This window comes from Collinsella aerofaciens (genome assembly GCF_018785265.1).
GTDB classification, from domain to species: Bacteria; Actinomycetota; Coriobacteriia; order Coriobacteriales; family Coriobacteriaceae; genus Collinsella; species Collinsella aerofaciens_AI.
This window is the reverse complement of sequence record NZ_WQPK01000045.1, coordinates 230,686-288,356: the sequence shown is the minus strand read 5'-3', so window position 1 is coordinate 288,356 and position 57,671 is coordinate 230,686. Positions and strand designations below refer to the sequence as shown.

40 protein-coding genes (2 of these 40 only partly in view) are annotated in these 57,671 nt (G+C 60.9%); 12 read left to right on the top strand and 28 right to left on the bottom strand.

The window, feature by feature from the left end:
* Window positions 1-912: the 3' portion of a coiled-coil domain-containing protein gene (locus GPK42_RS08650; RefSeq protein WP_215694798.1), read on the top strand. It extends 852 nt beyond the left edge of the window; the window shows 912 of its 1,764 coding nt (coding positions 853-1,764); its start codon lies off the left edge, out of view; it ends in the stop codon at window positions 910-912.
* Between the two features lie 349 nt (window positions 913-1,261).
* On the opposite strand, the gene queA is transcribed toward GPK42_RS08650, so the two are convergent.
* The 3 genes from queA to GPK42_RS08635 form a co-directional block, all read right to left on the bottom strand.
* On the bottom strand, window positions 1,262-2,473 hold the full coding sequence (gene queA / locus GPK42_RS08645) for a tRNA preQ1(34) S-adenosylmethionine ribosyltransferase-isomerase QueA (protein WP_215694831.1): 1,212 nt from the start codon (window positions 2,471-2,473) through the stop codon (window positions 1,262-1,264).
* Between the two features lie 70 nt (window positions 2,474-2,543).
* Window positions 2,544-3,119 (bottom strand): epoxyqueuosine reductase QueH, encoded by a 576-nt coding sequence (locus GPK42_RS08640; RefSeq protein WP_195544304.1) that lies wholly within the window; start codon window positions 3,117-3,119, stop codon window positions 2,544-2,546.
* Window positions 3,120-3,129: 10 nt separating this feature from the next.
* Entirely contained in the window at window positions 3,130-3,696 is a 567-nt protein-coding gene (locus tag GPK42_RS08635) for a DUF3267 domain-containing protein (RefSeq protein ID WP_055310232.1), read from the bottom strand.
* A gap of 132 nt (window positions 3,697-3,828) precedes the next feature.
* Between GPK42_RS08635 and GPK42_RS08630 the strand changes: the two genes are divergently transcribed.
* Window positions 3,829-5,979 carry a class I tRNA ligase family protein gene (locus GPK42_RS08630; protein ID WP_215694797.1) on the top strand — a complete coding sequence of 717 codons (2,151 nt, stop codon included), beginning with the start codon at window positions 3,829-3,831 and terminating at the stop codon, window positions 5,977-5,979.
* Window positions 5,980-6,136: 157 nt separating this feature from the next.
* Window positions 6,137-7,240 (top strand): RsmB/NOP family class I SAM-dependent RNA methyltransferase, encoded by a 1,104-nt coding sequence (locus GPK42_RS08625; protein ID WP_215694796.1) that lies wholly within the window; start codon window positions 6,137-6,139, stop codon window positions 7,238-7,240.
* A 24-nt stretch (window positions 7,241-7,264) separates the two neighbouring features.
* On the opposite strand, the gene GPK42_RS08620 is transcribed toward GPK42_RS08625, so the two are convergent.
* The gene (locus GPK42_RS08620) at window positions 7,265-7,435 is read right to left on the bottom strand and encodes a hypothetical protein (RefSeq protein WP_215694795.1); all 171 of its coding nucleotides are present in this window, start codon (window positions 7,433-7,435) and stop codon (window positions 7,265-7,267) included.
* A gap of 191 nt (window positions 7,436-7,626) precedes the next feature.
* On the opposite strand from GPK42_RS08620, the gene GPK42_RS08615 reads away from it, so the two are divergent.
* On the top strand, window positions 7,627-8,718 hold the full coding sequence (locus GPK42_RS08615) for a beta/alpha barrel domain-containing protein (protein ID WP_215694794.1): 1,092 nt from the start codon (window positions 7,627-7,629) through the stop codon (window positions 8,716-8,718).
* Between the two features lie 81 nt (window positions 8,719-8,799).
* Here GPK42_RS08615 and GPK42_RS08610 read toward each other — a convergent pair whose 3' ends face one another.
* Window positions 8,800-9,690 (bottom strand): DegV family protein, encoded by an 891-nt coding sequence (locus GPK42_RS08610; RefSeq protein ID WP_215694793.1) that lies wholly within the window; start codon window positions 9,688-9,690, stop codon window positions 8,800-8,802.
* A 321-nt stretch (window positions 9,691-10,011) separates the two neighbouring features.
* On the opposite strand from GPK42_RS08610, the gene GPK42_RS08605 reads away from it, so the two are divergent.
* From GPK42_RS08605 to GPK42_RS08595, 3 genes are all read left to right on the top strand, one after another.
* Complete coding sequence (locus tag GPK42_RS08605; protein ID WP_215694792.1) at window positions 10,012-11,928, top strand: fructose-1,6-bisphosphatase; 1,917 nt, start codon at window positions 10,012-10,014, stop codon at window positions 11,926-11,928.
* Between the two features lie 78 nt (window positions 11,929-12,006).
* Entirely contained in the window at window positions 12,007-12,402 is a 396-nt protein-coding gene (locus GPK42_RS08600) for a GtrA family protein (RefSeq protein WP_022095122.1), read from the top strand.
* Between the two features lie 219 nt (window positions 12,403-12,621).
* The gene (locus tag GPK42_RS08595; RefSeq protein WP_022095123.1) at window positions 12,622-13,029 is read left to right on the top strand and encodes a GtrA family protein; all 408 of its coding nucleotides are present in this window, start codon (window positions 12,622-12,624) and stop codon (window positions 13,027-13,029) included.
* Between the two features lie 471 nt (window positions 13,030-13,500).
* Here the strand turns inward: GPK42_RS08595 and GPK42_RS08590 are convergent, their stop codons facing one another.
* The 7 genes from GPK42_RS08590 to GPK42_RS08560 form a co-directional block, all read right to left on the bottom strand.
* Window positions 13,501-14,376: a DUF4430 domain-containing protein gene (locus tag GPK42_RS08590; protein ID WP_148332084.1), complete on the bottom strand. Its 876-nt coding sequence runs from the start codon at window positions 14,374-14,376 to the stop codon at window positions 13,501-13,503.
* Window positions 14,366-17,857, bottom strand: a complete 3,492-nt coding sequence (locus tag GPK42_RS08585) for a DUF4430 domain-containing protein (RefSeq protein ID WP_215694791.1) — start codon at window positions 17,855-17,857, stop codon at window positions 14,366-14,368. Before GPK42_RS08585 ends, GPK42_RS08590 begins: the two co-directional genes overlap by 11 nt.
* 431 nt (window positions 17,858-18,288) lie before the next feature.
* The gene (locus GPK42_RS08580; RefSeq protein ID WP_215694790.1) at window positions 18,289-20,052 is read right to left on the bottom strand and encodes an ABC1 kinase family protein; all 1,764 of its coding nucleotides are present in this window, start codon (window positions 20,050-20,052) and stop codon (window positions 18,289-18,291) included.
* Window positions 20,053-20,060: 8 nt separating this feature from the next.
* Window positions 20,061-20,477, bottom strand: coding sequence for a hypothetical protein (locus GPK42_RS08575; protein WP_117583986.1), 417 nt, complete (start codon window positions 20,475-20,477; stop codon window positions 20,061-20,063).
* Between the two features lie 99 nt (window positions 20,478-20,576).
* Window positions 20,577-22,100, bottom strand: coding sequence for a C69 family dipeptidase (locus GPK42_RS08570; RefSeq protein WP_215694789.1), 1,524 nt, complete (start codon window positions 22,098-22,100; stop codon window positions 20,577-20,579).
* A gap of 364 nt (window positions 22,101-22,464) precedes the next feature.
* A complete protein-coding gene (locus GPK42_RS08565; protein WP_215694788.1) occupies window positions 22,465-23,319 on the bottom strand; it encodes a bifunctional 5,10-methylenetetrahydrofolate dehydrogenase/5,10-methenyltetrahydrofolate cyclohydrolase in 855 nt (284 codons plus the stop codon).
* Between the two features lie 2 nt (window positions 23,320-23,321).
* Window positions 23,322-23,954 (bottom strand): cyclodeaminase/cyclohydrolase family protein, encoded by a 633-nt coding sequence (locus GPK42_RS08560; RefSeq protein ID WP_215694787.1) that lies wholly within the window; start codon window positions 23,952-23,954, stop codon window positions 23,322-23,324.
* A gap of 462 nt (window positions 23,955-24,416) precedes the next feature.
* Here GPK42_RS08560 and GPK42_RS08555 point away from each other — a divergent pair, with 462 nt between their 5' ends.
* Window positions 24,417-25,010 (top strand): hypothetical protein, encoded by a 594-nt coding sequence (locus tag GPK42_RS08555; RefSeq protein ID WP_055310220.1) that lies wholly within the window; start codon window positions 24,417-24,419, stop codon window positions 25,008-25,010.
* A 305-nt stretch (window positions 25,011-25,315) separates the two neighbouring features.
* The gene (locus tag GPK42_RS08550; RefSeq protein ID WP_215694786.1) at window positions 25,316-27,811 is read left to right on the top strand and encodes a phosphatidylinositol-specific phospholipase C; all 2,496 of its coding nucleotides are present in this window, start codon (window positions 25,316-25,318) and stop codon (window positions 27,809-27,811) included.
* A gap of 95 nt (window positions 27,812-27,906) precedes the next feature.
* Here GPK42_RS08550 and GPK42_RS08545 read toward each other — a convergent pair whose 3' ends face one another.
* On the bottom strand, window positions 27,907-28,176 hold the full coding sequence (locus tag GPK42_RS08545; protein ID WP_006235382.1) for a hypothetical protein: 270 nt from the start codon (window positions 28,174-28,176) through the stop codon (window positions 27,907-27,909).
* 168 nt (window positions 28,177-28,344) lie between these two features.
* Between GPK42_RS08545 and GPK42_RS08540 the strand changes: the two genes are divergently transcribed.
* Window positions 28,345-29,394 (top strand): PDDEXK nuclease domain-containing protein, encoded by a 1,050-nt coding sequence (locus tag GPK42_RS08540; RefSeq protein ID WP_215694830.1) that lies wholly within the window; start codon window positions 28,345-28,347, stop codon window positions 29,392-29,394.
* A gap of 425 nt (window positions 29,395-29,819) precedes the next feature.
* Here the strand turns inward: GPK42_RS08540 and GPK42_RS08535 are convergent, their stop codons facing one another.
* Window positions 29,820-31,157 (bottom strand): TFIIB-type zinc ribbon-containing protein, encoded by a 1,338-nt coding sequence (locus tag GPK42_RS08535; RefSeq protein ID WP_195444847.1) that lies wholly within the window; start codon window positions 31,155-31,157, stop codon window positions 29,820-29,822.
* Window positions 31,158-31,375: 218 nt separating this feature from the next.
* Between GPK42_RS08535 and GPK42_RS08530 the strand changes: the two genes are divergently transcribed.
* Window positions 31,376-32,557, top strand: a complete 1,182-nt coding sequence (locus GPK42_RS08530) for a cation diffusion facilitator family transporter (RefSeq protein WP_215694785.1) — start codon at window positions 31,376-31,378, stop codon at window positions 32,555-32,557.
* 18 nt (window positions 32,558-32,575) lie between these two features.
* Here GPK42_RS08530 and GPK42_RS08525 read toward each other — a convergent pair whose 3' ends face one another.
* The 14 genes from GPK42_RS08525 to GPK42_RS08460 all read right to left on the bottom strand — a co-directional run bounded on the left by GPK42_RS08525 (window position 32,576) and on the right by GPK42_RS08460 (window position 57,276).
* The gene (locus GPK42_RS08525; protein ID WP_215694784.1) at window positions 32,576-33,565 is read right to left on the bottom strand and encodes a hypothetical protein; all 990 of its coding nucleotides are present in this window, start codon (window positions 33,563-33,565) and stop codon (window positions 32,576-32,578) included.
* 178 nt (window positions 33,566-33,743) lie between these two features.
* On the bottom strand, window positions 33,744-35,411 hold the full coding sequence (locus GPK42_RS08520; RefSeq protein WP_215694783.1) for a formate--tetrahydrofolate ligase: 1,668 nt from the start codon (window positions 35,409-35,411) through the stop codon (window positions 33,744-33,746).
* Window positions 35,412-35,557: 146 nt separating this feature from the next.
* The gene (gene ruvB / locus GPK42_RS08515) at window positions 35,558-36,625 is read right to left on the bottom strand and encodes a Holliday junction branch migration DNA helicase RuvB (RefSeq protein ID WP_117769533.1); all 1,068 of its coding nucleotides are present in this window, start codon (window positions 36,623-36,625) and stop codon (window positions 35,558-35,560) included.
* Window positions 36,625-37,245 carry a Holliday junction branch migration protein RuvA gene (gene ruvA / locus GPK42_RS08510; RefSeq protein WP_215694782.1) on the bottom strand — a complete coding sequence of 207 codons (621 nt, stop codon included), beginning with the start codon at window positions 37,243-37,245 and terminating at the stop codon, window positions 36,625-36,627. Before ruvA ends, ruvB begins: the two co-directional genes overlap by 1 nt.
* A complete protein-coding gene (gene ruvC / locus GPK42_RS08505; RefSeq protein WP_118405685.1) occupies window positions 37,245-37,766 on the bottom strand; it encodes a crossover junction endodeoxyribonuclease RuvC in 522 nt (173 codons plus the stop codon). Before ruvC ends, ruvA begins: the two co-directional genes overlap by 1 nt.
* Before the next feature lie 137 nt (window positions 37,767-37,903).
* Window positions 37,904-39,889, bottom strand: a complete 1,986-nt coding sequence (locus tag GPK42_RS08500; protein ID WP_215694781.1) for an NAD(+) synthetase — start codon at window positions 39,887-39,889, stop codon at window positions 37,904-37,906.
* 117 nt (window positions 39,890-40,006) lie between these two features.
* Window positions 40,007-40,369, bottom strand: a complete 363-nt coding sequence (locus tag GPK42_RS08495) for a desulfoferrodoxin family protein (protein ID WP_035137352.1) — start codon at window positions 40,367-40,369, stop codon at window positions 40,007-40,009.
* Between the two features lie 165 nt (window positions 40,370-40,534).
* A complete protein-coding gene (locus GPK42_RS08490; protein ID WP_215694780.1) occupies window positions 40,535-43,999 on the bottom strand; it encodes a DEAD/DEAH box helicase in 3,465 nt (1,154 codons plus the stop codon).
* A 38-nt stretch (window positions 44,000-44,037) separates the two neighbouring features.
* Window positions 44,038-47,841 (bottom strand): DNA polymerase III subunit alpha, encoded by a 3,804-nt coding sequence (dnaE, locus tag GPK42_RS08485; RefSeq protein ID WP_215694779.1) that lies wholly within the window; start codon window positions 47,839-47,841, stop codon window positions 44,038-44,040.
* Window positions 47,842-48,081: 240 nt separating this feature from the next.
* Window positions 48,082-49,281 carry an MFS transporter gene (locus GPK42_RS08480; RefSeq protein WP_215694778.1) on the bottom strand — a complete coding sequence of 400 codons (1,200 nt, stop codon included), beginning with the start codon at window positions 49,279-49,281 and terminating at the stop codon, window positions 48,082-48,084.
* Window positions 49,282-49,384: 103 nt separating this feature from the next.
* Window positions 49,385-49,894, bottom strand: a complete 510-nt coding sequence (locus GPK42_RS08475; protein WP_215694777.1) for a DUF3284 domain-containing protein — start codon at window positions 49,892-49,894, stop codon at window positions 49,385-49,387.
* Window positions 49,895-50,030: 136 nt separating this feature from the next.
* On the bottom strand, window positions 50,031-53,657 hold the full coding sequence (locus tag GPK42_RS08470; protein ID WP_215694776.1) for a UvrD-helicase domain-containing protein: 3,627 nt from the start codon (window positions 53,655-53,657) through the stop codon (window positions 50,031-50,033).
* A 3-nt stretch (window positions 53,658-53,660) separates the two neighbouring features.
* Window positions 53,661-56,756 (bottom strand): PD-(D/E)XK nuclease family protein, encoded by a 3,096-nt coding sequence (locus GPK42_RS08465; protein WP_215694775.1) that lies wholly within the window; start codon window positions 56,754-56,756, stop codon window positions 53,661-53,663.
* 220 nt (window positions 56,757-56,976) lie between these two features.
* Window positions 56,977-57,276 carry a YerC/YecD family TrpR-related protein gene (locus tag GPK42_RS08460; RefSeq protein WP_022094855.1) on the bottom strand — a complete coding sequence of 100 codons (300 nt, stop codon included), beginning with the start codon at window positions 57,274-57,276 and terminating at the stop codon, window positions 56,977-56,979.
* A gap of 324 nt (window positions 57,277-57,600) precedes the next feature.
* Here GPK42_RS08460 and GPK42_RS08455 point away from each other — a divergent pair, with 324 nt between their 5' ends.
* Window positions 57,601-57,671, top strand: the start of a protein-coding gene (locus GPK42_RS08455; RefSeq protein WP_035137358.1) for a phage holin family protein. Its footprint extends 295 nt past the window's final position; only the first 71 of its 366 coding nucleotides appear in the window; its start codon is at window positions 57,601-57,603; its stop codon lies beyond the right edge, outside the window.

The following is a 57,671-nucleotide window of genomic DNA, read 5'->3' as shown; positions in this document are numbered from 1 at the left end:
GACCGTGATGCCCACGGCGCCAAAGCGACAGAGCTCAATGGTCAGCTCGAACAAATGAAGACAGAGGATGACGCGACTGAGCTCCGCCTGAAGGCCGCGCTCGACGCCGTGGAGGCCCGCGAGGCGAGCTCTCGCGAGACCGGCAACCGCCTCGTTCGACGCCTTGAGGATTCCAAGCGCATCCGCGACAAGGTGAAGGCCGAGCGAGACGCCGGCATTGCGGCTGCACAACAAACCGTCGACGCCACGCGCGCCCAGCTCGAGACGCTGCGTCATGAGTATGCCGAGCTGCAACGCAATCCCTCAGCAAATCCCGCCAACTATACGGTGCGCACCAGCGAGCTCTCGATGCAGATCTCCGACACGGCGGATGCCCTGCGTAAAGCCGAAGAAGATGTCCCGCGCATCACCGCCGACCTTGAGCACTCGCTTGCCGCAGCCGAGCAGGCCGTCGAGCAGGCACAAGCCCCCATCACCGACGCCAAGCGAGCCCATCAGGCCGTGACGGCAGAGGCCGATGCCGCGCGCGACGAGCTGCAGACCGCAAAAACCGTCGCCGCGACGCGCCAGCGCGAACTGCGCGAGAAGATCGCCGCCGAGGACAAGGCACGCCGCGACCAAGAGCAGAGCATAGCCAACGCCCAAGCAGATGCCGCGCATGCGCAGTCGATTATCGAACAGGCGACCGAGGTGCACGACCACCCAGAGATCACTGAGTCGCTTGCAGGATCCTTGGCCCGAGACAAAGCCGAACACGCCGAGACCGAGCGAGAAGTCGCCCAGCTCGAGGCCACCGAGGACGCGGTGCGCGAGCGTACCCGCGACTCACGCATCAAATTCACCGGCGCCATCGTCTGCATCGTCGCCGCAATCCTGGTGATCATCCTAGTCTGGCTGTTCGCGAGCAAGTAAACCAGCTGCCAAAAAACGCTCAACGCAGTTGCGGTGAGATAGTTCCTGTTTAGCCTCAAAAAAGGCCAATTCAAGAACTATCTCACCGCAACTTATTAGATTGATGCAAGGTAGTCATTGAGGACGTTCTTAAACGACCAGTCGAACAAGAACGTCCCCAACGACCACATCGACAACCAAAGAAATGCCGATGTTATGGCAGAGTCAGCGAGCGGGTCGCATTTGAGACAAGGTGACGTGAAACGAAAGGGCGCTGACCTTCTGGTCGCGCCCTTGAAGTTGAACGTCAGGTTGTCCAAATGCGGCCCGCGCAGCGTCGAGCAGTTACGCGGTTCGTAGAACCGCGTAACTAACAAATGAGCATCGCGTCGCCGAAGCTGAAGAAGCGGTAACGTTCTTCGATAGCAGCAGCGTAGGCATCCATGATCTGGTCGCGGGTGGCAAGTGCGCTCACGAGCATCATGAGCGTGGAGCGCGGCACGTGGAAGTTCGTGATCAGCGCGTCGACCACGTGATAGGTCGAGCCGGGCATGAGGTAGAGCTGCGTTGTCGCGTTCTCGCGCACCACGATGTCGCCGCGGCCGAGCGTGTCGGCCCCGTCCTCGCGGCCCTCAAAATAGCGCGCCGTCACAGCCGGATCGGACACCGGCGCGTCCGCGTCAAACGCGCTCTCGAGCGAGCGCACCGCGGTGGTGCCGACGGCGATCACACGATGACCCTCGGCCTTGGCCTTGTGCACGGCATCGACAACCTCCTGCGACACGTGGTAGCGCTCGGTGTGCATCACGTGCTGCGTGGGGTCGTCCTCCTCCACCAGACGGAAGGTATCGATACCCACCTCGAGCTCGACGGCGGCAAACTTGGCACCCTTGGCCTCGATAGCGGCCATGAGCTCGGGCGTAAAGTGCAGACCCGCCGTGGGAGCGGCAGCCGAGTGCTCCTCCTTCATGGCGTAGACGGTCTGGTACTTCTCGGGATCGCCCTCGTAATCGGTAATGTAGGGCGGCAGCGGCACGTGACCGGCGGCGTGAATGGCCTCGTCGAGCGTGCGCGGCTCGCCGGCGGCATTGCAGCCGGCCGGCTCAAAACGCACCAGGCGGCCGCCGCGGCTATCGGTGACAAAGTCGACAACCTCGGCCGTCAGCACCACGGGAGCCCCCTCGGGCGCATGGGCGCCACCGGCGCGATACTCAATATGAGCACCGGGCTTCAGGCGCTTGCCCGGCTTGACCAGACACTCCCAAACGTGACCCAGCGGGTCAACATCCTCGCGGCGCTTGAGCAGCAGTGTCTCGACCACGCCACCCGAGCCCGCCTTGCGACCGATAAGACGGGCCGGCATCACGCGCGTCTTGTTGATGACGAGCACGTCGCCCGGCTCGATATAGTCGATGATGTCGCGGAAGATGCGGTGCTCAACGGTACCGCCATGCTTTAGCGGCGTTCCCGCCTGAGAGCCCTTGCGATCCACCACCAGCAATCGGCAGGAATCGCGCGGCTCGGCAGGAGCCTGGGCAATCAGTTCCTCGGGAAGGTTGTAGTCAAAATCATCGGTACGCATAGACACGTCGGATACTCCTTATATAGCTAAAGTCCGCTCTACATCCTAGCAGGCTGACGTCCCAAATGAACTACTTTTTGGCGGCTTTGCGCTCGTCGCGGATGCGGGCGCGGTCCATGGCCGCCTCGACAGCCGAGAAGCGGCAACCACAGTAGTTCTGCCGATACATGCCAAGCTCGCGCGAACGGCGTGTCGCCTCGGGGTAATACGGGCGAAAATCGCGAATCACCGGGGTGAGACCGCGGGCGGCAGCCAGACGCTCCAACACATCATTGCAGGTTTCGAACAACTGGTACGGCGAGACGGCGAGCGTCGTGCCCACAAACTCAAACCCGCGCTCCTGGGCCACGCGGCACGCCTCGGCCAGACGCAGGGCATAGCACGCGCGACAGCGACGGGCTCGGTCGGCACCCAGCGGCGCCACGCCGGTCTCCCAGCGATCGCGGTCCTCCCCTGCCTCGATGAGCTCGATGTCGCCATCGGCACACCACCGGCGCAGCTCGTCCAAGCGGCGCTGCCATTCATCGCGCGGTTGAATATTGGGGTTGGTCCAGCAAATCGTGGGCTCAAACCCCTCCTCGCGCAGCAGGCGAACCGGCTCAAGCGAGCATGGTGCACAGCACGCATGCAGCAACAACGACTTCATCGACATCTCCTCACCCAAAAAAGCGCACGCCAAAGGACGTATCCTCGCAGGCGACAATGCGGCGGTCGCGCAAAATGGTCCGCACGTAATACCAGTCGCCCACACAGCCTGACAAATGCAAGCCGGCCGCCAGATAGCACAGCAGCGGATAGCCCGAAAACGCAAACCCCAGGGCAAACGCTGTCGTCACAACAACCGTCGGCGCCAGGCAAATCGCCATATACCGCCGGCGCGAATACACAATCCCCTCGGCGCAGGCATAAATCATGCACGTCTCACGGTTCGCTCCAAAAGTCACGTGCGCACCCGCAGGCGCAAACAACTTAAAGAACGCTGCATGCACCAGCTCGTGCACGGCAAATGACGCCGCAGAAACCGCAGCCAAGCCGACTATCCAGCCCACGACAGCCATCCAGCCGCCCGCGTCAGCCGCATCCAAGTCTGCAGGCCCGCCCAGCAGCATAAACACCGGCACCAGGCACACGGCAAACACGCCGACTACGACCATCCCCCACACGAAGCAAGCGTGCAGAAAATCCTCGTCTTCAAACGCATGTATGTTGGAAATCTCATTCATAGCATCTTAGGATAGCGCCCCTGCCACGCACCCGCCCGCATGTGCGATAATGTCGAACGATATGCACGAATTGACCACCGCGCCGCCGAGCCCCGCGCCCGGCCGCGCCCTCACCATATGCGAAGGAGTCCCATGGCATCCAAATACTCCATGAACGACCGTCCCAGCTGGCCTCGCCGCGCCATCGTTACCGCCGGCGAGCCCTACGGCAACAAGGGCCTTCACTTTGGCCACGTTGGCGGCGTCTTTGTCCCTGCCGACTTCTTCGCCCGCTTCCTGCGCGACCGCCTGGGCCGTGAGAACGTCATCTTCACCTCGGGCACCGACTGCTATGGCTCGCCCATCATGGAGAGCTACCGCAAGCTCAAGGAGAACGAGGGCTACGACAAGTCCATTAGCGAGTATGTCGAGTCCAATCACTCCCGCCAGGCCGCGACCCTCAACAACTACAACATCAGCTGTGACATCTACGGCGGCTCGGGCCTTGAGCCGGCGGCCCAGATCCACAACGAGGTGACCGCCGAGATTATCGAGCGCCTGCACGAGCAGGGCACCATCTCCAAGCGCTCCACGCTGCAGTTCTACGATGCCAAGGCCGGCACGTTCCTCAACGGCCGTCAGGTGATCGGCCGCTGCCCCATCCAGGGCTGCAAGTCCGAGAAGGCCTATGCCGACGAGTGCGACCTGGGTCACCAGTTTGAGCCCGAGGAGCTCATCGCGCCTAAGAGCCAGCTCACCGGCGAGGTGCCCGAGCTGCGCCCGGTCGACAACCTCTACTTCGACCTGCCGGCCTACCTCGACTTTATGAAGACCTATACCGCCAAGCTCGCCCAGAACCCGCAGGTTCGTTCCGTGGTCTCCAAGACCATGGAGGAGTGGCTGCTGCCGGCTCAGCTCTATATTCAGAACAAGTTCCGCGAGGCCTTCGATGCCGTCGAAGATCAGCTTCCCGAGCACACCGTCCTGGAGCCCGAGGGCAACAAGAGCAGCTTTACCGTCACCTTCCCCAGCTGGAAGGAGCGCGACGATGCCCACGCGGTGCTCGCCAACGGCGGCGTGCGTTTCCGCAGCGGCAAGGCGCTCGTGCCCTTCCGCATCACCGGCAACATCGACTGGGGCGTTCCGGTGCCCGAGGTCGATGGCGTCTCCGACGTCACCTGCTGGTGCTGGCCCGAGAGCCTGTGGGCGCCCATCAGCTATACGCGTACCGTGCTCGCACGCGATGCCAAGGCCGCCGGCGTGACCGAGGGCGTCGCCGCCCAGGATGCCGCCCTCATGGGCGAGCCCGCCGCCGATTCCACGCAGGTACCCGCTCCCACCTACCAGCACAGCTCGCTCGACTGGCGCGACTGGTGGTGCTCTGACGACGCTCAGATCTACCAGTTCATCGGTCAGGACAACATCTATTTCTACTGCATCGCTCAGACCGCCATGTGGGAGGCCCTGGGTTGGGACCTTACGCAGAGCACCGTCAGCGCCTGCTATCACCTGCTCTACATGGGCAAAAAAGCCAGCTCGTCCTCGCAGACGCCTCCCCCGCCGGCAGACGACCTGCTCAACCACTACACCTGCGAGCAGATGCGCGCGCACTGGCTGTCGCTCGGCCTGTCCGAAAAGCCGGTGAGCTTTAGCCCCAAGGCATACGACACGCGCGTGACCGGCAAGGACAAGGACGGCAACGAGGTACGCGCCTGCGACGACAAGCGCGTCATCGATCCGGCCCTTAAGGAGAGCGCGCTGCTGACCGGCGTGTTCAACCGCCTGGCCCGCAGCTGCTTCTACGGCGTTGCCATCAAGGAAGGCGACGAGAGCCCCTGCCGCAACGGCTGCATCCCCGCCGGTGCCGCTTCTGACACCGTGGTCGAAGCCGCCCAGCAGGCAGCCCTCGCCTTTGAGCAGGCCATGTACAAGTTCGAGACGCACCGAGCGCTCGCCGTGTGCGACGACTACCTGCGCGCCGCCAACAAGCGCTGGAGCGACGCCTCCAAGGCCGCCAACAAGCTCGAGGGTAATGAGGCAAACGCCGCGATGACGCAGGCCCTCGTCGACGCCTTTACCGAGCTGCGCGTGGCGACCGTCCTGATGCACGGTATTGTGCCGGCCGGCTGCGAGCTCATCTGCGAGTACTTCGACGTCGACCCCGTCGCCTTCTTTAGCTGGGACAACATCTTTGCCTCCACGGACGAGTTCGTGGAGAGCCTGGGCGAGAAGCCCGGCGAGCACCGCGTGAAGCCGCTGCCCCCGCGCTTCGACTTCTTCAGCAAGCACGAGAGCCAGTACTAAAGCACGCTAGTAGCAACGCGCCCGGGAATGATTATTCTGGGACGGGGATTAAAAAATCATTCCCGGGCGCCACAGTACAGTCTTTTTGTGACGGGAGTCATGGAATGATTATTTAATCCCCGTCCCAGAATAATCATTTAGGTGGAAGGAAAGACGGATGTCCAAGCCGCGTCGTCGTAAGCAAAAAAAGCAGGTCAAGCCCGAGCTCAAGCTTAGGCAGTTTGCCGCCACCGAGCTTTCCGACCAGCTTGCCGCCCAACACTCCGCCGCCGACCTGCCGCGCTTTATGGTCGACACGGTCGCCGGCGCCTATGCGCCCGCCGATGCCGAGCTCATGATCGAGGGCTTTGGCGCCGCAGCCACACGCCCGGTCACGCTGCGCGCCAACACGCTCAAGGCGACCGCCGAGGACATCGCTGCGGCGCTCGGTGCCGCCGGCATCGCCCACAACCCCGTCGCTTGGTACCCAGACGCCTTTATCCTGCCCGAGGCCCAGGTTTCCGATCTGTGGGATCTCGACATCTACCGCGACGGCAAGATCTATCTGCAGAGCCTGTCGTCCATGATGCCGCCGTTGGTCCTGGGCGCTCAGGCCGGCGAGGACATCCTGGACATGTGCGCAGCCCCTGGCGGCAAGACGACGCAGATCGCCGCCCTCACCCAGGGCCAGGCACACCTCACGGCCTGCGAGATGAGCATTCCCCGCGCCGAAAAGCTTGAGGCCAACTTGGGCCGCCAGGGCGCCAAAAACGTGCCCGTTATGCGCATTGACGCACGCGAGCTTGACGAGTTCTTCCGCTTTGACCGTATTCTGCTCGACGCCCCCTGCACCGGCACGGGCACCGTCATCAGCGGCAACGAGAAAAGCCTGCGCGGCCTCACCGAGCAGTTGCTGAGCAAGTGCGCCCGCTCGCAGCGCGCGCTTCTGGACCGCGCCATGGGAGCCCTCAAGCCGGGCGGCACGCTCGTCTATTCCACTTGTTCGATCATGCCGCAGGAAAACGAGGACGCCCTGCAAGAGGCCCTCGACAAGCATATGGACTGCGAGCTCATCCCCCTTGACGGCACGCCGAGCGAAAGCGAAGCACGCCGCGCCCAGGAAGCCGGCGAGGAGCCGCGTATCGAGTGCAACGCTCTCACCGAGGCCATTGCCGCGGGTCAGGTATCGGCCATCGCCAACGGCCTGCCCGGCACGCTCACCATTCCGCCTAGCCGCGACTTTGAGGGCTTCTACATTGCCCTGATCCGAAAACGCAGCTAGCGCACGGATCCAAAACTCAACAAGCTATTTCTGTGCGCGTTTGCCCTGCTGGTCGCGATGCTGTTTAAGCATCGCACGCTCCTTGCGCTCGGCCCTTTTGCCCTTAATGGCCGTGACCACAAAGTAGATGACCGCGGCGGCAACGATTGCGCCCACACACAGGCCAATCGAGCCAAACATTGCTGTCAATTCCATACCGCGTCACCTCTCTTTTAAACGGGGCTTTCAAGATAGCACCTCGATCCCCGCCACCACAGCTCCTTCACGTTCGTCAGCCCTTCGGTCTAACGGATGGCGCAGCGGGGAAAAATCAACTCGTCAAACGATTTAGCATTCGCAATTTCGGCTGCATCGCGCCGGCCGTCATCACACAGAATCGAGTCTCCATGGATACCCTCAATGATCTAAATGAGCGCGTCGACGCCTTCGTCGGCACCAGCTCCTTCGACACGCCTGCCGCGGCAAACGACCAAGCTCCCATCGATGTACCCGCCGAGGTTCACGAGGACATCGTCGCCTCGGTCGATTTCTCCGAGGTCGAGCTCGCAGACGAGTTCACCGAGCCCCAAGTAGCCGTCACGCCCAACGGCCTACTCCCTATGGAGCCCCTGCCCATCGACGGGCGCATGCGCAAGGCGGCCCTTCGCATGCCCGACGAGATCGAGGAGGCCAGCGGCTTTACGCTTTTCGGCCGTCGCATCAAATCGCTCATCTACACCACCGACGTGGCCGTCATCCGCAACTCCAATGCCGATGCTGTCTTTGCCGTTTACCCCTTCACGCCGCAGCCGGCCATTACGCAAGCGCTGCTGACCGTCGCCGAGTGCCCGGTCTTTGTAGGCGTGGGTGGCGGAACTACGACCGGTAAGCGCTCCGTGCAGATGGCAGCCGTCTCCGAGATGCAGGGCGCGGCGGGCTGCGTGGTCAACTCCCCCGCTACTGCCGAGATGGTCGAGCACATCACCAACATCGCCGACATCCCCGTCATCGCCACGGTCGTTCGCTGCGACGACGATGCCCACGCCAAGGTGCGCGCTGGAGCCAAGATTCTCAACATCGCCGCCGGCAAGAACACGCCCCAGGTCCTACGCGAGCTGCGCGAGCACTATCCCAACCTGCCGCTTATCGCGCCGGGCGGTAAGACGCCCGAGAGCATTCGCGAGACCATCGCCGCCGGCGCCAACGCCATCATCTGGACGCCGCCTTCGGCCCAGCAGCTACAGACCGACATGATGCAGCGTTATCGCAAGATGAAGGAAGACGCCACACCTGTCATCTCGCGCGACGACGTGCCCATTATCGACCAGGTCGCCGCCGCCGAGGTCAGCCAAGTCGAGAACATGAATCCCGATGTGCCGATTCCCGACGAAGTCATCGAGCGCGTCGCTTCGATCCACGAGCGCGTCGAGGAGCATCGCGCCAACCGCGGCCTCAAGCCGTCGCTGCACGGCTTTTTCTTCCGCGGAAAGAAACGCTAGCCGCAACAGCAAGGCCCGCTCCACAAACGTGAGACGGGCCGTTTTCGTTTGAGCAATCATGCAGCGACGTGATGGGGCAAATTAATCCACGCGCTTGTCGCCCATAAAGAAGAGCGCCACCGTACCGGGTCCGGTATGCGAGCCAATCAGAGTACCGATGTCATTGATCTCAATCTTGCCTTTAAGCTGCGGAACCTGTTCCTCAATCAGCGCCGTAACTGCCTCGGCATCCTCGCGGCACGCCGAGTGCGACATGATGCACTTACCCGAATAATCCGTACCGCCCTGCACGTGTGCCATCATGGTCTTAGCCATCTCGGAAATCGCGCGCTTCTTGGTGCGAATCTTCTCACGCGGCGACAGCTTACCTTCGCAATCGACCGTCATAAGCGGGCAAATCTTAAGCGCCGTGCCAATGATCGCGCTCGCAGCCGAAATGCGACCGCCTCGTAGGTAGCTCGACAGATCGGTCGAGAAGAACCAGTGGTGCAGGTTGAGTTTGTGCTCCTCAATCCAAGCGGCCGTCTCGTCGAGTGAAGCCCCGCTATCGCGCACATCGGCGGCATATTCCAGCAACAGACCAAAGCCCGAAGACGCCCCCAGCGAATCGATGACGCGCACCTTGCCGCCCTCGGGATAGCGATCCGCAAGCATCTGCGCCGCAACGCAGGCCGATCCATACGTGCCCGAAATACCCGACGACAACGTCAGGTGCAGCACGTCTTTACCCTCGGCAACAAACGGCTCCCAAAACTCCTCGTACTCACCCACGCTCACCTGAGACGTCTTGGGCATGGCGCCCGCGGCAATCTGGGCAAAAAACTTGTCCGGCGTAATCGACTGATACAGATCGTCCGTATAGACAACATCGTCGATCCCGTAATGAAAACACACGACAGGAATATTGCGCGACGCAAAGAACTCACGGGTTCGGTCGGCGGCGGATTCACAGGTCAGGACAAAATCACTCATATGAGGCTCCTTACTCATTGCTGCGCAAATTATCGCACAGTGAGCCTACATACGGTACATATGTCCACTATTTACCAAATCGAACCAAAAATAGCGAACATCTTTACCACCATCGTCTCCACCGGCTCCACGCATAAATATCTGAGAAAACACCTTCTGTCGTCTCCACCCGACCAACACATCTACCTCAACTAAATCGATTTACCAAACCGTTCGGCCAACAATTCGACCTCCCACCCCCAATCGAAACAAAAGCGGCGCATACTGATAAACGTTTGACGCTGTTTCATCAGTTTTACCAGCCCCATCGGAAGGTGTTTCATGGTCGCATTCGATCGCAACCCGCAAGACTTCAAGTATCTGCGCCTGCTGTCGAGACAGTTCCCCACCGAACAATCCGCGTTTACCGAAATTATCAACCTCTCGGCCATCCTCAACCTACCCAAGGGCACCGAGCATTTTATGAGCGACGTGCACGGCGAGTACGAAGCCTTTATGCACATCCTCAATAACTGCTCGGGCGTCGTGCGCGAACATGTCGACGAGATCTTTGGCGACACGCTCTCCTTTGACGAAAAGGGCGAGCTGTGCACGCTCATCTACTACCCGCGCGAGAAAATCGAGCTGGTCCGCAGCCAGCGCGAGGACTCGCCAACCTGGTACAAGACGATGCTTGACCAGCTCATCATGGTCGCTCGCTCGCTTTCAAGCCGCTACACGCGCTCCAAGGTGCGCAAGGCCATCCCGCGCGACTACGCCTATATCATCGACGAGTTGTTGCACACGCACCCGGACGAGAACAACTATCGCGTGCGCTATCACGAGCGCATCGTGGAGTCCATCCTGGAGACCGCAAGCGCCGACGACTTTATCGAGTCGCTCGCTTCGCTCATCAAGCGCCTGGCCGTCGACCACCTGCACCTGGTGGGCGATATCTTCGACCGCGGCGGCGGCGCGGCCAAGATTATGGACCGCCTGCTCACCTACCATTCACTCGACATCCAGTGGGGCAACCACGACCTGCTGTGGATGGGCGCTGTGGCCGGTGAGCCTGCCTGCATCGCCACGGTATTGCGCAACAACCTACGCTACGACAGCTACGAGATCCTGGAGAACGACTACGGCATCTCGCTGCGTGAGCTTGTCGCCTTTGCCGATGCCACCTACACCGCCGGTGAGTCCATCACCCCGCTGATCAAGGCCATCAACGTGCTGCTCTTTAAGCTCGAGGGCCAGATTATCCAGCGCCACCCCGAGTTCGATATGACCGACCGCCTGTTACTCGACAAGATCGACCACGACACCGGCACGGTCACGCTCGCCGACGGCAGCGTGTGGCCGCTCACGACCAACGACTTCCCCACCGTCGACCCGGCGGACCCCTACACGCTCACGTCTCAGGAGCAGCACATCATCGACAAGCTCGTGTCCGAGTTTGTAACCGCCGATCACCTGCATCGCCATATCGATTTCCTCTACACCCACGGCTCGATGTACAAGGTCGCCAACGGCAACCTGCTCTTCCACGGCTGCGTTCCGCTCAACGAAGACGGCACCTTTAGCAGCATGAACTGCCTGGGCACCTGGCACGCTGGCCGCGATTATCTCGATTTTTGCGACCACATCGCCCGCCGCGCGTGGCGCGTGGGCGACCGCGATGCCCTCGACTGGATGTGGTACCTGTGGATTGGCTTCAATTCACCCGCCAGCGGACGCCTGGTGCGTACCTTTGAGCGCGCCTATATCGCCGATAAGAGCACCTGGGTCGAGCCGATGGACCCGTACTTTACGCTTACCAAGTCGCCCTCGGTCTGCGATGATATCATGCGCGAGTTTGGCGTCGCGCCCATGGCATGCTCGCCGACCGGCCACATCATCAACGGCCACACGCCCGTTAAAACCACCAAGGGCGAGCAGCCCATCCGCGCCGAGGGCAAGCTGCTGGTCATCGATGGCGGCTTCTGCCGCGCTTACCATCCCAAGACGGGCATCGCCGGCTATACGCTCATCTCGAGCTCGCGCGGCTGCCGCCTCAAGTCGCACCGGGCCTTTACGACGGTTGCCGAGGCACTCACGCGCAACGTGGACATCGAAAGCGAGACCAACCGTTTTGACCAAGCAGACCGTCGCCGCATGGTAAGCGACACCGATACTGGCGCCAAGATCCGCAGCCAAATCCAGGACCTGCGTCAGCTGCTCGATGCATATAGAAACGGTGCTATCGAGGAGCGCGCCTAGCACCACCCGCGGGGATTGGCTAAACTTGCTAAGTTTGTCATCCCCACGGCGCCCCGGCGCCGGCTTAAGGCAGGTACCATGCAAAAGCTCCTTGCGCAGATCATGAAATTTGGCGTCGTCGGTGTCATTGCCACGGTTATCGACTTTGGCATTATGAATCTGCTCCACTACGGTCTGGGCCTCAACATCCTAATCGCCAACACCAGCGGCTTTATCATCTCACTCATCTTTAACTACCTCGCAAGCATGAAATACGTGTTTGCGCACAAGGAAGGCATGAGCCGCCGCCGCGAGTTCATCATCTTTGTCGTGCTGTCCGTGATCGGTTTGGTGCTCAACGATGGCATCGTGCTGGCGCTCAACGCCGGCCTGGGACTCGAGGCCAATATCGCCAAGATCTGTGCCACCGCGCTTGTCATGGTCTACAACTTTGTGACCCGAAAAATCTTCCTGGAGGGCGACGAGACAAAATAGCTCGAAACCCCTGCAGCATTACGGCGCCCACGGACGACGCGCACTCAGCGCAGTATCGTCCGTGGGTGTCGCTCGTTTACGGGCAAATTTTCAACGTTTGCGGATTAGCTCTTGAAAATTTGGCGAGTTCATATAGTTCTTGGCAAAGACCTTACGTTTCCCTTGTAAAAGCTCTAAAGTATCCTCTGCTCGATTCATCAACGCATTGGATGTGATTACGTGCGCAAGGCGCTGGCACAACCTCATACCAAGCAGTTCCTCAAGTTTGCTGTCGTGGGTCTTATCTCCTTTGGCATCGACTGGGGCATGCTCATTGCGCTCGTCGAGCTGTTCCACCTTGACTTTTTGATGAGCACCACGGTTTCGTTTATCACGTCCGTCGTGGTCAACTACTGGCTCAGCATGAAGTACGTGTTCGACCACCGCGAAGGCATGAGCCGCAAGCGCGAGTTCACGATCTTCACCATCCTGTCGGTGATCGGCCTGGGCCTCAACGACCTGTACATGTTTGTGGGCGTCACGTTTTTGAGCATCGGCTACCAGGCCATGAAGGCCATCGCCACGTTCCTCGTCACCTGGTACAACTACTTCAGCCGCCGCTTCTTCCTCGAGGGCGCACGGTCATAGTCGATTCACTATTTGCTTGAATGTATAACCGGTTGGAATTCCCATTCCAACCGGTTTTTTGTTTGCAGAGCCTGCCGAGGAAAGCGCACAAGGCGGGCCGCAGCGTCGGAATGGGTAGTAGTTTCCCCATGGTCGCCCCGCGGAAAGCGCGTCCCAGATTGCAGCCTCAGAACGGGACACAGCTTCCGCAACGTGGCTCTAGCGGAAAGCGCATCCCAAAATCGATGCCCAATACGGTCCGCAGCTTCCCAATGGGCGCTGCTTCGGAAAGTCTATCCCGGAATGAGCCCTCAGAGCGGAACACGCTTTCCGAAACCCGCCCCAACGGGAAGCTGCGTCCCGGAATTCGCCTACAGGGCGGGATGCAATTTCCGGTTGAGCCTCGATTGGGAAATGACGTCCCATTCGTATAAAAACGGGCGTCTCGGATGTTTGTCCGAACCGCCCGTTTGATGCGATATGTCGAGGCCCCTAGCCTGTCACGTAATACCAGACCACGTTGTCGCCGTTTGAGAGAACGTAGTTGCTGCAGGCTGTCATGGGCGTTGTGCCGTTGACGGAATAACACCAGCCGCTACCGCTTCCATAGTTTTCATCCTTCTCGGCCAGGCCACCGATGGCGGCAACATAAGTGCCAAACGACGAGCCACGCGCATTTATAGAAATACCCAGCGCGCAGAGAGCGTCGTAGGCAGTTGCTCCCTCATTAAAGGTGTAGGTACCACCAGCGGACACAGGATTGCCCACAGCGCTCGAAGTAACCGAGACAGTCACGGTAACGTAGCTAGACTCCTGAGAGACGCTCTGGTTGCCCGAGGGGGCATTACTGTTATCAGGAACGGCAGAAGGCCCACCGGACGTTGCCGAATTCTGAGAAGCCGACTGACTGTTGTCAGTCTTTTTATTTCCTGCTCCTTTTTCGCCGGACTTCTTGCTATCCGAGTTCTTGTCCGATTCCTTGTCCGAAGACTCGGAATCTTTCTTGGAGTCAGATTTGTCAGAACCCCTAGACCCGTCATTCGTATCATCAGAAGATTTGGAATCCTTGGACCCGGCCTTGCCCGAAGCGACAGTCGAGCCGGACCCATTGCCATCCTTGGCGACGATGCTCTCCCCCGCCACGGTCTGGACGATCCAATCAATGGACCAAGCACCGCTCTCGGAGGGATGAACAAAGCCCAGAGAGACCACGATCAGAACGACGCATGCGGCAGTCAGAACGCCAAGGAGCGCCTTCCGTCGAGGAGCGGACGCCGCCGAAGCGGCGCCCTTTTGCTTTGGATCATCGAGCTGGATAAACGAGGAGTCGGGCTGTTGCCCGTTGGTCTCCTTGGGCTTATCGGGCATTACCGTCACCCTTGCCGCGCTTGGTCAGCACGAAGACGGCGATGAGCGCAAGGCCAATCACGCCGGCGGCGATGCCAACGATGGCGAGCGGGTTGGTGCCCGTCTCCTGCTCGGAAGCACCAGAGGACTTCTTAGCAGTGGTCGTGGAAGCAGCGCCCGTATCGGACTTGGAATCGGACTTCTTGTCGGACTTGCTGTCCTTCTTCTCAGACTTCTTCTCATCCTTCTTGTCGGACTTATCGGAGCCCTTCTTGTCGGACTTGTTTTCCTTGGTCTCGGTCTTGGTCGACACCGTCGTCTTGGTCACCGGCTTCTGACCCGGGGCGATAGCGCCGCCGGCCTGCGGGCCCTTAGAGCCGGAACCAGCGCCGGAACCCGTACCAGTGCCCGTGCCGGTACCAGTACCAGAACCGCTGCCGCCGCTGGAGCCAGAACCGCCATTGTCACCAGAATTGGTGGCATTCTTGGTCCACTTGGCATACAGCGTCAGATCGGCCGTCACCGGCGTACTGAAGTCATACGCTTGCGTGCACGCCTCATCGGTATACCAACCGCCGAAGGTATAGCCCTTGCGACGCGGTTTTACAGCAGGCTCCGTAGCAGTTTTACCAGCCTTAATACGTTGGGAATCGAGCACAATAGAATCTGCACCATTTGCGTCAAACGAGACAGTATAGCGATTGACCTTCTGGCCATTTCCCTTAATCGCGAACAACTTGCCCGAATCGTTAGCGTAGTAGAGTGAACCATCAGAACCGACCGAAATCGACGACATGCAGTACTGCTGGTTCTCGGCCGACGGTCTATAGAGCAGCTCAGCCTCTTCGTCACCTATGCGATAGCGATAAATGCCGCCAGGATTATTGTTGGACGTAAAGTATACATAGGTATGACCATCTTGAATGGAAACCACAGGCTGTGACTTAACATCGCCGCTGCCCGTAAAACCACTTGCAGAAGAATCCTCGCGGATGAAGTTACCGTCTGCCTTATAAATTGAATAATCGACCGTAAGCGTATCGGCGTCGATAATTGCAAGCTGACCATAGTGGCTCGTAAGACTGTTTTGGGGACCGCCCATAAAGGACTCAATCGACGTGCCGCCAACTACAATCTTACCGTTGACAAACACGGGTGTAGAGGTCGAGCTGCTGCCAAACGTAACTTTACCCAGTTCTGAAAGGGCCCCATCATTAGCGATAGCAATTTTATGGAGCGTGCCATCGGCACTCACAACGTAAGCAGTAGCCCCATCAACAAGCACGTTCGCGCGAACGCGATCGGCGATCTTAAGCTTTGCTACGGTCTTTCCAGTCGAAGGATCAACCGTGCTGACAGTGCCTGAATCATCCGCGATAACGCCATAGTCGCCCGAGAACGCCATGCCAGCCCAGTAATAGCCCGTGCTGTTTTCATTCTTGTGCTGCCACATGACTTTACCGTCAGAAATACGAACACAAAGCAGGTAGCCGTCACTCGAGTCAATCCAATCGGCCGAAGCGGTACCAAAATAGGCATAGCCATCGCGAACCGAAACAGAAGCAAGCGACTGCTGCGCGCCATCGGGACCGGCCGGCAACCCATCGGTAACCCAAACCGTCGCAAGCACATCAACCGTTAAGGCCTGAAGACGACCGCCTGAAAGCGGAACAAGCACAACACCATTGGTATATACCATGCGTGAGGTGGAATCAATTGCAGCAGCCAAAGGTGACTCTAGAACGGTCTTGCCCGTCTCGACATCCTTTTTGAGCAATTTAGAACCAACTGCCACATAGAGATAGTCACCGATCAGCAACGCATCGGAAACACCCTTATTGCCGTCCGCACGCGTCTTAAGCTCGCTTACCCATTTCTCATCTGCATCCTTAGTGGGCACAGGTGCGTCGGTAACCTTGTCGGCACTTGTAAAGCCCGACCAGTCGCTATCCCAGTTAGGGCGTGCAGCGCTCGGATTAAGAACAACGTTGTCGACACCGGGCAAAGTATCCCCAGGGGCGTAAGCCCAAACGACCTTATCGCCCGACTTAAGCACGTAGTCGTTATCGAGTTGAGTTCCAGGAACGCCGTTGACAAAGAACGACCAAGCGCCGGACAGCTCGGTACCATCAAGCGGAGAAACGAGGCTATGGACACCCCAATAGCCGAATTGGTCGTACATCTTGGACTCGATGCCAAGGGCGTCGAAATAGGTAGCGGAGGCATCCTTGATCGACGTGCCCTTAACAAACACCTGGGTCGACGGGCTCGTCCAACGCTGAGCCATCCCGGCCTTTTTGCCAATAATCTCCATCGTGACGGAAACCTGCTCGGGCGCGGGGTCGCCGTACTTCGAGTAGCACCAGACGACGGAGTCGCCGTCCTTGAGCGTGTAGCCGCCCGCGCCGACCTCGGAGGCGCTGCCGTTGACGAACAGCTGCCAGTACGCGCCGGTCGCCGAGTCGTAGCCGAGCTTGCGGTCCTTATCGAAGGGCGACGTGATCGTGTTGAGCGCCCAGCCCCAGGTGCCGTTGGGATCGTAGTCGGTGGTCAGGCCGGCCTGCTTGAAGAGCTGCTCGGAGAGGTCGGCCGCGGTCGAGCCCTCCTCCAGCGTGATCCGCTGCGCGGCGGCCCAGGTCTGCTGGGCGCCCTTGGCGTCGGTGCCGACGACGGAGCACGTGGCAGAGACCTGAGCGACAGGCGCGGGGTCGCCGTACTTCGAGTAGCACCAGACGACGGAGTCGCCGTCCTTGAGCGTGTAGCCGCCCGCGCCGGCGTCGGAGGCGCTGCCGTTGACGAACAGCTGCCAGTAAGCGCCGGTCGCCGAGTCGTAGGCGAGCGTGCGGCCGGAGTCGAAGGGCGACGTGATCGAGTTGAGTGCCCAGCCCCAGCTGCCGTTGGGGTTGTAATCGGCCTTGAGGCCGGCACGCTTGAACAGCTGCTCGGAGAGGTCGGCCGCGGTCGAGCCCTCCTCCAGCGTGATCCGCTGCGCGGCGGCCCAAGTCCGCTGGGCGCCCTTGGCGTCGGTGCCGACGACGGAGCACGTGGCAGAGACCTCCTGGCTCTCTGCCTTGGCAGGCTGAGCCTTGGCCTCTCCAGCGGCAGAGACAACGGCGGTGTCCTGCTTCGAGGCATCGGACGTCGATGCAGCCGGTGCCTCATTGCCGGCAGCGCTATCGTCCTCAGTCTTGTCGGTAGGGCCCGAAGCTGTCGCAGTGGCATCTTGCTCGGCAGTGCCCCCATTCGCCACCATGCCGCTCGCATTGAGGTCGGCAGCAGGGCTTGTCGCGGACTCACCAGAGCCGTTCTCGGCAAGCGGTGCCGCCTGAGCCACAGCCTCGGCAATGCCCTCGGCGCCCTCGGCCCACAGCTGAGCCGGCGTGGTGCCAAAGGCCATCGCGAAGGCCAGGAATGCCACCAGGTAGCGCTTTGCCACGCCGCGCGCGATTACGCCACGGCGACGAAGCGAGGCACGCTGGCACTCGTCCTCAAACATATCCATTTGTCTCCTACTGTCTGTACTTGGAGCGTTGCCTTGAGACTGCCCCACGTCATCGCGCATGTTGCGCTCGAGTTCCCCCATCGGGGTCCCCCTTCCCTCCAGAGCCCTATGCACACCGGCGGCATACGCCGCAGCCGCATGCAAGATGGGAGGCGATCCGACTTAACCTTAACGGCTCAGGCGCGCCGTCCGATCTGCGACGCGAACATCCCGAGCCAAGAGGAATTACGGTTACTGGTACAGCCGGGGACTTGCACCCCGATTCTCCCAAACGCGCAGGAAAACCGCGCATTCGTGCGTCTCCGCACCACCATCTAGGCCATCGATTATTACCGTCAAAATGGTATCACGCAAAAGGGCCTCGCACGCAGGCGAAGCCCATGGTAAAAGCTATTGTTTGCGATAGGAAAATGCGGTGACGGTCGCAGACTCTAGTGCTTGCCGCCGTGGCTGTTGAGCCAGATATTGCGGCCCAGCATAAGTGCCAGCACCAGCGCGCTCACGTAGCCCATAAAGCCAATGACTGGGATACCAAACACAACCGGCTCGATGCGCGCGTAGTACACCACCGACGAACCGATAAACAGGCCGGCAATCACAATTGCCATCGACATGCGGTCGATAATTCCGCCCAGCTGTCGCAGCGCCTTATCGCTGCTCATGATCTGCGTGTTTACCTTAAGCTGTCCGCGCGTGAGCATGCGCGATGCCAAGCCCAGATACTCGGCCGCCTCGAGCGAGCCTTTTGCCGCGCGATAGCTGCTCGCGGCAAGATCGCGCCCCATTTCGCGGACGCGTGCATAGGTGCTCTTCTCGTTTTTGATGTGCGTCTGGATGATCTGGATCATGTTGACGTTGGGCATGTACTCGGTCAGCAGGCCCTCAAGCGTCACCATGCCGCGCGCGAACATCGTCACCACGCTCGGCAGCTCAACGTCGTTTTTGCGCGCCAGGTTTAGCAGCGAGGTCAAAAACTCGCCGATATCAAGATCTTTAAGGTCAAGACCCGCAAAGTCGGCGACGATAAAGTCCAAGTCGGACAAAAAGGCCGAATGGTCGAGCTCGGCCGAGTCGCCGCGCGTCACGGCAAAGCGCATGAGCGAATCCTTGAGCTTGGGCACGTCACCCTCGGCCACGGCGAAAATCATGTCCTTGACGATGCCACGGTCGTGGCTCGACATACGCCCGACCATGCCCAAGTCGATAAAGTAAACGATGCCGTCCTTGAGAATGATGTTTCCCGCATGCGGGTCGGCATGGAAAAAGCCGTCATCAAGCACCTGCGACGAGTAGTCCTCGACAATCGCGGCACCGATCTTTTCCAAGTCATAGCCCTCGGCCACCAAGCGTTCAGGATCGGCGATCGAAATGCCGTCGACGTAGTCCATAACCACCACGTGTTCGGTGCACAGGTCCAGATAGGATTTAGGGCACGTCACGCCATGAACGCTCTTATGGAACTCGTAGAAGTCGTTGAGGTTTTTGGCCTCGGCCAAAAAGTTGGTCTCCTCGCGAAACGAGGTCCACAGCTCCTCGACCACGCCGTGCAGGTCAACGAATTGATCGGTGTTGACGAACTTGGAAACGATACGCACCACCGAGCGGATGATATCGATGTCCTGCGCCATAACCTGCTGCGCACCGGGGCGCTGCACCTTGACGGCCACATCCTCGCCCGTCACCAGACGAGCGCGGTGCACCTGCGCGAGCGATGCGCTACCAAGCGGATTGGGATCGATCGCATCGAACATCTCCCCCAGGCGCAGGCCGTATTCTTCCTCCAGACAGCGAAGCACTACCTCGTACGGCACCGGCTCCACGTCGGAGCGCAGACGACGCAGCTCGTCGCAAAAGCGTTGCGGCAGAATCTCGGACCGGTTGGCCAGAATCTGCCCCATCTTGACGAACATAGGGCCGAGTTCCTCGAGCAGGCGGCGCAAACGAACCGGCGTGAGGTTATCCCACACGCGGTACTTTTTGACCAGGCGAACAATCTGCCCAATGCGTTCGCGACGACCCGCCGGCGTGAGCTGGTATTCCTCGTCCGGTGCCATCGCGTCGGGCTCCTCGGGCACCATATCGACAGCGCGTGGCTTCTTGCGAGCGCCCGAGACGGCAGCGTCGACCTCATCGACAACCGCCGCCTCGTCACCCAGAGGATCTAGATTGTTGTAATCGGTGGTGGAATCTGCCATCTGCGCTGCTACTCGGCCTCTTCGGTATCCTTCGCATCGTCGGGCTCAACGGACTCGACGGGCACCGAGGTCACGTTGTCCTCGACCGAATCGACGATGTCGCGCACATGGGCCAGGAAGGCCGTACGCTCGGGCGCAGTCATAACGCGGACGCGAGCCAGAATGAGCTCGTCGAGCACGCGTTGGGCCGCGGTCTCGCCCTGCATGCCCAGACGCTCGGTCAGGTCGGAGATGGTACCGCCGGCCTGCTCGAACATGTCGGACACACTGCGGGCGATATCGGGGGTGGCGGTGTCCTTGCGGACCTGCTCGCCTTTGGTATTAAGGTCGTCGAGGACCTTCTTGCCGCCTTCAACAGCAACGGCGGCAGCGCCAAAGCCCACGTTAATGGCGCCGTTAACAAGCTGATCGAGTTTCATAACCATGGTTGTCTCCAATCACAAACAACTGCATTGGCGTTCTTGTACCCAAGATTGAGTGAAAGCGACAAAGCGTTTTAGCACTATTCGATCGACGGGAAATCCCTACCTCACGTTGTCGTTCATCGCGAAAGAGTTCTTCATGGCGCAGCTCGTGGTGTAGAGCACCTTGCCCAGCAGGGCATCGGTCTCCACGCGCACAAGCTCGGCAAAGGCCTCGTTGGCGCGTGCAAGCTCGGCAGGCACCTCGGCCTCGGGTAGCGCGGCTACGGCAGCATCGACGTCATGGATCTGCTTGTGGCCCATGCCACCGACCTTCTCCTGATAATCCTCGACCGCGCGACCGCACTCATGGAAGCGGACGTCGGCCAGGGCGCCGATCAGGCGGTTGGCCCAGTAGAAGTTTTCGGACGTCACGCGAGCCTGCGTGTCGGCATAGTACTCGGGCATGGTCTCGACGTTGGCGTACAGCGGGACCAGCGCGTTAAACGAGTTGGAGCCAAAGGCCATCCACTGCACGGCGCGATACGCCGGCTGCGCATAGGGGCGCAGCTGCAACACGGCGAGCTGGCTGTTGCGGTTGATGCCGATGGGGCGATAGGCGCCGCGCGTGGCGGGCGTGCCCTTACTGCCGTAGCAGTCGTACTCCGTGCCCTGGTAGTGGCTCGAGAGTACGTACTTAATGTCCTCGATGGTCACCTTGCGCTCGGGCACACGGCTCCAGGGGATGTCGTCGCTCTCGGGCGTGTAGTCGGCGTCGGGGCCGTCCCACACATCGCTGGGGTTGAGGCAGCGCTGCATGTACCAGGCGCGCGGCGTGTTGTAGACGTGGTCGCTGTCGCTGTGCGAGCCAAAGGCCTCGCGCGGGTTAAAGACCGTCGCCGGGCCGTCGCCCTCGACGCCCAGCGTCAAGTCCAGATGCCACTCGGCCATCCAGGCGCGCAGGTCGGCGGAGCACATGTGGTCGGCCTGGTCGCCCTCGGCGTCGTCCAGGTCAAAGCTGTCGATACCCAGCTGGTTAGGCATGGTCACATAGGCGTCGTCGGGCACGCGCTTGGCGATCCAGTGATGGCCGCCGATGGTCTCGAGCCACCAGATCTCGTCCACGTCGCTAAAGGCGATGCCGTTGTTCTCGTAGGTGCCGTAGCGCTCGAGCAGGTCGCCCAGGATACGGACGCCGTCGCGGGCGGACTTGGCATACGGCAGGACCAGGGTCACCATGTCCTCCTCGCCCAGGCCACCAGGCTGCGCCGGCACATAGCCGTCCTCACCCTCGTTGCCCTTGGCGGGCACGTAGTCCACGAGCGGATCGGCGCCGCGAACGCGCTCGTTGGTGGTGAGCGTCTCGGTTGCGGACATGCCAACATTGAGCTCGTTGAAGCCCGCCTCGGCCCAGATGCCGTGACCGGGAATAACATCGGGGACGCTCGTGTAGCGCATGGGGTTGTCGGGCAGCTCAACGGTCAGGTGGCTCAGGACGCTCGTATAGACGCGCGGCTGCTCGTCGGGATGCACCACGCGCATGCGCTTGGGCTCAAATACCCCGTTGGACGAGTCCTCATTGCGGGCGACAAGCGTCGACCCGTCGTAGCTCGCATTCTTACCAACCAAAATCGTTGTGCACGGCATGCGCATCCTCCTTGAGCGAAGAAATCAAACGGCAACAGTGTATCGCTTCGGCACAAAAGGGCGAAACCACGACCCCTCGAGACCCCTCAGGACCCCTGTGTGCAAAAAATGCCAAATATGAGTACTGTCACCAATTTAGTAGTAGCAAATTTCCTTATAACGAGTGCCAGAAATCCCCATTTGTCCAAAAGCAAGACAACGTTATTCCCCATAGGTTCAATAAAATGGGCTCCCTAGCGATAATGAATATCGCTAGGGAGCCCAAATCTCATAAAATATATGTGACTATCTTGGCAACAGTACTCATATTTGACGTTTTTTGCACAGCGGGTATATAGCTGACCCTCTATACAGCCCAAAACGCCTATTTCGATGCACGCTCCGCTGCCTCGATCACGTGTTTGGCGAGAATCGCCGTCGTTACAGCCCCCACGCCGCCCGGCACGGGAGTAATTGCGCCAACAACCGGCTCCGCAGCATCAAAATCAACGTCGCCGACCAGTTTTCCAGCGGCCTCATCCCAATTAATGCCAACATCGATGACTGTCTGGCCCCCACGAACCGCATCCGCGCCAATCGTGCGCGCGCGTCCAACGGCCGCAACCACAATATCAGCCGCACGGCACTCGGCAGCCAAGTCGCGCGTATGCGTGTGGCACGTCGTCACCGTGGCATTGCGAGCCGTAAGCATGGCGGCAACGGGACGACCGATCACCAGCGACCGACCGACGACCGCGACCTTTGCCCCATCCAGCTCAACGTCGTAATGGTCCAGCAACGCCAACACGGCCTCGGCCGTGCAGGGAGCAAAGCCCTCGCCTCGCCCCGAAAGCGTGGTAAGCAGCGAGGCCGGTGTCATGGAGTCAACGTCCTTGGCGGGATCGAGCGCTGCGGCGACGGCGTTCTCGTCAAGGCCGGCGGGCAGCGGGCGGAACATCAGACAGCCATGAACAGCCGAATCGGTATTGATGTCCTCGACGGCCATCAACAGCTCGTCCTGCGAAACATCGGCAGGAAGCAAAACGCGGCGAGCCTCAATGCCAACCTTCTCGCAGCGCTTGAGGGCACCGCGCTCGTAGGACAGGTCGTCCTCGCGCTCGCCCACACGAACGATGGCCAGCGTCGGTACAACACCGCGCTCGCGCAGGGCTGCACAGCGAGCAGCAAGTTCCTCGGTCAAAGCGCGAGCAACGGGAGCACCCTTCAGCAGTTCAGCCATGGCTATCCTCTCTTCCTTGCAGCGTCGGAGGCGCGGCGCGCCAGCGCATCGGCGCGCGGCAACCATGTGTCGAGCAACTCATCACACGCCGTCTCGAGCTCCTCAGCACGAACGCGATCTTTCATAGACGTGGTGTTCGCAAAGAGCGTCAAGCTCGCGCCCTGCATAGCGGCACGGCAGAACACGGCGCCGCACGCCACATCGGACAGCAGCTGACGTGAACCCTTGTCGGCCATGTCCTCGAGCAGCGCCAGCGCACGCCCGCAGGCATCCATAATGCGATACGGCGGCATAGCGGCCACATGCAGCGCATCCTGAATCGCGGTCGCTCGAGCCGGATCGTCACGCGGAATACCGTACGCCGTGGACACCTGCCCGTAGGCACGAACGTCCTCGGCGACCAGACCCACAAGTTCCTGCGCCAACTCATCCGCCTGGGCAAACGAACGCGTCAGATCGTCTGCGCGATCGGCAAGCGCAGGGTTTGTCGCCCCATAGCGAGCAACCATCCCGCAAAGCGAGGCGCCCAGTGCACCTACAAAGGCGCTCGCGCTACCGCCGCCGGGAACCGGCTCGCGTGCGGCAAGCGCCTCGGCAAAACCGCGACAGGTTTTATCCATCATCTCTTGGCTCATACGCACACGCACCTTCAAGTCATATATATCGGTCGGGCGGCCGACGTCGGCCGACCGCATCGATCACGTAATGGTGCTAAGTCTAGCCCATAAGTACGCGAGCGTCAGCGCACCTGGCCATCGCGGATTTCTATGGCACGCGATAGGCGGCGGCAACGCAAGCATGGGACACATGGCCCACCTTTCGGGACTTCCGGACGTCACAAACTGGGGCATATCTATAAACAAGGAACCTGTTGGGGCAACGCCCGCGTACACGCGTCCCTTTAAAACAACGGACACCTCACCCCGGGGAGAGCCGACAGCACCGGCCCTCCCCTCTTTTGGACCCGTGCATATTGCCACTTAACGGCGCAAATCCGGCCCTCAGAATGGGACACATGGCTCACCCGAAGGAGCCGTCCACGCGTACAGTAAAGGCAGGTAATCCATGGACGATTACAGATCGAGGAGGACACGACCATGAAAAAGAAGGCCTTTGCGATTCTCACCCTCTGCATCAGTCTCTTTGCCGCAGTTGCCCTGGTGGGCTGCGGTGGCAGCGGCGACGCTACCGGAAGTGGCGGTGGCGGCGGGGCAGAAAAGCCAGCCGTGGATATGAGGACCGACTTCATTTGGTTTAAGGTCGAGGTTCCCGAGGGCGTCGAGATTACCGACGTTGCCGGCGACACCGCCGACAGGGCCCAGTTTAAGTTCACCGAGAGCGAGCACGCCAGTGATCGCTTCATCCCCGTCTTCGACTCTGACAAGAACGCCGACGAGCTGTTCGACTACGAGGCAAAGTGGAACGCCAGCTTTGAGTGGACCGAGAATGACCCCGTCAAGTACAACGGCAAGACCTGGCGCAACGCTTCCTACACACACTCGGGCGGCGTGACGACCGAGTACTTCACCGACGTTGACGGTGGCAGCGTGTATGTGCGCATCGACAACGTCGAGGAGCACAAGGACGCCGTCGAGACCATGATGAAGTCTCTGGAATTTGCCGACGACATCGCCGAGGCCAAGACCGAGGCCATGGACGTCAAGCTCGACGATATCGAGATCAAGCGCTAAGTAACTGGCGAGCGCAGCGGGAAACACGGGCGCAGTGCTAACAAGCGGCGGTACCCCAGCGCTTCGTACCCAGGGAGGGCCGGTAAACCGACCCTCCCTTTCTTATGCCGGTAGCCAACGAACGCGAGGATGCCGGACGCCGGAACCGCTCCAAATGTAGCAACAGTACGAAAACGACAAACACCCCAACACGTCCGCCCGCCGATTTATTGCGCCGCGCAGACAATTAAACCAGCATCTTTAAACATCTGAGCAGTATAGTGACCAAAACTATCGCATAACCGCACTCTACGAATGGAGAAGTTATGACCGAACACCACGCCATCAGCCGCCGAGCATTTACGTTGGGCCTTGGACTCGCGGCGTTGTCGCCACTTGCAAGCCTGCCCGAAACCGCGGCATTGGGCATCGGCCCACGAGCGGCATTTGCAGACGACGCTGCCACAGCGTCGGTCAGCCTCGACAATTTCGTCATTCGCCTTCGCCCCGCGGGCTATTTTCGTACCGCAAGCGTTAACGAAGACGGCAACGTCATCGGCAACGTCTGCCATCTGTTTAATGACGGCACGTCCAGCAAGCTCATCCTTGAGAACGTAACGACCAAGAATGACGATACAAACTGGTATGCTATCCGCACCTTGCTCAATTTCGAAGAGCATAAAAAGACGGGCTACAGCATTTGGTCGGTCGATGGCGACTCGGACAAAGACGGAAAGGTCATCCACGTATGGAGTGGCGAGCATGGCGGCAAGCCCAGTCGCTCTTTTGCGTTCGAGCGTCAATCAAACGGAACCTATATCATCCGAGACCGCACGGTCGAGAAAGAAACCGAGAAAAAAGACATTAAGTACCTGGCAATAGAATCGAACGGCGAAGACCAGGACAACAATAAGATCTGCCATAAGAGTAAGAGTAAGAGCATTCCGTGGGAGCTCGAACTTATCGGTTACGACATGAAAAAGAACGATGCCACGGTTAGCAGCCTCGACTGGATTACGTACAGCAGCTACGTCGACGGACCATGTTGGATGAAATACGTCGACGACAACAAGTTCCTCGACGAGCTGAGCATCCCGGGCACGCACGATTCGGGCACCTGCAGCGTGGACAACGACACTGAGCCCCAATCCTCGCAAGTAAAATGCCAGCAGGATTACATTCCCACGCAGCTGCTCGAAGGCATTCGCTATTTTGATATCCGTCTCGGAAAGGGCGACAACCCTGGCATCGACCATGGGATGTACTACCTGCTCAAAAAAGACGCGTACTTTTTGCATCTTTCCGATGTCATAGGCTACTTCAAAACGTTTTTGAACGAAAACCCGACAGAAGCGCTCATCATGCTTGTATCACGAGGCAACGACGAGGCTACCGACGAAAGTGTTACGACGGCTTTCGCCAAGGTTTTGGACGACAACCCCAAACTGTTCTATACGTCGAGCCGCGTTCCCACACTGGGCGAGGTGCGCGGAAAGATCGTCCTGCTACGTCGATTTGGACTCGACGGCGACAGCGTAAGCGGCCACACGTGGGGACTCGACCTCACCGAATGGGATAACAAAATCGCAGCGCACACCGACAGCAGTTCCATGTGCCTCGTCCAAGACGCGCGGGGCTTTGAAGCCGCGGGGGAAACAGGCGACAAAGAGCCCTATTGCACCAAGGTATACGCCCAGGACAAGTACAAACTCACGGGAACCGACAAGCTCAGCTGGGTCGATAATGCGCTGAAGGAAACGACCGGGCGCACGCGCAACGAGGTAGATGTCGAGGACGATAACGGGGCCAAGGAGAAAGTCCTGGAGCGTTGCTGGTCTATCAACTACACCAGCTGCACGGGCTTGTCGCACGGAGGCAATCCTTTTACCTCGGCACGAGTAGTCAACGAGCATCTGTATAAGAGCCCGTACATCAATCCCAGCGGCATCGAGGATACAAAGTCAGATTACCTCAAGCACATTGGCATCATCGCATCCGACTTTGTTGATGCGGCGCTGGCCCGGAGCATCTACCAGCGCAATTACGATACGGAGCACAAGCAGACGGCTTCGTACTATCTCCCGTACTATCTCCCGACCCGCATGCGCATGACGTACGGCGACTCGCTGAGCGATGCCTCATTCCAGAACGGCAAGACCGTTGGCGAGGGTCATTTCCGCCTCGTCGACAGCAGCAACGTACTCAACGTGGCAGCTTCGGGCCATGCGTTTGCCATCGAATATGTGGATGTCGACGCCTTAGGCAACGAGACCGTTACGGAGCTGCGGGGCTCCGTGCCCATCGATATCGATCCACGCGCGCTGACGCCCCATTTTGAGGGACTCGAAGGCCTTAAGGCCGGCGAAGACGTGCGCGCCAAGATTGCGGCATCACTCGAGGGCAAGCTCGAAACCGATGCCTGCACGGCCCAGCTCGAGTTTGTGCACGACGCGAACGGCGCTCCGGGAACGGCGATGGCCGAGGGCGAGGCATTTACCGCGGGAACGTACTGGGTGCGCGTGAACGGTCTCTTGGGCGACGCGGCGCAGAGCTACACGCTCGCCAGCGATGGAGCCGCAAGCTTTACCGTAGCGGCCTCGGGCAGTGCAGGCGGCACCGGTAGCGGCACGGGTTCCAACGCAGACGGCGCCGACAAGAACGGCGGCGGCAACAAGAGCAAGGGCTCGACCGGAAAACTCGCCGACACGGGCGACGGCTCTGGCGTTGCCGCCGGGCTCGCTGCCGCCGCCGTGGCGACAACGGTCGCCGGCGCGGCGATGCTTGCCAATGACCGCGAAAACGTTGGGGACGACAGCGAATAGGCAAGCCCGCCTTTTAGACACATCGACTCAATTGGGGGGGCGCAGAATACCGTTCTGCGCCCCGATTTTTACCTTAGCCCGAACACCGTTATCGGCTACATCACCATGTTCAGCGCATTCACGAACTCCTGAGCTTGGGAGCGGCTGCTCAGACTAAAGACACAGGCAGTCAACAGCCTGTTACGTAGAAAAACACTGCGGCCCTTGATCCTGTTGACCCCCGTGATGTCCTTAAGGTAGACAATCTCGGTGTGCTTGCCGCCGAAAGTGCCCTTCTTGAGCACCTCGATGCGGTTAGGGTAGATCTTGACGTCTTTAAACCCGCCCGAACCCTTGTCCTGAAACAGCAAGGTGTTGTTGTCCATGCGTGTCACTCCCATGGGGTTCGCTAAAACTGCCTCTATTGCCACATTTTAGTCACTTCGGGAATCCTGCACGAAGGCGCTAGGCGACATTGAAATTCGAGTCCGCGCGAGGCTTTAAACTAAATGCAATAAAGATGCATTCCACAAGAGGAAAGTGGGGCGACAGTGATGGGCGAACTGGTAAACCGTGGAGAATCGGCAATCGTGCCAGAAGTTTTTTACAAGCAGGTTTCCTCGATTCTCAACGCCGCTCGCGACAAGGCCTATAACGCCGTTAACTTTGCGATGGTTGAGGCGTATTGGGAGATCGGCAAGAGCATTGTTGATGAGCAGGGCGGAGAGGAGCGCGCCAAGTATGGAGAGGCGCTGCTCAAGGCCCTCGCAATCAGACTTACCAAGGATTTTGGTAAAGGTTTTGAAGCAAGAGAGCTGCGTAAAATGCGTCAGTTCTATCTTGCATTTCCAATTCGGGACTCACTGCGTCCCGAATTGAGTTGGACACATTATCGCAGGTTAATACGCATTCCTGACCCCGAAGCTCGCACCTGGTACATGAACGAATGCGCCGATTCTCGCTGGAGCACGCGTCAGCTCGAGCGCCAGATCAACACCATGTTCCGCGAGCGCCTGCTTGCCAGCAAGGACAAGGAGGCCGTCACCCAGGAAATCCAAAAGAGCGCCCCGGCTCGTCGCCCCGAGGATATCATCCGCGATCCATATGTACTGGAGTTTTTAGGTTTCTCGGACGATACTGCGTTTCGCGAGAGCGATCTAGAGCAGGCGCTCATCACACATCTTCAGAAGTTCCTGCTGGAGCTTGGCCGTGGCTTCGCTTTCGAGGCGCGCCAAAAGCGTATCACCTTTGATGGGCGCCATTTCTATATTGACCTTGTGTTTTACAACTATCTGATGCGCTGCTTCGTGCTTATCGACCTTAAGACGGACGATCTTACGCACCAGGACTTGGGCCAGATGCAAATGTATGTGAACTACTACATGCGCGAGCTCATGAACGAAGGCGACAATCCGCCCATAGGCATCGTGCTCCGCGCGGACAAAAGCGATTCGATTGTCGAGTACACGCTGCCCGAAGACAACGACCAAGTGTTTGCCGCCAAATACCTGCCGTATCTTCCAAGTAAGGAAGAGCTGGCGCGCGAGCTGAGTGCCGAGTACCGCGCCATCAACGAAGCGACCAATGGCGAAACGCAAGGGTAGCAGCACGTTGCGACCGAAGCCACCGCAGCCGTCGCAGGCGCACTCGCGGTTGCGACGCACGCTACGAAACAATACCGGTCATGGACGCCGGCAACGACATTCTAGCCGTGGCTGGCGAGCGTGACCTGACAGGCAAAGACGCGGCCTTCGTCTGATGTGGGTCCATTGGCTGCCACAGAAAAGGGCCGGTTGCAGCCGGCCCTTTAGACGATAATACCTGCGTTGCCCGCGCTTCCGAAGTGTGACTAGCTGAGGAGCGGGTTCCGCGGCACAACCTGATTTTACCCAGTGAGGAGGCTCTTTTGCAGCCGCTCCACTGTTTATTTACATCTGGCACCCTCAAACAATCAGACGGCAGCCCGCACTCCTGAGAGCTGCCCCGCACCCCCGGCCATCACCTTACGGCAACAACCGGTGCTACTCCCCTACTTCCCAAATAGCGCACCCAGCAGACCGCGGCGTTTGGGCTTCTCCTCTCGGTAGGAACCCTCGACGGCGGCTGCAACCTGGCGCGGTTGCTCGCCGCCTCCACGGCGCACGATCTGGTACAGGAAGGGCGATTTAACGTATTTGACCTCGACGGGCGTGGCGTGCACGGTGCTCTCACCGGACAGATGCAGGCTCGGGCTGAGCGGCGCCACGATATGCGTTTCGCGCTTGTCGCTAAACACCACCGCGGCCGCGCGGCCCGTCTGGCCGTTTACGGCAATGCGCACCTGCTCGCCATCGCGGCCGTCTGTCGCCGGACGATCGACAAAGTAGACCGGCACCATCACCAGGCCGTCCTTATGTTTGCGGGCCTTGCGCGCCCACATGCGAATGCTCTTTTTATTGAGCCCCAGTACAGCCTCGGCATCGTTGCCCGCAACGTCGAGCGCCAACTTATCAATGACCACCTGGTCCTTGGTAGACGCATCGACTGAGACAACGCGAAAGTCACCTTCCTGCATGGCGGGATCGAACGGACCGACCTTGGCAAAGTCCCACGGCTCCAAAATGCCCATGAGGCGAACGTCCAGGTAGTTTGCCCTGGGGTATGCCCAGTCGAGCACCTCGTAGTACACCAAGGCCTCCTTGCTCAGGCCCTTGCCCGGGAAGCTCGCCATCATGCGCAAGTCCGCCAGCGCCATGGGGAAATAGAAGAGCATCATGTCGTTTTGGATCGCGTCTTCCACGTCGTGCCCGGCAAAGGCATCCGGATACTGGCGCACCAGCTGCAGCGCGTTGGCACGTGCCTGCTGCGGCGAGATTTCGCAGGGAATACCCTGCTCCGGCACATACTCTGCACCCACGCCCATGGTCAGACGCTTGCTGAAGGTACCGGGCTTGAGCAGGTCGGCAATGCCGATCTTGTTGCCGCAGGACGGGCACTCAAACACACGCTGCGTTGACTCGCCCTCAAAGGACGCTCCGCAGAAGGGACAAGGAATGCTCACGTGCGTCGCTTCTTGGAACTCCTGCGCCGTGCCGCGGTCCTCCCACAGCAGATGTTCCAGGACCGACTGATTGCGCCAGTGCGAATTGAAGAAATACCAGTCCGGGTCCTCCGGGCGCTCGAGTTGCGACACATGCGTGAGCTTGAGCAGTCCATCCACTACCGTCAACGGCGTATGGCGAATGCCCAAAGCGCTCTTGGGCTCTCCGGCGTCCGCCTGCCACGGAATGACCGCACCGCAATAAGCGCACTCAAAGCTGCGCTTAGCTTGGTGCGAGTACATAGGGCCGCCGCAGTTTTGACATTTAATGGCAAACATCTCGTCCATGGAAACGTCCTCCTTTGCACAGGGGCTGTCGACATTAAGTATGTCGAGCAAACAGGCACATGCCCATACCCATGTGGCCCAAAATGGACCACCCAGGCAGACGAGAAGGCTCGCTCGTTAGCACCGGCAGACTATTGCTGCATTTTCTGAGCATCGGTGCACGGCGCCCCCGCGCGAGCTACACTATCCCCTTAAACATGATTGTGAGGACGACCGCTATGCTATTTGTAAATCGGCTGGTACATACGCTTGTTCCCGGCAGCGAGAGCGAGCCGGTCGATGCATCTTGCCGCACCAACGCGGGCTTTTCCGCAAGCCTCGTCTGCATTGGCCTCAACATCACCCTGTGCTTGGCCAAGGGCATCGCGGGCCTGCTCGCCGGCTCCGTCTCCCTCATCGCCGACGCTTTCAACAACCTCTCCGATGCCTCGAGCAACATCGTGAGTCTGCTCGGGTTCCGCCTTGCCAGCCGCCCGGCAGACGAAGGCCACCCCTATGGCCACGGTCGCTATGAGTACCTAGCCGGCCTGTTCGTCGCCGTCCTGGTTTGCGCCGTCGGCATCAATCTGATCCTCGAGTCGGTCACCAAGATCATCAAGCCCTCGCCCACCGCTTACACGTTTATTTCCCTTGCGGCACTGGCTACGTCCATGCTCGTTAAGCTCTGGATGGCAGCGTTCAACCGCACGCTGGGCGATCGCATCGACTCGGAGACGCTCATCGCCACGGCACAGGACTCCAAAAACGACGTCATCACCTCGGGCTCGGTCTTGGTGGCGGCGCTTATTTCGCAGACGACAGGCTTTGACCTCGATGGCTGGGCAGGCCTGGGTGTGGGCATCTTCATCTGCATCAGCGGCATGGGCCTAGTGCGCGACGCCATCAGCCCGTTGCTGGGGCAAGCGCCCGACCCCAAGCTCGTCCAGGCAATCCGCGACAAGATCATGTCCTATCCGCAGGTCTTGGGTACGCACGACCTCATGGTGCACGACTACGGCCCCGGCCGTCAGTTTGCCAGCGCCCACGTAGAGATGCCCGGCGAGGGCGACGCGTTTGAACACCACGAGATCCTGGACACCATCGAGCACGACATCAAGCGCCAGATGGGCATCGGCATCACGCTGCACTGCGACCCCATCGCCACCACCGGCGACGACCTGCGCGGCTGGGTCAAGCGCGGCGTCATTCAGATCGATCCCGCGCTCTCCATCCACGACCTGCACGAGCACGACGGGTTCGTTTCGTTTGACCTGGTGCGTCCCGACGGCTTTGACATATCCGACGAGGAACTGCTGGAGCTCGTCACGCGCATCGTGCACGAGCGCCGGCCCGACGTCTCGTGCGTCGTCACGTTTGATTCGGGCTTTAGTTCGCCCGAGCGTCCGGCCGAACAGCTTTAGCCCCGCTCCGCTCGTCCGCTAGTTTCCCTGCGCGCCCGAGATGCCGTTTTGCAGGGCGTTCCAGGCATCCGTCGCCATGCCGCCCAAGTTCTGCGCGGTATCGCCCAGGTTTTGTGCCGTGTCGCCCAGCTCTTGCGCCTTGTCTCCCAACTCCTGTGCCTTGTTGCTCAAGTCTTCCAGCGTATTGGAGCTCGAGCTATCGGTACCGCTTTGGCCGCCGGACGAGTTGCCCGAGCTGTTCTTGTGCGTGAGTTGAATTTCGAGGTTGCCGCTGTCGTTATAGTAGGCAGAAGTAACGACCCAGTTGGCATCGACGACGGGCGTTGAGCCATCATCAGTCAGGACCACGGCATTCGAAAGATCGGCGCCGCGCGACTTGAGGATCTTCTTGGCGTTGGACCAGTACTGCCCCGGGATATCGCTCAAATCAACGGTGCTAGACGAGGCGGGCTCGGTTTGCTCGGCAGTGGCATCGGCCGTTGAACTCCCTCGCTTGTTGAGCATGCCCGACACGATGGCAAACACAACCGACAGCGCAAAGAAGATCGCCAGTACGATGAGGATCTTCTTGATCGCGCTCGACGAACGCGACGGCCTCTTCTCCTCGTCCTCGCCATATTGCGGAATCGACTTGGGGTACTCGCGATACGGCTCGCGCGACTCGTAGCGAGGCTGCGCCGTGCGAGGCATATACGTCGTCTGCTGAGGCTGCGGAATGGGATTCTGCGGCAGGTTGTCATAGGGATTCGGCGTCGAGGCAGCATAAGAATCCTGCGGCGCGCAATCAAACGGATCCGGAGCTGCGTTGCCATAGGGGCCTTGCGAAGATGCAGCGTAAGAATCCTGCGCCGTGTCGCCATAGCCCATAACCCGGGTGGGCTCGGCAGAAGGCTGCGTCGCGGCGGGGTCGGTATAACCGGGGTTGGAAACAACGCGGGTCGCATCGGCGCTATCGCCAGCCTGCGCGGAACCGTAGCCGCCCATCACGGTTGTCTTGTCCTGATCCATGCAACGATTCCTTTCCGTCGCGCGTGAGCCTCAAGTTATCCATGCATTCTACCCGCGCAAAAGCCTATGATGGGCAGAGCCCGTCGGTATCTACAAGACATGCGCGAGCCTAAGGATAAAAAACCCCGCCGGGCCTTGTGGGCACGGCGGGGCGGGCTAGCAGCTATGAGCAGCGAGCTTAGAACAGGCCGGTGATGTTGCCGTCGTTGTCGACGTCGATGTTCTCGGCCGCGGGAACCTTGGGCAGGCCCGGCATGGTCAGGACGCTGCCGGTCAGCGCGACCACGAAGTGGGCACCGGCGGAAACCTTGAGCTCGCGCACGGTGATGCGGAAATTCTCGGGAGCGCCCAGGGCCTTGGCGTTGTCGCTAAAGCTGTACTGCGTCTTGGCCACGCATACCGGCAGGTTGCCAAAGCCGTTCTCGCGCAACTCGGCGAGCTGACGCTTGGCAGCCGGCGTAAAGTCGACGCCGTCGGCGCGGTAGACCTTGGTGGCAACAGCCTCCAGGGCGTCGGCCACATCGGCACCGTCCTCGTAGGCAAACTTGAGCTCGCTCGGCTGCTCAATCAGACGCATGACCTCATCGGCCAGATCGAGCGCGCCCTCGCCGCCCTTGGCCCAGACCTCGGACAGCTTCACATTGACGCCCAGCTTCTGGCACTCGGACTCGATGAGCTCGAGTTCGGCCTCGGTGTCCGTCGGGAAGCGGTTAATGGCGACCACGCAGGGCAGACCGTAGACGTTTTGGATGTTGTCGACGTGACGCAGCAGGTTGGGCATACCAGCCTTAAGGGCCTCGAGGTTCTCCTCGTTAAGATCGGCCTTGGCAACACCGCCGTTGTACTTAAGGGCGCGAGCGGTCGCGACGACCACGACGGCGTTGGGACGAACGCCCGTCATGCGGCACTTGATGTCCAGGAATTTCTCGGCACCCAGGTCGGCACCAAAGCCTGCCTCGGTAATGGCGACATCGCCAAAACGCATAGCCATACGCGTGGCCATGATGGAGTTGCAGCCGTGGGCAATGTTGGCGAAGGGACCGCCGTGGACAAACGCGGGTGTACCCTCGAGCGTCTGCACCAGATTGGGCTTGAGCGCATCCTTGAGCAGGGCCGCCATGGCACCCTGAGCCTTAAGGTCGCGGGCGCGGACAGGCTCGCCGGCATAGCTATAGCCGACAACGATCTCGCCCAAGCGCTCCTTAAGATCGTTAATGCTCGTGGACAGGCACAGGATCGCCATGACCTCGGAGGCAACGGTGATATCGAAGCCGTCCTCGCGCGGCACGCCCTGGGCCTTGCCGCCAATACCGTCGATGACATGGCGCAGCTGACGGTCGTTCATATCGACAACGCGCTTCCAGGTGATGCGCTTAACATCGATACCGAGCTGGTTGCCCTGCTGAATATGGTTGTCGAGCATGGCGGCCAGCAGGTTGTTGGCGGCACCGATAGCATGGAAGTCGCCGGTAAAGTGCAGGTTGATGTCCTCCATGGGGATGACCTGGGCCCAACCGCCACCGGCGGCACCGCCCTTCACGCCAAACACGGGACCGAGCGAAGGCTCGCGCAGGGCCACGGCGCTCTTGACGCCGCGACGGCGCAGGCCGTCGGCCAGGCCAATGGTCGTGGTGGTCTTGCCCTCGCCTGCGGGCGTGGGATTGATAGCGGTCACGAGGACAAGCTTGGCCTGGTGATCAGTTGGCTCGTTGAGCAGAGAGTAGTCGACCTTAGCCTTGTCGAAGCCGTACGGAATCAGATGCTTTACGTCGACGCCGGCGTTCTTGGCAACCTCGGTAATGGGCAGCGGCGTGACGGAACGTGCGATTTCGATGTCAGTAGGCATGGGCAGTCCTTTCGTTACCGGATGAGAAAAAGACCAATCCAGCATAGCACGCGCGCGCAATAGTAAAACGCCCGTAACCGACGAACGGCGATATGTTTACCCGATGCCCAGCGATAGCCTACAGACCAGCCAAAACAAACCCATCTCTAAACAGTAGGTTCGATACCCAAGTGCTCAAAGGTGCGAAGCGTTGCCTGGCGGCCCTGGGGCGTGCGAATCATCAAGCCGCACTGCAGCAGATAAGGCTCATAGACATCCTCGAGCGTTCCCGGGTCCTCGCCCACCGCGCTGGCAAGCGTCGTCAGGCCCACGGCACGGCCGGAGAACGTCTTGGCAAGCGTCTCCAAGATGCGAATGTCCATCCAGTCCAGGCCGAGCTCGTCGATCTCAAAGAACTCGAGTGCCTGACGGCAGATATCGAGCTCGATAGGACCGCTGCCGCGCACCTGTGCATAGTCACGCACGCGTTTGAGCAGACGGTTGGCCAAGCGCGGCGTACCGCGCGAACGCGAGCCGATCTCGAGTGCGCTGGGATGGTCGATCGTCACACCCAGAATAGTCGCCGAGCGCGTCACAATCTGGGCGAGCTCCTCGACCGTGTAGTAGTCCAGGCGATACGAAATGCCGAAGCGGTCGCGCAACGGGCCGGTCAACATACCTGAGCGAGTCGTTGCCGCCACCAGCGTAAACTTGGGGATATCTAGGCGAATCGAACGTGCGGCGGGGCCTTTACCGATCACGATATCGAGCGCAAAGTCCTCCATCGCGGGATACAGAACTTCCTCGACCGAACGGTTCAGACGGTGAATCTCGTCGATAAACAGCACGTCACCCGGCTGCAAGTTAGTCAGGATGGCCGCCAGGTCACCGGTGCGCGCGATGGCCGGGCCGCTTGTCGTCTTGATCTGAGCGCCCAGCTCGTTGGCGATAACCGTAGCCAGCGTGGTCTTGCCCAGACCCGGAGGGCCCGAGAAGATCACGTGGTCGAGCGTCTCGCCACGACTCTGCGCCGCCTCGATCAGCACGCGTAGGCTCTGTTTGATGTGCTCCTGACCGCAGTAATCGTCCAGGCGCTGGGGGCGCAAAGTGCGGTCGACATCGAGGTCCTCGGCCGTCAGCTCCGAGCCCACCATGCGCTCGCCGTGCGCCATGGATGCCGCCGGCGAGTTGCCGGGCGTCGCCCACAGGTCCTGAGAGTCATCGGCTTCCCACATCACGCATCCATTCCAAGTCGCTTAAGCGCCGCGCCGAGCAGATCCTCGACACGCATATTCTGCCCATCATACCCGCTCAGGGCAACATCGGTCTCCTGCGGGCTAAAGCCCATGGAAAGGAGCGCCGCACGAGCGTCATCAATCGCCGAAGGAGCGGCGGCGGGAACCGGCATCGCAACCTGGCCGGGAATCACGTCGACCGGCACAAAGCCCTTGTCCTTGGCAAAGGTGCTCTTGAGCTCCAGGATCAGACGCTGCGCGGTCTTTTTGCCCACACCGGGCACCTTGGCCATGTCTTTGTCATCCTCGGCCATTACCAGGGAATACAGCTGTCCCACGGTATAGGTGGAGAGCACGGCAAGCGCCAGGCGCGGGCCGACACCCGACACGGACACGAGCCGGTCAAACATCGTGCGCTCGTCCTTGGAGGCAAAGCCAAAGAGCGTCACGGCATCCTCGCGCACCTGCATACGGGTATACAGGCGGACCTCGCCGCCGGGCGTAGGCAGCGTAGCGGCAGTGCTGCCCGAAATACCGAGCTCAAAGCCCACGCCCGATACATCGACAACGGCCGAGCTCATCGTGGCCTCGACAAGCGTTCCATGGAGCTGGGAGATCATCAGTATCCGGTTCCTCTCTGTTGATAGAACTCGCCGCCGGTAAGTGCCCGGGTGCGGCTGAGGTTAACGTGACAGATGGCGCAGGCCAGGGCATCGGCGGCATGGTCGGGATGCGGGTCGTGATCGAGCTGCGTGAGCGTACGAACCATATACGCGACCTGCCGTTTGTCCGCGGCGCCGGTACCCACAACAGCCTGCTTAATCTGCATAGGCGTATACTCGCCAATCTCGAGCGCGCATTCCGAAAGCGCCACGAGTGCAGCACCGCGGGCATGCGCCGTAGGGATGGCCGAGCGAACGTTGGCGCCAAAGTAGATGCTCTCGACAGCAGCTGTGTCGGGTCGATAACGCTCGACGACATCCTTAAGGTCACGGGCGATATGCGACAGGCGCACCGCAAGCGGGCTGCCCGCGCTGGTCTCGATGCAACCGTAGGCACGGCAGCGAACCTCGCCACGCCGCTCCTCGATAATCCCCCAACCCGTATGAGCCAAACCGGGGTCAATGCCCAAGATAACCAAGCCGACCTCCCCTCGCCACAAGCACAGCGCAAGACAGGGCCCCGCGCATCATTCACGAACGTCTGTTCTAGAATAACACAACGGGGCCAAGATGCTTAGTTGAAGTATCGGGGTTGGAAGCGAATCTTATCCCATAGTTAGTTCTGCGAGAAAAAGGGGAACTGCCTCGGATCTACTGGCGGGTGCGGCATCGGGCCACCCTGGGGACTACCTTGCGAGCCGCCCTGACCGCCCATCATCTTATCGATGGCGTCCTGAACCTCGCCCTCGAACTTTTTCATTCCCTCGTGTAAACGACGCTGACCGTCCTCAGAGCGCAGCTCCTCCATCTGCTCGGGCGAAATGCCCAACAGGTCACCCAATATGCCCATCATCTCGCCACGCATGCGCTCGCTTGTATCCTCGTCGGCAAAGCGGTTCACCTCGGCGCGCGCCAGCGCATCGACCGTCATGCGTTCCTTGCCGCTCAGCCCCAGGTCGGACCACGCGAGCATGTACGGCCAGGCGCGCTCAACAAACGAACGGGCCGAGACGATCGGCGCCGTCGGCAGCATGCGGCGGGCGGCCTCGCCCTGACGCACGAGCATCAGCAGCAGCGAGCAAGCCTCGGGCTTGCCGGCGGCCATCGGGATGTCGTCGAAAGCTCGATTGCGGTCCACGTGCGCCTCGAGCGCGCCATCGACCTCACCCGGCTCAAGCCCGCCGAGCAGCTGTGCCGCGCGGTCGAGCATATCGACCGGACCGTCGAGCGTCGAGAGCGCCTGCGCCAGCACGCGCTCCATACAATCTTCCACCGCGTTGAGCGTCACGAGCTCTTGGGGCACCACGGCAGACGTGCGGTTGCGCACACGCGCCACAAACTCAAGCGTCGACAGGTACACATCGCCAAAGGGCGCAAAGTCGCCCTGGTAACCGCCGCAAAGCGCCGGCGCCGCCAGCGCATACTCGGTTTTGGACAGCGGGCTCAGCGCCATCGCACCCAGCTCGAGCGCCGTGTCCTCCAGCATGAGGCCCAGCGTGCGCGAGCGCAGACGCTCGGCATCGCCCGCCGACACGTCGCGATCGAGCACACGTGCCGCATCCGGTGCATCGCGCTCGACAGTGCGAATGTGCAGACGCTCGGCAATGGCGCGGACGGCGGCACAGCGGGCAGCCTCGGCCTCCTCCTGCGCCGGCGTAAAGATACGGTTGCGCCCCAGCACCAGGCCAATTACGTTACGCGGACCCAGAGCGTCAACGGCCAGCGCCGCCAGCAGGGATGACGGCAGGTCACCCTCGAGTGCCACCACAGCACGCGACGCACCGTGGGCCCGAGCGTTGTCGCGCACGGCGAGCACCAGCGCCTGCCACAACCACTCCTCGGAACGGAACTCGGGCAGTTCGTGATCTTCCAGGGCATCGAGCATCACGCCGCGCTGAATCTCCTGAACCAGCAGGCTCTCCTCAAAACACGGCGCCTGGGCCACCACGCGACCGCAGTCGTCGAGCACAAACGAACCGCCGGTATACACCGACTCGTCATAGGCACCGACCGGCGCCATGCAGGCAAACCACACGCTGCGCTTGGATGCGATCTTGCGGTAGGCGCCGCTGCGAACGGCGGCAATGGCGGCAGTCTCGCGGTCGGTCATGTCAAACGCGTTGAATTGGAAATACGCGATGAGGTCGACGCCGGTCGGCAACATCTCGAGCTCGCGGTCCAAGTCAAAAATCACGGCGATGCGCACGCCGTCCACGTCGAACACCGGCGGCGCCCAACGCGTGTCGTTGTTCTCGCCACGCTGCAGGGCAATGCTCGAACGCGCCGGCACCACATGACCGTCCTTGAGCATCATGTAGTCGAGCAGCGGTTGGCCCTCAAACGAAACCGCCGCGGGCACGATGCAGATCATGTCAAGCTCCTGGATACGCTCGGCGACACCAGTCAAACCGGCAAGCACGTCGTGCTCAAAGTCGGCAGCGCCCACCAGGCCACCGGGCATGGCGCCCATAAAGAGCGGAGCCGGAACGCACAGCACGCGCGCCCCGCGCTCGTGGGCCAGACGAGCCTGGTCCTCGATGCGGCCGCAAATGCCCTCAACATCCCCAAGGCGCATATCGATCTGTGCAAGCGCGAGCTTCATGGCTCAGCCCTTTCCGTCGTAAACCATCGAAATCGTAGTAAAAGCGCCGACCGCATAATGCAGCCGGCGCTTGCATGTGCATATGCTAGCTATGATACCCCGAGCGGGGGCGCGCTCCTAGAATGTCGCGGACCACAGCCCGTGCAGGTTGCAGTAGGCATAGACGGTACCGGTCTTGGAGCCGCCCGCGAAAAACGTCGCGGGTTTCATGCCGGGCTCAAGGTAATGGACCTCTAAGCGGCCCTCGGCCTCAAGGGCGATCCACTCAATGTAGTGCTCGGGCAGGCTGGGGTGCTCGACCGAGCCAACGCGGGCGCGAATCACGTGACCGTCGCGCTCGGTCTCGACAACAGGCACGTGCTTCTCATGCGCCGCGTCCTCAGTGTTTGCGGTCAGCTCCGTGCAACCGGCAGGGGTCGCAACGCCGTCGCCAAGGGCGGCGATGAGCTTACCGTCGGGGTCCTTAAAGAATTTCGCCATGATGTTCTCCTTTGCTGATGTGCCAATGTTCTTGATGGTTCTTATGCCCAAAGGCAGACAAACCATCCACGGCATTGCAAATGAACACATAACGGATCAGGCAAGCGGTCGGGCCAAAATGCGTCGACCGTCCTGCCCACTCCAGCAGTCCCACCCCGCGCGCGGCTAGCGCCCGTCGCCGCCGAGCAGCGCCAGGACATCCTCGCGCGTGAACAGTGCCGACGAGATGCCGTCGCCGCCGAGCACGCTGTTGACCAGATCGCGCTTGGACTCCTGCATCTGCATAATGCGCTCCTCGATCGTGTCCTTGGCGATGAGCTTGTACACGGTCACGGTATGTTGCTGGCCAATACGGTGTGCACGGTCAGTCGCTTGGTCCTGCGCCGCCACGTTCCACCACGGGTCGTAGTGGATGACCACGTCGGCAGCCGTCAGGTTAAGGCCCACGCCGCCCGCCTTGAGCGAAATCAAAAAGACCGGAACCTCGCCCGCTTGGAACTGCGCGACCATCTTGGCGCGGCTCTCCTTAGACGAAGCGCCCGTGAGCTTAAGGAAGGCGATGTCCTCCTTGGCCAAGCGCTTACCGATGATATCGAGCATACCCGTAAACTGGCTGAACAACAGGATGCGATGCCCGCCGTCGAGCGCGCCGTGCACGAGCTCCATGCACGTATCGAGTTTGGCGCTCCCCGCCTTGTAATCCTCGTAGTGCAGACGCGGGTCGCAGCAGATCTGGCGCAGCTTGGTGAGCTCGGCGAGCACCTTGAGCTTGTCTTTCTTAAACTCGGATGCCTCGCGGTGCTGCACCTGCTGGGCGATGCGGTCCTGGTTTGCCAGGTAAAGCTTGCGCTGCTCGCCGGTGAGCTGCGCCATGACCGTATCCTCGATCTTCTCGGGCAGGTCGGCCACCACGTCTTCCTTGACACGGCGCAGCACAAACGGCGACACGAGCGCTTGCAGGCGGGCGGCACTGTCGCCCTCGGCATGCTCGACCGGGCTTTCGAAGCGCTTTGCAAACGATTCACGCGTGCCCAGCAGGCCCGGCATCAAAAAGTCGAAGATGCTCCAGAGCTCGGATAGGCGGTTTTCGATGGGCGTGCCCGTCAGGGCAAAGCGCACGCCGGCCGGCAGGCGCTTGGTGGCACGTGCCACCTGGGTGAGTGGGTTTTTAATGTACTGGGCCTCGTCGAGCACCACGCGGGCAAAATCCTGCCCGGCGTACTCATCGATATCGCGGCGCATAAGGTCATACGACGTCACGACCACGTTATGCTCAGCCGCGCCGGCAATCTGCACGCGACGCTGCGCCTTGGCGCCCACGATTGCGCAAACATCGAGCGAGGGCGCAAAGCGCTCCAGCTCGGCAGTCCAGTTGTACACGAGTGAGGCCGGGCATACCACGAGCGTGGGCTTGGTGTCCCCCGCCTCCACGCGCGCCAGGATATGCGCGATCATCTGGAGCGTTTTGCCCAGGCCCATGTCGTCGGCCAGGATGCCGCCAAGGCCCAGGTGTTCGAGCGAGCCGAGCCACTGGTAGCCGTCGACCTGATAGCCGCGCAGTGTGGCCTTGAGCGAGACCGGCACCGTAAAGTCCATCTTGCCGAGCGTGTCCAGACGCTCGACGGTACGGCGGAACGCAGCGTCGCGATCGGCCTCAAGCGCCGGCGTGCGCGCAAGCATGCTATCGACGAACAGGGTACTCGACGCGGGGAGCGACACGCCGTCGAGCAGGTCGACAGCATCGACACCCAGGTCCTCGGCAAGGCCAAACGCGGCGCGGGCGCCCTCGTCCAGGCGAATGATGTCGCCGGACGTAAGGCGCGCAAACGTCTGGTGGCGCTTGTACGAGTCCAGATAGATGGCAAGGTCGGCCGCCGAAAGACCGCTCGCGCCCAATTCAACATCGAGCAGGTTGCTCTTGACGGTCGCACGCACCGAAAGCTTGGGCGCGGGACGGACCGAAATCTGGCGCAGACGGTCGCTGAGCATAACCTCACCCAACTCGGACAGGGCAGACAGGCCCTCGGTCAGCAGGCAGAACAAGCTCTCGTCATCGCGTTCCTCAAACGCCAGACCGCCCTCGTAAAAGTCGAAATACAGGGCCGCCGTATCCATAACGCGAAACTCTGCCACCTCGTCGCGGGGCGGCACGCCCGGGCGCTGCTCTTCGAAGGGGCTGCCCGGAGCGCCCAGACTAAAGAGGTCTGCCGACCAGTCGCCGTAGGTAACCGTAATTTTGCAGGTCACGAGCCCATCGTCGACGCCGATTGCCATAGCAAAGCTCGGCTCGGGCGCCACGGTATCGAGCGCAGCGGGCGCGGTAAGGTCGGTATAGTCGCGCAAAATGGGCAGAGCCATACGACAGAACTCCCCCACCTGGTCGGCAGCGATATGGACTGGCGTGCGACAGGGCAGCAAGCGCGATAGGAACGGCGCCGCATGCTGGGCAAACGCCACATCGGTGCGGCGCGCACGGCGGGTGTCGACCAGATAAGCTACGTCGCCCGAAGCAAAGCAGTATGCATCGGCCGGCAGGCGCAGATCGTAGCTACCACCAGCCGCCGGCGCGATTTTGGCGGCAAGGAGCGGTGGGCGCTTAGCGGACGCTTCGTCCTCCCCTTGCGGAGACAGCTCAACCGCCACGTCATAGGTGCGATGCGTCGTCGTCCCCCGCGACCAGGCGGGCTCAAAAGAGATGGTCTGGCCGCGCAGCAGGTCCAGCACATATACGATGCTATGCTCGGACAGCGGCAACTGACGCTCGGCGACAAAACCGCTGCGGGCAAAGTCGTACGACGCCGAACGCGAGGTTGTGATGTCATCGAGATAGGCAACTGTCGTCACAACAAGGTTGAGCAGCTTTGTCGACACGTCTTCGAAGGCTTCGGGCGTATGGACAAACGTGAGCTTCTTGCCGTACGAGAAGGTGCCGCCGCGCACGTAGGCATCGGCCATGCCGTCGATGTCCTTGACCACGTAGGACACCGATCCACAGCGAATGCGAAGCTCGAGCGCCCAGCTAAAGCGGTCGGCAAACAGTGGATTGTAGTACGGCACCAGCGAGGGTTCCAACACCGCCTTGGGGGCATCGGGATCCACACTGCCGGCGAGCTTGCGGCGCATGCTCGCCAGCTCATCCATGCGCGCGTCCGAAAGATCGGAGAGCGCCGCCATGAGGCTGGGGCTCGTGGGGACGGGCGCCGGAAAGGGAAAGTTGGGGTTGACGGCCGGCGCTTTGGGCGCGGTGCGCGCGGGCTGTTTCGGCTGCGCCGTAAACGTGCGAACCGGCGTGCGCAGCCCCTCAACAGACTCAATGCCACTGGCATCCAGGTACGCCAGCGCTGTGGCGATGGCATGCTTGCACATACCGGGGTAGCGATAGGCAGCGGGGCAATCGCAGTCGTAGTCGATCACCTCGTGCTCGTCCATGTCGAGCGCCACGTGCGTCTTGTACAGGTCGCCGCGCGAGCCGCGCACCGAGCCCTCAACCGTCACGTTTTTGGAGAAGCGCGAGCCGCTGTCCTCAATCGACAGCACGGCGCCGTTGAGCATGAGCGAACGGCCCTTCATAAAGGTACCGCTCAGCGCCGCCTCTTTCCGGAGCGCCTGCACAAACGTCCCCTGTGCCATCACTTCCTCCAATCTCGCGCAGACCTGCAACGCCGTCCCTAGATCACCGTCACGCGACCCTGGTTACCCACAATTGCCTTGGCCTCGGCCAGCAGCGGAATCGAGCGCGCGTTGACCTTGGCAGGCACCTCGGCGCGCAGCACGCGTCCGTCCACCTGCTCGATAAAGATCTCCACACGGTCGCCGCCCGGGTTAGCGGTGAGCACCGTGGCAAGACGCGCCATGTTGCCCTGGCTAAAGCGGCTGTTGGGCACCATGACCTCAAACACCTTGGGCTTGTTGTTCTCCTCGTTGAGCTCGAGCGGCACGATCTCCTGCGCGATGATCTGGTCGCCGCGGTCCGAGCGCTCGAGTTTGCCCTTAATGCGCACAAACGCGTCGGACAGCTGCACGCCGGTCTCGGGATCGACCTCGCCGTACAGATACCCCTCGGCCTCCTTGTAGGTCTTGGGGAACACCACGACGGTGGCCTCGCCTTCCATGTCCTCGAGCTGCACGATGCCCATGGGGTCGCCGTTTTTGGTCACGCGCTTGGACACGCTCGAGACCATGCCGGCCCACCACAGCGCCTTGCCCTCGGGAATCTCCTGGTTGATGGTGCCGCCCGTGGGGTTTTGCACCTCGTAGCCGGTATCGATCTGCGAGAACGAGAAATCACGCGCTTTGCCGAGTGCATACTCAAACGGGCGCAGCGGGTGGTCCGAGACATAGATGCCCAGAACCTCCTTCTCCTGGCTCAACTTAAGGTGGCGGTCCCATTCCTGGCCATCCGGATCGGGCACGCTCACCTCAAAGCCCGAGCCTTCAACGTCGCCAAACATATCGAAGAACGACGTCTGGCCACTCGCGCGATCCTTCTGGCGCTTTACCGCGGCATCGATGATGTTCTCGGGGTTGTTCTTGTCCACAAAGTGCATCATCTGGCGACGCGGATACCCCGTGGAGTCGAAGGCACCTGCCTTGATCAGCGATTCGATCACGCGACGGTTGGCCTGGCTCGAGTCCACACGCTCGACAAAGTCGTGCAGCGTCTTAAACGGACCGCCTGCCTCGCGCTCGGCGATAATCGCCTGCGCCACGCCGGTGCCCACGCCGCGAATGCCGGCCAGACCAAAGCGCACGCCCTCCTTGGTAGCCGTGAACTCGGTACCGGACTCGTTGACATCTGGCGAAAGCACGGGGATGCCGTCGTGACGGCACGCCGAGACGTAGTGAACGATCTTGTCGGTCTTGCCCGTATAGGACGTCAGAACGGCCGCCATGTACTCGTGCGGATAGTGCGCCTTGAGCCACGCCGTCTGCATAACCAGGATGGCGTAACCAGCGGAGTGCGACTTGTTGAAGGCGTAAGATGCGAACTCGAGAACATCGTCCCAAATCTTCTGGGCGACCTCGCGCGTGTAGTTGTTCTTGATAGCGCCGTTCATCCAGTGGTCGTAGGTGGTCTCGTCCGAGCCATCCTCCCAGTGGAGCACCGTCGACGTGAGCAGCTTGATCTTTTTCTTAGCCACGGGCTTACGGATACGCGAGTCCGATTCGCCCTTGGAGAAGCCGCACATCTCGACGGAGATGAGCATAACCTGCTCCTGGTAGACCATGGTGCCGTAGGTTTCGCCCAGGATGTCGTCCAGACGGTCGTCGTAGGAGACGGCCGGCTCCTTGCCGTTCATACGGTTGATGTAGGACGAAACCATGCCGGCGCCCAGCGGGCCCGGGCGATACAGGGCGATCAATGCTACGACGTGCTTGTACTCGGTGGGCTTCATGTTCTTGATCGTGGCCGTCATGCCGGCGGACTCGACCTGGAAGACGCCGGCGGTGTGGCCGGAGCCCATGAGCTTAAAGATCTCGGGGTCGTCAAAGGGAATCTCTTCCTCTTTGATGTCGATGCCGAAGTTCTTTTTGATGTTTGCCTTGGCCTTGGAGATAACCGTCAGCGTGCGCAGGCCCAAGAAGTCCATCTTGAGCAGGCCCATGTCGGCAACGGTATGGCCCTCATACTGGGTAATCTCGACGCCGCCCTTGGTGTCGAGCTTGGTGGGCACGTGCTCGTTGACGGGGTCACGGCAGATCAGAACGGCGCACGCGTGCACGCCCTCGCCACGGGTGAGGCCCTCGATCGAGAGCGCCGTGTCGATGATGCGACGGGCGTCGTCGTCCTTTTTATAGGCCTCGGCAAAATCGGGGTTAAACAGATCCTCTTTGCCGGGTTGCTTGTCGAGCACCTGCTTGAGCTTGACCTTGGGGTCGCTCGAGACCATCTTGGACAGGCGCTGGCCCATGTAGACCGGGTAGTCCAGGACGCGCGCGGCGTCGTTGATGGCCTGCTTGGCCTTAATGGTCGAGTAGGTGATGACGTGGGTGACCTTCTCGGGACCGTAGAGCTGGCGAACGTGCTCCACGACCTCGAGGCGCCGCTCATCGTCGAAGTCCATATCGATATCGGGCATCTCGGTACGCTGCGGGGACAGGAACCTCTCAAACATCAGGCCGTTCTCGAGCGGGTCGAACGCGGTGATGTTCATGGCGTAGGCAACGATAGCGCCGGCGGCCGAGCCACGGCCGGGGCCGACGCCGATGCCGTTGTCCTTAGCCCATTGCACGTACTCGGCAACGATGAGGAAGTAGGCGGCAAAGCCCTTGTCGCAAATGACCTTGTATTCGTACTCAAAGCGCTCTTTGATGTTGACGCCGCCGATCTCGCGCGTGGCCCAGTCGTCACCGTAGTGCTGGCGCAAGCCCTTCTCGCACTCGCGGCGGAACTGGCTCTCGTGCGTCTCGCCGGGATCGAGCAGTGGGAAGCGCGGCAGGATGATGGAGTCCCAGTCGAGCTCCACGTAGCACTTGTCGGCGATCTCGAGCGTGTTGTCGCAGGCCTCGGGGCAATACGGGAACATCGCCCGCATCTCCTCCTCGGTCTTCATGTAAAACTCCGAGCCGGTCATACGCATGCGGTTGGGGTCGTCGACCTTGGCGTTCATGCCAATGCACATGATGACGTCCTGCACGGGCGCATCCTCGCGGCGCAGGTAGTGGAAGTCGTTGGTGGCGATAACCTTGACGCCCACCTGTTTGGCGATGTCGATGAGCGTACGGTCCATCTGCTCGTCGGTCAGGCCGTTGTCGGTGGTGATGCCGTGTTCCTGGATCTCGATGTAAAAGTCGCCGGGGTCGAAGGTGTCGCGGAAGGTCTCGGCCCACTTGATGGCGCCTTCCATGTCGCCGCGGTCGATGTATTTGGGGATGATGCCCGCGATGCAGGCGCTGGTGCAGATCATGCCCTTGGCGTGGCGGCGCAGGTTGTCGAGCGTCACGCGCGGCTTGTAGTAAAAGCCTTGCACGGCGGCCTCGGAAACCGTCTGCATCAGGTTGACGTAGCCCTCCTGGTCCTTGGCCAGAAGGATCATGTGGTAGAGCTCGGGCTTGTGGTCGCGGGCAAGGGTCTCGTCCGGCGTAAAGTAGACCTCGCAGCCAAAGATGGGCTTGATAACCAGGGGCGGCTTGAGCTCGTCGATGTTGCCCTTCTCGTCCCACATGGCCATGTCCTTCACATACTGGGCATGCTCGCGCGGGTTTTCCTCGGGATCGGGCTCCACCAGCTCGTCGCGGCGGTCCTTTTCCAAGAAGGCCTTGTCGTGGCTCCAGGTTTTGTACTCGGGCGTGCTGTGGTTGACGGCGTCGCAGGCCAGCGCCAGGTCGGGCACGCCATACATGTAGCCGTGGTCGGTAATGGCCACGGCGGGCATGCCCAGCTCTACGGCACGGTTGACCATATCCTGGATACGGGTTGCGCCGTCGAGCATGGAAAAAACAGTGTGATTGTGCAGATGGACGAATGCCATGTGATGAGCTCCGATGCGGGTTCGTGTTCTGACTGAACGATTTTACCCCACGGCACGGACAGCACCCGAACCTAGCCAAACCAACACGGGTAGTCTTTTTGGGACCTTCAAAAAGGGGAATGAGGGCATCCAGATATATCGAGTATTACTGGAACCCCGGCGATGCGCGGAATGATTTGTGACGAATAGTCATATCCATCAAGAAGGTTCGACGCTTCGGATAGCTCGTCAATCGATATATCAATTCTTGGAGACCTGCATTCCTACCATTTTTAATGAAACGACGGCGGTAATTGCTATCGCGATTGCGCCAATAATACCGAGCGCTATCTGAATGGGATATAACCCCAACACATGTCCAAATATGGAGAAAAACATTGCGGAAAAGAGAGCCCTTACCAGAGATGCGATGGAAAGGATCGTCGCGCGGAAATCGTCCGCTATCGCGTCTTGGATTAAGTTTTCCGAAGTGATGTACACCACTTCTGGGAGAAAACAAAGCACCATGCTAAGGCCAAACAAACACAGCGGATTTGAAGCGAACCACGGAAGAATCATGAAAAGGCCAGCCTCAATTAGCATCGAGCCGCGCATGGTATTTCTTTTCCCGAAACGCGATGAGAAGAAATCTGCTGCAATGTAGGCCGTCGCATTTACTGCATAGGATGCACCGAAAAAGATTCCTATTATGGAGACGGGAGCATCAAATGCGTCGAATACCAACTGATTCAAGTTGTAATAACTCCCGTAGAATCCGTCGAGCATGCTTGTGCCGATGAGGAGAAGCAATACCGCAAAAGCGGATTCTCCAACGCGCCAGGTCTCGCGCCTGAACATCTTGGCTGCGTCAAACCTCCCCTTTTCTGATCTTTCAGAACGGGTCGTTTCCGTCCTCTCAATGGGATACAGAAGGAAAAGCTGCAGGAGATAGAAAACGGAGACACATACGTAGAGGGCACTCCAAGATACTTGGGCAATGAAAGATCCGAGCACAATTGCCATTCCCGTAGCGATTGATTGCGCGGCAAGCAGCCGAGCGTTGATGGTGAGGAAGCGCTCTCCTTGACCGGCATTTCGGGCAATTTCATATAAAAGTGCTTGTTCGGATCCCGATTGAAGGGAGTAGGCGAGTGCCTCAACAAGGGAAAGCACGACAAGAAAGGGGCCTGAGAGCAACAGCATGCCGGCGGTATGGAAGAAAAGCAGCAGCACGCCCACTTGAATCGAAAACTTCTTTCCAAAGAAATCGCCTATCAGCCCTGTTGGCAGCTCGAGGACGACCGTTGCTATGTTGAACAGGGCTTGATAAAGCGCGATTTCCGTAACAGGCATTCCTTTCTCCGCAAGGAAAAGTAGAAACACTCCCCGATTTAAAACAAATCCCGTGAGAACGAAAAAGGCGGAATAGACGTGCAGTTGCGTAGTGGCATTCTTATTCATTTGGCACTACCAACAACTATTTTTGTCGGGCCGCTCGCTACTGATTCGAAGCCTGAAGTGTTCACAGTTGATGTGAAGAGCGGTAAAGCTTTTGCACAGGGTATCAATGGAATACATCCGAAGCGTTTTCGGCAGTATCATCGGCGAAGGCGGGATTAGCCTTTACGCGGCGCTCACCCTCGATGTATTTGACGATTTGATCAATCGTCTGGTTGGCGTGGCTCTTGAGCTTGCGCTCATAGAAGAAGAGGCCGAGCTTGCCGCGCGTGCCAGACGTGTTGCCCCCCACACCCTGAAAATCCTCGGTATAGGTGAGCTCGCAGGCACCATCGCCAGCAGGTGCAGCCTCATAGCGCATGGTATTGATGCCCGCCGCATACTGAAAACGGACCTCATAGAGGCACGGGTAGTCAAAGTGCCTGATCTTAACCTTGATCGCCGTGCCCTTGGCCTTGCCTTTTGCGGACTGGGCGCGCTTCTCGTACTTATAGCCGTTGAGCTTGTTGCGGCTGGGACGCTTGCCCGTGGCGTTCTCGATATCCTGCATGATGGACCCCGCCAGAGCGTCAAAAAGCTCCTCCGGTGTCACCTTAAGCGTTTTGGTGAGCTGCATGATGGCTCCTTATTCGTTTGAACCGTTCGAGTCATTGTAACGCCCCAGGCTCTCCCATGCGTTGCGGTGCCATTTGGACGATTGAGGGCTTTACAGCCGCAAAACTAACCAAATAGCACCGTAAAGCCTGAGGTGGCTAGAGGTTGTAGGTGACTACTTGAGGTTCGGCGGGTTCGACGAAGATGGCTGGATTCGCCTGCTCCACGCGGACGAACTTGACGGTCACGGCCTCAAAGCCCGCCTTGTGCAGAGCATCAGCGTAGACGCGCGCCTGCAGGGCGTGCTTCTCCTGCAGCTGTTCAGGCGTCTCATCCGGCGTGCCGCCCGTCTTGTAGTCGATGACCAGCGCGCGCGACGAATCCGCCGGGTTCGTCGCCAAAGCGTCGATGGCGCCCTCGGCATAGGCACCGTAGCGGGCGATGTCCTCATCCTCGCAGCCCAGCGAAAAGAACGGCACCTCGGCGCGAACGCATGGCCACGCGAGCAGGTCGGCACGAACCGACGACTTGAGCCAGCGATCCAGAGCGACATCGAAGCGCTCGCGCTGTTCCGGCGTCAGGCGCCACAGGTGCGCCAGCGCATCGGCACGCGCAGCGGGCAACGCATCGGCACCCATCTCGATCAGCCACTGGCAGGCGGCATGGAACGCCGAGCCCAGTGCCATGGGGTTGCCGGCAGGCTCAACGGCGGCCACGTCTGCATCCGTCATCTCCGAGCCATCCGACTCGGCATCATCGCCGGACTCGTCCATGGGAACACGAGCCTCGGCGGCACGGTCCTCGGCCTCGGCATGCAGCGCCACGGCAATCGACGAATAGCTGTACGAATCACGCACCGGATACGGACAGATGCCCATGCGCACGCCCGCCGCCTGGGGATATACGAGTTCAAACGAATCGGGCTTGGGGTCGGCAGGACCGGGGACGGTTGAGCGCGCAGCATTATCGGCGGCATCGGCATCGCCACGAACAAGCCTGCCCTCGACATCCAGCGAAGCGTTGGCCTCAAACGCCTGCTCGCCAAACGTAAAGTCCGCCAGCGAGATGAGCTCGTAGTCGCCCGGCTTGGAGTTGTCGAACGCTAAACGGTCGCTATCGAGCTGCGGCATGTCCAGGCTGCCGGTCGGCAGGATGCGGCGCAGCACGTCGTAGGTCAGATCCGTCTCGACATCGAAGGTCGGCGCCGTCACCTTGCCGCGGCTCACGCCGGCGTCCATCGCCAAAATGACCAGCTCACGCGCTCGCGTCATGGCGACATAGAGCAGACGAGCCCGCTCCTCAAGCGAAAGTTGCAGGTCGTCGTTGCGCAGGCGGGCAAATGCCTCGGCGGGAGAGCCCGTCGCACAGACGTCCTCCATGAGCTCCGGCGGCAGCCACAGCGACGTGCCCTTGCCCTTAAACGCGTGCTCAAACTGCTTTTTGACGTCGTCGCCCTTCACAAAGGTTTCGTCGGTGAGCTTAACGCCGTCGAAGCGTGCCGGCAGCGCCACGACCTGCGCTCCTCCCTCGACGCGACCCATCCGTGCCGCACCCGAGGACTTACGCACGCCAAAGCACTCGGCGACCGCCACGACCGGATATTCCAGACCCTTAGAGGCGTGAACCGTCATGATGCGCACCGCGCCGTCGCCCTCCTCGTTGAGGGCACCCGGGGCTTCCTTGCCCGCCAAGAAGCGGTCGAAGGCCAGCGCGATGGAACGCGGCGAGTTGCCGAACTCGGCCTCCGCCTCGGCCACGGCGTCGAGCGCCTTGAGCACGTTGGCGGCAATGGCCTTGCCCTCGGGACCGCGCTGTGCCAGACGCACAAACCAGCCGGAGGCGTTGACCACGTCGCGCGCGATGGCGGCGAACGAATCGCGGCCCACGCGACGAAGCGCATACCGCAGCACCTCGCGGGCGCGCGTCACGAGCGGCAGATCTTGCAGACCCGGCACGTCGAAATCACTCATGATGCCCGCGTCGATATTCCGGCGCGAGGTCTCCCCCGTCTCGCTATCGAGCTTGGTCGCCAGCGCCAGGAACTCCTGAGCGCCGAGCGCAAACATCGGCGAGGCGAGCAGCGGCATAAGGCCCTGCGCCGTATCGGCCGGATTGGCGAGCGCACATACCAGGGCGCGCACCGTCTGCACCTCGGCTGCTTGGGCAAAGACCGAGCCGCCCGCGATGACGCAGTCGAGCCCCTGGTCGCGGAAGGCCTGGGCGTAGACGTCGGCGTTGGTCATGCGGCCAAGTAGCAGCACCATGCCGCCCTGAGGCTGGCCGGCATCGGCAAGCGCGCGGAAGCGCTCGGCGATCGCACGGGCCTTGGCCTGTGTGCGCTCCTGCGTACTGCCGCCGGCAACAAAGAGCGCCTGACGACGCGAGGCGCCTGCCACCAGCGTATCCTTGCGGCCGTCGCTCGCCTCAAGATCCAAAAAGCCCTGCATCAGGCCGCCGTCATCGCCGTCGAAAACGCGTGCCACATAACGCAGCACCTCGTCATGGCTGCGGAAGTTGCGCACAAGTTTGACGAGTTCGCCAGCAGGTGCGTCGGCCACTACAGTCGCCTCGGGCGCGGCAGACGAGCCCACCTTGCGCTCCTGGCGACGGAACACCTCGACCTCGGCGCCGCGGAAGCGATAGATGGACTGTTGTGCATCGCCCACGGTGCACAGCGCGCGCTCCCCCGCACCCGTCAGGTAACGAATCAGATCGACCTGCATCTGGTCGGTATCCTGAAACTCATCGATCATGACCATCTTAAAGCGGCCCTCGTACGCAGCACGGATGGCAGGGTAATCGCGCAGGGCCTCGTAGGCCATACGCAGCAGGTCGTTATTATCGAGGGCGGACTGGGCAGCCTTCAGTGCGCGATACTCGGCCTCGACGGAACGGGCCAGGCCCACCAGCGCATCGAGCGCCGGGCCACCGCAGGCAAGCACGATATTGATAAACGCATCGGCGGCCTCGGCCTTGAGCAGCTCGACCTGCTCCTTGGGGAATGCCTTGCTCGCGCGCGGCATGGTGCACGACATCATGAGTCGTGCCGCATCGGCCATGGTCTTGCCGCTCGCCTCGAACGCGTCGATGGCATCGAGCGCCGCCTGCGCCTTCTCGGTCGAGGACTTGCTTGCGCCCAGCGCCGCGCGATAGGCATCGGCGAGTGCCGAGGTATCGGCCTGGCCGCGCGCCACGCGCACGTCGTCCATACCGCCCGGCAACTGGCTCGACAGCTCCAGCAGGTCGCGCACCAGACCCTTGATGGTCGTACCGCCGCCAAAGGAACCGCCCTCGCCCGCCATGGGATACCAGGCATAGAGGGCCTTGAGCGATGCCGCGAGCTCGGGGGCGGCATCGGGTGCCGTCGCGCGACCCAGCACATGCTCAACAGCCTGGTCCATGAGCTCGTCGGTATCGGTGAGCACCGTGAACTCGGGGTCGATGCCCAGCTCCAGCGCGTGCGCGCGCAGGATACGCGAGCACATGCCGTGAATAGTCGAAATCCACGCGTCGTCGACGGTCAGTGCTTCCTCGTCCATGCCCTCGTCGATAAGCGCACGGCGCACGCGGTCGCGAATCTCGGCCGCTGCATCTTTGGTAAAGGTAATGGCGAGCACCTGGTCCAGATGCTCAACGAACGGACCGGATTCGGGCGAGAGCGCATAGACGATGCGGCGCGTGAGGGTAAAGGTCTTACCCGAACCGGCGCCCGCCGAGACAAACAGCGGGCGGTCGAGCGTTTTGACAATCTGCAGCTGTTGCGGCATCAAAGTCGAAAGATCCATGGTCTACACGTCCCTCCTTACAAACGTTCCTTCGTGGTTATACGAGCAGCGCGCATGCGCGGCCTGAGCCGACGCCGGGTCGACGGCGGCAACGTTGCCCGCCTCGAGCTCGCGCAGGCGCTCGGCGATGCCGGCCTCCACGCGATCGAGCAGGGCATCGAAGTCCATGCTGCCGCCCTCGCCCGGGAAGCCCTTCTTGAGGCCCGGGATGCGACCGTCACCGCGCTCTTCCTCGAGCAACTCGGCGCTCGCCGCACCGCGCAGCGCGGGCTTGCCGCCCTTGGTCGAAAAATAGAGCGCTGCACGGGTATCCAAGCCCAGTGCCCGACGCATGGCCTGCGCGTAGATGAGCGTTTGGGTATGGGGCGGCAGCCAGCGCGGGTCGTCGATGGGAGCCTCGCCCGTCTCCTCGTCACGCACCGTGGGGTCGGCAAGCTTAAACTCCTCGACACCCGAACGATGCTTGTAGTCGATTACCACGGCGCGGTTCTCGGCGTCCACGTCCACACGGTCGATGCGCCCGCCGAGCGGCCAACCGGCATACTCGACCTGGAGCTCGTTGAACGCAAACTCCAGGTAGCGCGGGGCAAAGGGGGCAAGTGCCTCGGACTCGTAGGCAAGCACGCCCTCCAGCTGCGGCAAGATCTCGGCCACCTGGCGCTCCTCCACCGCAGAGAGCGGCACCAGCGGGCCCTCCGTGCCGCGCTTGCCGGCGTGCTCGGCCAACGTCTCGTCAAAGACCTCGTGCAGCAGCTCCTGAGCACGCGGCAGATTCTCGGGCGTCACGCGCTCCATGCCTTCTTGGGGCAGACGGGCATGCAGATGCTCCAGCACGTCGTGGACAAAGTTGCCCTTCTCCATGTTGCCAAAGCCAGCGTCGATCGACTGGGGCTTGACGCGATACGAGACGAACCAGCATAGCGGACAGGTCGAATAGGCCTCGATCTGCGAGGCAGACGTCAAGCGCGGCACCAGCGGCGCATCCTCGCCCTCGCCATCGCGACGGCGCAGGACCAAATACGGCACGGCCTCGGCACTCAGATGCTGAGGGGCTTCACAGGTCACGCGCTCGCGCTTGAGGCCTTCACCTGCCGCGGGATCAAAGTCGGCGATGATATCGCCCTCGCCCACGCACGTGGGCTTGGCAGCGCCAGCGGCCTCGGCATGTGCCCGCAGCTCGGTCCATACGGCTGCCGGGTAGCACTCGCGCGCCTGGCGATCGTGCGTCACGCGGGCGAGCGCGACCGGACCGCTCGCCGCCTGCATCGCACGGCCAAAGCGCACGCGCAGCAGGGCGGCGGGCTCCAAAGACACGCCGTCGCGGCGCAGCTCGGCCGTCAATGTGGCAAGCGGGCCCTCTTCGTGCGAAAGCGGATAGCTGTCCAGGTCGACATCGGCAAACAGCACGGCATCGTAGCCGCCAGGACGCAAAACCGACGCATCGGCAAGCGACACGAAGTGCACTTGTGCCCGTGGCGTGCGATCGACCTCGTAGGTCGCGTAATCGTAAGCGGTACTGCGCTTGTCCACCTTGGTTCGAACGCCGTCGAGAACCGGCACGGTCGCGGCCTGCGACACGTCGAGTGCGCGAGCATCGTTCATAAGGATGTCGATGGCATGGCGCAGCAAAGCCGTCTCTGCCTGGCGACGGGCCTGGCCGTCAAGGCCGCCTAGAGCGCGATCGGGCAGCGCCTCGGCAACGGCGAGCATGGCCTTGAGCGCCGTCACGGGTTTGTCGCGCCACAGCGCCTGGAACACGTCCGAGACCACACACGGCACGTTCTTAAACCAGTTTTCGTCGCTCGCCGCCTTGCGCGCGCCCCTCACCTGACCCTGGACGCTCTGCAGCAGGCTCTTAACGCCCGCAGTGGTCTTGTTGCGCGACAGGCGTATGTTCTTGTCGAAGCCGCGGGCGCTCGCGGCGTCGGCACCCGAAAGCGGGCTATAAATCCAGTCGGTAAGCTCCGGAGCGGGCCACCACTCGGTCTTGGAAGCGGTGCCCTCGTCGGCGGCTTTCATACGTTCGATCAGGTTGGCGAGCGCCGTAAACTGCCTGCCCGCGATGGACTGGGAAAACGCCGTGAACTCAGTCGTCTCGGCCGCAATGTGACGCGCCGCCAGACGAGAGGCGAGCTCAACGAACAGCTGGGGTGCCCGGGCAGAAACAACGAGCACGCGCACAGGGTCGGCAGGCGTCGCGACGCCGTCGACCTCGGAACCCCGGCACGTTTTTACCAGATCATCAATTGCGTCCGCATAAGCATGAGCACGGGCATGGGGGCCAGCGACCTCAATAAAGGCAGGCTGAGCGGCGGTCCCGCAAGCGGCATCAGACGCGCCGACACCCTCCCCTAGCGGCGCGATCTCAAACAACACATCGCGGGCATCAAATGCCGCGGCAAGCTCCTCGCGCATCGCCGCCTGCTCGCGGGCAAGCAGCACGACGACCTCTCCCCCATTGTTCGCCACGGCAGACAGCAGCTCGAGCAGACCGTGCGTAAACGACGTGATACCGCGCACGCATACGGCGCGAGTGCACGCCGGCAGGCTATCGGCCAGGACACTGGTCATAATGTCAGCTGCCTCGCAGGGCTCAACCATATCTCGACGGTCCAAACCGCCCGCGTAGGCACGCAAAAGCTCGAACACACGAGCCTCGGCATCGCTTTTTGGCTCAGGCCGGCAGTTGTCGCCACGGCATCGTTCGGCACCCGTCCCCGCAACGCCCGGCAACACGTCGCGGGCCATGCGCGCGAGCATGCGCACTGTGCCCTGGCTGCGCGAAAGCGGCTGCAGAGCGGCGTCGTCGCGGCGGTCGATCATGTCCGAGAACAGCATCTGGCGCTGAAGGTTGTCCACAAAGCTGCGGCCATCGCCCATAAGCTCCCACAGCGAGCTGAGCCACGATGTGGGCGTCTTGTAGTCGACACCCAGTGAAACCCCGGCTTCCGCCGCATCATGGCGGCACAGGTCGAGCTCGGCAAATGTTGGCGCCAACAGAACAGCGCGCCCGTGGCGGGCAACCAGGTCGGCCAGTAGCGCCGCCTCGGCATCGCTCAAATCCGTGCCGGCATTGGTGGTATAGATTCGAACAGGCATGGTCCTCCGCTCAAACTGTTCGCAATAATCAATGCATCCATCCTACCCGCCCAAGCGGACAGATTTGTCCCACGCCAACAGATTTGATCCCTTGAGGACGGAGGAAAATGGATCACAGAGGGGGTCAGTCTAACCCGGTGATTCGTTTTCCTCCGTCCCCAAGGGATCAAAAAACCGCCCCCGGAGGGACGGTTCTTCGTAATTCAATGTTGTCGCTGGCCTACTCGCCATCCTCCAACTTAATGAGGATCTTGCGGTAGCCACCGTACTCGCCGTTCAGCGCCTTTGAAACGCGGCTCACCGTGGTGGACGAAGCGCCGGTACGGGCCTGAACCTCAACATAAGGCTCGCCCTCGTCCAAATAGCGCGCAACCTGCAAACGCTGAGAAAGGTCGCAAATCTCGCGCGGCGTGCAGATATCGGTCAAAAACGCTTGGATATCCTTCTCGTCGTCCAAAAGGCTAAATGCGTGGACCAGCTGCTTGACATCAGGCTTGTCAAACATGTTCTCGATATTCATCGATCACCGCCAAACCCGCCAAAAGGCATCGAAGTTGATACTGACATCGGGCATCGTTCACCCGTTCTATGCAATAGGGCAACGCCTGTGGCTTTTGCCCGTAGCAGTGTAGCACACCACCAAACTAAAGCGACAAGACTCTCTGCCAGCGGCGCGTTTTTCAGGACGAACGCCGTTTAGAAACCATATGCGCACGTAAGCTCCACGAATATTTGAGACAATGGGCGCCCAAACACCGCGGCGCGCCCGCGCAACCATCCAGGTCGCCGCCGTAAGCCGCTTCACGCGACGCCAGCAATCCCGGCGCAAGAAAGGATTCACGCCATGCGCTTTATGCTTAACTGGCTCTTCACCTCGATCGCCATCGCGATCGCCACGTTCCTCGTCCCCGGTAT

Excerpts from the sequence above, each read along its gene's own strand:
- GPK42_RS08630 (WP_215694797.1), top strand. The coding sequence starts at position 3,829 with ATGGCATCCAAATACTCCATGAACGACCGTCCCAGCTGGCCTCGCCGC.
- GPK42_RS08610 (WP_215694793.1), bottom strand. The coding sequence starts at position 9,690 with ATGAGTGATTTTGTCCTGACCTGTGAATCCGCCGCCGACCGAACCCGT.
- GPK42_RS08565 (WP_215694788.1), bottom strand. The coding sequence starts at position 23,319 with ATGGCTGAACTGCTGAAGGGTGCTCCCGTTGCTCGCGCTTTGACCGAG.
- GPK42_RS08625 (WP_215694796.1), top strand. The coding sequence starts at position 6,137 with ATGTCCAAGCCGCGTCGTCGTAAGCAAAAAAAGCAGGTCAAGCCCGAG.
- GPK42_RS08540 (WP_215694830.1), top strand. The coding sequence starts at position 28,345 with ATGGGCGAACTGGTAAACCGTGGAGAATCGGCAATCGTGCCAGAAGTT.
- GPK42_RS08555 (WP_055310220.1), top strand. The coding sequence starts at position 24,417 with ATGAAAAAGAAGGCCTTTGCGATTCTCACCCTCTGCATCAGTCTCTTT.
- GPK42_RS08590 (WP_148332084.1), bottom strand. The coding sequence starts at position 14,376 with ATGCCCGATAAGCCCAAGGAGACCAACGGGCAACAGCCCGACTCCTCG.
- GPK42_RS08490 (WP_215694780.1), bottom strand. The coding sequence starts at position 43,999 with ATGGCACAGGGGACGTTTGTGCAGGCGCTCCGGAAAGAGGCGGCGCTG.
- GPK42_RS08620 (WP_215694795.1), bottom strand. The coding sequence starts at position 7,435 with ATGGAATTGACAGCAATGTTTGGCTCGATTGGCCTGTGTGTGGGCGCA.
- GPK42_RS08525 (WP_215694784.1), bottom strand. The coding sequence starts at position 33,565 with ATGGATCAGGACAAGACAACCGTGATGGGCGGCTACGGTTCCGCGCAG.
- GPK42_RS08460 (WP_022094855.1), bottom strand. The coding sequence starts at position 57,276 with ATGAATATCGAGAACATGTTTGACAAGCCTGATGTCAAGCAGCTGGTC.
- GPK42_RS08465 (WP_215694775.1), bottom strand. The coding sequence starts at position 56,756 with ATGCCTGTTCGAATCTATACCACCAATGCCGGCACGGATTTGAGCGAT.
- GPK42_RS08605 (WP_215694792.1), top strand. The coding sequence starts at position 10,012 with ATGGTCGCATTCGATCGCAACCCGCAAGACTTCAAGTATCTGCGCCTG.
- GPK42_RS08545 (WP_006235382.1), bottom strand. The coding sequence starts at position 28,176 with ATGGACAACAACACCTTGCTGTTTCAGGACAAGGGTTCGGGCGGGTTT.
- GPK42_RS08520 (WP_215694783.1), bottom strand. The coding sequence starts at position 35,411 with ATGCCTACTGACATCGAAATCGCACGTTCCGTCACGCCGCTGCCCATT.
- GPK42_RS08475 (WP_215694777.1), bottom strand. The coding sequence starts at position 49,894 with ATGCAGCTCACCAAAACGCTTAAGGTGACACCGGAGGAGCTTTTTGAC.
- GPK42_RS08585 (WP_215694791.1), bottom strand. The coding sequence starts at position 17,857 with ATGGATATGTTTGAGGACGAGTGCCAGCGTGCCTCGCTTCGTCGCCGT.
- GPK42_RS08495 (WP_035137352.1), bottom strand. The coding sequence starts at position 40,369 with ATGGCGAAATTCTTTAAGGACCCCGACGGTAAGCTCATCGCCGCCCTT.
- dnaE (WP_215694779.1), bottom strand. The coding sequence starts at position 47,841 with ATGGCATTCGTCCATCTGCACAATCACACTGTTTTTTCCATGCTCGAC.
- GPK42_RS08535 (WP_195444847.1), bottom strand. The coding sequence starts at position 31,157 with ATGGACGAGATGTTTGCCATTAAATGTCAAAACTGCGGCGGCCCTATG.
- queA (WP_215694831.1), bottom strand. The coding sequence starts at position 2,473 with ATGCGTACCGATGATTTTGACTACAACCTTCCCGAGGAACTGATTGCC.
- ruvB (WP_117769533.1), bottom strand. The coding sequence starts at position 36,625 with ATGTGGGAAGCCGATGACTCTCAGGACCTGTGGGCGACGCCCGGCAAC.
- GPK42_RS08560 (WP_215694787.1), bottom strand. The coding sequence starts at position 23,954 with ATGAGCCAAGAGATGATGGATAAAACCTGTCGCGGTTTTGCCGAGGCG.
- GPK42_RS08570 (WP_215694789.1), bottom strand. The coding sequence starts at position 22,100 with ATGCCGTGCACAACGATTTTGGTTGGTAAGAATGCGAGCTACGACGGG.
- GPK42_RS08470 (WP_215694776.1), bottom strand. The coding sequence starts at position 53,657 with ATGGATCTTTCGACTTTGATGCCGCAACAGCTGCAGATTGTCAAAACG.
- ruvA (WP_215694782.1), bottom strand. The coding sequence starts at position 37,245 with ATGATCTCCCAGCTCCATGGAACGCTTGTCGAGGCCACGATGAGCTCG.
- GPK42_RS08530 (WP_215694785.1), top strand. The coding sequence starts at position 31,376 with ATGCTATTTGTAAATCGGCTGGTACATACGCTTGTTCCCGGCAGCGAG.
- GPK42_RS08550 (WP_215694786.1), top strand. The coding sequence starts at position 25,316 with ATGACCGAACACCACGCCATCAGCCGCCGAGCATTTACGTTGGGCCTT.
- GPK42_RS08500 (WP_215694781.1), bottom strand. The coding sequence starts at position 39,889 with ATGAAGCTCGCGCTTGCACAGATCGATATGCGCCTTGGGGATGTTGAG.
- GPK42_RS08600 (WP_022095122.1), top strand. The coding sequence starts at position 12,007 with ATGCAAAAGCTCCTTGCGCAGATCATGAAATTTGGCGTCGTCGGTGTC.
- GPK42_RS08640 (WP_195544304.1), bottom strand. The coding sequence starts at position 3,119 with ATGAAGTCGTTGTTGCTGCATGCGTGCTGTGCACCATGCTCGCTTGAG.
- GPK42_RS08635 (WP_055310232.1), bottom strand. The coding sequence starts at position 3,696 with ATGAATGAGATTTCCAACATACATGCGTTTGAAGACGAGGATTTTCTG.
- GPK42_RS08575 (WP_117583986.1), bottom strand. The coding sequence starts at position 20,477 with ATGGTTATGAAACTCGATCAGCTTGTTAACGGCGCCATTAACGTGGGC.
- GPK42_RS08615 (WP_215694794.1), top strand. The coding sequence starts at position 7,627 with ATGGATACCCTCAATGATCTAAATGAGCGCGTCGACGCCTTCGTCGGC.
- GPK42_RS08480 (WP_215694778.1), bottom strand. The coding sequence starts at position 49,281 with ATGAATAAGAATGCCACTACGCAACTGCACGTCTATTCCGCCTTTTTC.
- GPK42_RS08580 (WP_215694790.1), bottom strand. The coding sequence starts at position 20,052 with ATGGCAGATTCCACCACCGATTACAACAATCTAGATCCTCTGGGTGAC.